This is a genomic window from Neobacillus sp. SRL179 (assembly GCF_984799095.1).
Genome location: NZ_OZ481792.1, coordinates 3,233,279 through 3,290,949, shown reverse-complemented (window position 1 = coordinate 3,290,949; position 57,671 = coordinate 3,233,279). Strand labels below are relative to the sequence as shown.

General features: G+C 39.9%; 59 protein-coding genes, 1 pseudogene and 1 other annotated feature (2 of these 61 running past the window's edge). Of the genes and pseudogenes, 48 read left to right on the top strand and 12 right to left on the bottom strand.

Annotation, left to right across the window (positions count from 1 at the left end; genetic code table 11):
- The 16 genes from yqiS to AC4E8C_RS16175 form a co-directional block, all read left to right on the top strand.
- Nucleotides 1-304, top strand: partial view of a phosphate butyryltransferase gene (gene yqiS, locus AC4E8C_RS16250; protein ID WP_490207694.1) — the end only. Its footprint begins 608 nt before the window's first position; the window shows 304 of its 912 coding nt (coding positions 609-912); its start codon lies beyond the left edge, outside the window; it ends in the stop codon at nt 302-304.
- Nucleotides 305-326: 22 nt separating this feature from the next.
- A complete protein-coding gene (bcd, locus tag AC4E8C_RS16245) occupies nt 327-1,430 on the top strand; it encodes a branched-chain amino acid dehydrogenase (protein ID WP_490207693.1) in 1,104 nt (367 codons plus the stop codon).
- Nucleotides 1,431-1,574: 144 nt separating this feature from the next.
- Nucleotides 1,575-2,678, top strand: coding sequence for a butyrate kinase (gene buk / locus AC4E8C_RS16240; RefSeq protein ID WP_490207692.1), 1,104 nt, complete (start codon nt 1,575-1,577; stop codon nt 2,676-2,678).
- Between the two features lie 21 nt (nt 2,679-2,699).
- On the top strand, nt 2,700-4,121 hold the full coding sequence (gene lpdA / locus AC4E8C_RS16235) for a dihydrolipoyl dehydrogenase (RefSeq protein ID WP_490207691.1): 1,422 nt from the start codon (nt 2,700-2,702) through the stop codon (nt 4,119-4,121).
- Nucleotides 4,122-4,154: 33 nt separating this feature from the next.
- Entirely contained in the window at nt 4,155-5,156 is a 1,002-nt protein-coding gene (locus AC4E8C_RS16230; protein WP_490207690.1) for a thiamine pyrophosphate-dependent dehydrogenase E1 component subunit alpha, read from the top strand.
- Between the two features lie 12 nt (nt 5,157-5,168).
- The gene (locus AC4E8C_RS16225; protein WP_490207689.1) at nt 5,169-6,152 is read left to right on the top strand and encodes an alpha-ketoacid dehydrogenase subunit beta; all 984 of its coding nucleotides are present in this window, start codon (nt 5,169-5,171) and stop codon (nt 6,150-6,152) included.
- A 14-nt stretch (nt 6,153-6,166) separates the two neighbouring features.
- Nucleotides 6,167-7,465 (top strand): dihydrolipoamide acetyltransferase family protein, encoded by a 1,299-nt coding sequence (locus tag AC4E8C_RS16220; protein ID WP_490207688.1) that lies wholly within the window; start codon nt 6,167-6,169, stop codon nt 7,463-7,465.
- Between the two features lie 170 nt (nt 7,466-7,635).
- Entirely contained in the window at nt 7,636-9,522 is a 1,887-nt protein-coding gene (locus AC4E8C_RS16215) for a methylmalonyl-CoA mutase family protein (protein WP_490207687.1), read from the top strand.
- On the top strand, nt 9,503-11,701 hold the full coding sequence (gene scpA, locus AC4E8C_RS16210; protein ID WP_490207686.1) for a methylmalonyl-CoA mutase: 2,199 nt from the start codon (nt 9,503-9,505) through the stop codon (nt 11,699-11,701). The genes AC4E8C_RS16215 and scpA overlap by 20 nt, the downstream gene beginning before the upstream one ends.
- Complete coding sequence (meaB, locus tag AC4E8C_RS16205) at nt 11,701-12,828, top strand: methylmalonyl Co-A mutase-associated GTPase MeaB (protein ID WP_490207685.1); 1,128 nt, start codon at nt 11,701-11,703, stop codon at nt 12,826-12,828. Before scpA ends, meaB begins: the two co-directional genes overlap by 1 nt.
- A 117-nt stretch (nt 12,829-12,945) precedes the next feature.
- Nucleotides 12,946-13,383 carry a BrxA/BrxB family bacilliredoxin gene (locus AC4E8C_RS16200; RefSeq protein ID WP_490207684.1) on the top strand — a complete coding sequence of 146 codons (438 nt, stop codon included), beginning with the start codon at nt 12,946-12,948 and terminating at the stop codon, nt 13,381-13,383.
- Nucleotides 13,384-13,660: 277 nt separating this feature from the next.
- Nucleotides 13,661-14,443 (top strand): transporter substrate-binding domain-containing protein, encoded by a 783-nt coding sequence (locus tag AC4E8C_RS16195; protein WP_490207683.1) that lies wholly within the window; start codon nt 13,661-13,663, stop codon nt 14,441-14,443.
- Between the two features lie 76 nt (nt 14,444-14,519).
- Nucleotides 14,520-15,179, top strand: a complete 660-nt coding sequence (locus AC4E8C_RS16190; RefSeq protein WP_490207682.1) for an amino acid ABC transporter permease — start codon at nt 14,520-14,522, stop codon at nt 15,177-15,179.
- Nucleotides 15,172-15,894, top strand: a complete 723-nt coding sequence (locus AC4E8C_RS16185) for an amino acid ABC transporter ATP-binding protein (RefSeq protein ID WP_490207681.1) — start codon at nt 15,172-15,174, stop codon at nt 15,892-15,894. The genes AC4E8C_RS16190 and AC4E8C_RS16185 overlap by 8 nt, the downstream gene beginning before the upstream one ends.
- A gap of 59 nt (nt 15,895-15,953) precedes the next feature.
- A complete protein-coding gene (locus AC4E8C_RS16180) occupies nt 15,954-16,943 on the top strand; it encodes an aromatic acid exporter family protein (protein ID WP_490207680.1) in 990 nt (329 codons plus the stop codon).
- Between the two features lie 23 nt (nt 16,944-16,966).
- Nucleotides 16,967-17,479 carry a L,D-transpeptidase gene (locus tag AC4E8C_RS16175; protein WP_490207679.1) on the top strand — a complete coding sequence of 171 codons (513 nt, stop codon included), beginning with the start codon at nt 16,967-16,969 and terminating at the stop codon, nt 17,477-17,479.
- 48 nt (nt 17,480-17,527) lie between these two features.
- On the opposite strand, the gene prli42 is transcribed toward AC4E8C_RS16175, so the two are convergent.
- A complete protein-coding gene (gene prli42, locus AC4E8C_RS16170; protein ID WP_490207678.1) occupies nt 17,528-17,641 on the bottom strand; it encodes a stressosome-associated protein Prli42 in 114 nt (37 codons plus the stop codon).
- 146 nt (nt 17,642-17,787) lie between these two features.
- Here prli42 and mce point away from each other — a divergent pair, with 146 nt between their 5' ends.
- From mce to AC4E8C_RS16150, 4 genes are all read left to right on the top strand, one after another.
- Complete coding sequence (gene mce / locus AC4E8C_RS16165; protein WP_490207677.1) at nt 17,788-18,201, top strand: methylmalonyl-CoA epimerase; 414 nt, start codon at nt 17,788-17,790, stop codon at nt 18,199-18,201.
- A gap of 1 nt (nt 18,202) precedes the next feature.
- On the top strand, nt 18,203-19,753 hold the full coding sequence (locus AC4E8C_RS16160) for an acyl-CoA carboxylase subunit beta (RefSeq protein WP_490207676.1): 1,551 nt from the start codon (nt 18,203-18,205) through the stop codon (nt 19,751-19,753).
- Between the two features lie 145 nt (nt 19,754-19,898).
- Nucleotides 19,899-21,020, top strand: coding sequence for a tripeptidase T (locus AC4E8C_RS16155; protein ID WP_490207675.1), 1,122 nt, complete (start codon nt 19,899-19,901; stop codon nt 21,018-21,020).
- Nucleotides 21,021-21,105: 85 nt separating this feature from the next.
- Nucleotides 21,106-22,383, top strand: a complete 1,278-nt coding sequence (locus AC4E8C_RS16150) for a DNA polymerase IV (RefSeq protein WP_490207674.1) — start codon at nt 21,106-21,108, stop codon at nt 22,381-22,383.
- A 64-nt stretch (nt 22,384-22,447) separates the two neighbouring features.
- Here AC4E8C_RS16150 and zwf read toward each other — a convergent pair whose 3' ends face one another.
- Nucleotides 22,448-23,941 carry a glucose-6-phosphate dehydrogenase gene (gene zwf, locus AC4E8C_RS16145; RefSeq protein WP_490207673.1) on the bottom strand — a complete coding sequence of 498 codons (1,494 nt, stop codon included), beginning with the start codon at nt 23,939-23,941 and terminating at the stop codon, nt 22,448-22,450.
- Between the two features lie 210 nt (nt 23,942-24,151).
- On the opposite strand from zwf, the gene rnz reads away from it, so the two are divergent.
- Nucleotides 24,152-25,075: a ribonuclease Z gene (rnz, locus tag AC4E8C_RS16140; RefSeq protein WP_490207672.1), complete on the top strand. Its 924-nt coding sequence runs from the start codon at nt 24,152-24,154 to the stop codon at nt 25,073-25,075.
- 51 nt (nt 25,076-25,126) lie between these two features.
- Here the strand turns inward: rnz and namA are convergent, their stop codons facing one another.
- From namA to proC, 3 genes are all read right to left on the bottom strand, one after another.
- The gene (gene namA, locus AC4E8C_RS16135; protein ID WP_490212590.1) at nt 25,127-26,146 is read right to left on the bottom strand and encodes an NADPH dehydrogenase NamA; all 1,020 of its coding nucleotides are present in this window, start codon (nt 26,144-26,146) and stop codon (nt 25,127-25,129) included.
- 78 nt (nt 26,147-26,224) lie between these two features.
- A complete protein-coding gene (locus tag AC4E8C_RS16130; RefSeq protein WP_490207671.1) occupies nt 26,225-27,373 on the bottom strand; it encodes a glycosyltransferase family 2 protein in 1,149 nt (382 codons plus the stop codon).
- A 96-nt stretch (nt 27,374-27,469) separates the two neighbouring features.
- Nucleotides 27,470-28,312, bottom strand: coding sequence for a pyrroline-5-carboxylate reductase (gene proC, locus AC4E8C_RS16125; RefSeq protein ID WP_490212589.1), 843 nt, complete (start codon nt 28,310-28,312; stop codon nt 27,470-27,472).
- Nucleotides 28,313-28,362: 50 nt separating this feature from the next.
- Nucleotides 28,363-28,584 (bottom strand) — a binding site (T-box leader).
- A gap of 214 nt (nt 28,585-28,798) precedes the next feature.
- On the opposite strand from proC, the gene AC4E8C_RS16120 reads away from it, so the two are divergent.
- The 3 genes from AC4E8C_RS16120 (at nt 28,799) to AC4E8C_RS16110 (ending at nt 33,928) form a co-directional block, all read left to right on the top strand.
- A complete protein-coding gene (locus AC4E8C_RS16120) occupies nt 28,799-29,758 on the top strand; it encodes an MBL fold metallo-hydrolase (protein WP_490207670.1) in 960 nt (319 codons plus the stop codon).
- 37 nt (nt 29,759-29,795) lie between these two features.
- Nucleotides 29,796-30,593 (top strand): SDR family NAD(P)-dependent oxidoreductase, encoded by a 798-nt coding sequence (locus tag AC4E8C_RS16115; protein ID WP_490207669.1) that lies wholly within the window; start codon nt 29,796-29,798, stop codon nt 30,591-30,593.
- A 149-nt stretch (nt 30,594-30,742) separates the two neighbouring features.
- Nucleotides 30,743-33,928, top strand: a complete 3,186-nt coding sequence (locus tag AC4E8C_RS16110) for a DEAD/DEAH box helicase (protein ID WP_490207668.1) — start codon at nt 30,743-30,745, stop codon at nt 33,926-33,928.
- 278 nt (nt 33,929-34,206) lie between these two features.
- On the opposite strand, the gene AC4E8C_RS16105 is transcribed toward AC4E8C_RS16110, so the two are convergent.
- Entirely contained in the window at nt 34,207-34,398 is a 192-nt protein-coding gene (locus AC4E8C_RS16105; RefSeq protein ID WP_490207667.1) for a YqzH family protein, read from the bottom strand.
- A 157-nt stretch (nt 34,399-34,555) separates the two neighbouring features.
- Here AC4E8C_RS16105 and AC4E8C_RS16100 point away from each other — a divergent pair, with 157 nt between their 5' ends.
- Together AC4E8C_RS16100 and AC4E8C_RS16095 are read left to right on the top strand one after the other, a co-directional pair.
- Entirely contained in the window at nt 34,556-35,815 is a 1,260-nt protein-coding gene (locus AC4E8C_RS16100; RefSeq protein WP_490207666.1) for a Y-family DNA polymerase, read from the top strand.
- A gap of 78 nt (nt 35,816-35,893) precedes the next feature.
- Nucleotides 35,894-36,223, top strand: a complete 330-nt coding sequence (locus tag AC4E8C_RS16095) for a YolD-like family protein (protein WP_490207665.1) — start codon at nt 35,894-35,896, stop codon at nt 36,221-36,223.
- 45 nt (nt 36,224-36,268) lie between these two features.
- On the opposite strand, the gene AC4E8C_RS16090 is transcribed toward AC4E8C_RS16095, so the two are convergent.
- Nucleotides 36,269-36,475 carry a CDGSH iron-sulfur domain-containing protein gene (locus AC4E8C_RS16090; protein WP_490207664.1) on the bottom strand — a complete coding sequence of 69 codons (207 nt, stop codon included), beginning with the start codon at nt 36,473-36,475 and terminating at the stop codon, nt 36,269-36,271.
- Nucleotides 36,476-36,623: 148 nt separating this feature from the next.
- On the opposite strand from AC4E8C_RS16090, the gene AC4E8C_RS16085 reads away from it, so the two are divergent.
- Nucleotides 36,624-36,956 (top strand): iron-sulfur cluster biosynthesis family protein, encoded by a 333-nt coding sequence (locus AC4E8C_RS16085; RefSeq protein WP_490207663.1) that lies wholly within the window; start codon nt 36,624-36,626, stop codon nt 36,954-36,956.
- 19 nt (nt 36,957-36,975) lie between these two features.
- Here AC4E8C_RS16085 and AC4E8C_RS16080 read toward each other — a convergent pair whose 3' ends face one another.
- From AC4E8C_RS16080 to AC4E8C_RS16070, 3 genes are all read right to left on the bottom strand, one after another.
- Nucleotides 36,976-37,896 carry an alpha/beta hydrolase gene (locus tag AC4E8C_RS16080; RefSeq protein WP_490207662.1) on the bottom strand — a complete coding sequence of 307 codons (921 nt, stop codon included), beginning with the start codon at nt 37,894-37,896 and terminating at the stop codon, nt 36,976-36,978.
- 112 nt (nt 37,897-38,008) lie between these two features.
- Complete coding sequence (locus AC4E8C_RS16075; protein WP_490212648.1) at nt 38,009-38,152, bottom strand: hypothetical protein; 144 nt, start codon at nt 38,150-38,152, stop codon at nt 38,009-38,011.
- A gap of 76 nt (nt 38,153-38,228) precedes the next feature.
- Nucleotides 38,229-39,134, bottom strand: coding sequence for a hydroxymethylglutaryl-CoA lyase (locus AC4E8C_RS16070; RefSeq protein ID WP_490207661.1), 906 nt, complete (start codon nt 39,132-39,134; stop codon nt 38,229-38,231).
- A 197-nt stretch (nt 39,135-39,331) separates the two neighbouring features.
- On the opposite strand from AC4E8C_RS16070, the gene AC4E8C_RS16065 reads away from it, so the two are divergent.
- The 4 genes and pseudogenes from AC4E8C_RS16065 to AC4E8C_RS16050 form a co-directional block, all read left to right on the top strand.
- Nucleotides 39,332-40,021 carry a CoA transferase subunit A gene (locus AC4E8C_RS16065; protein WP_490207660.1) on the top strand — a complete coding sequence of 230 codons (690 nt, stop codon included), beginning with the start codon at nt 39,332-39,334 and terminating at the stop codon, nt 40,019-40,021.
- Nucleotides 40,022-40,046: 25 nt separating this feature from the next.
- Nucleotides 40,047-40,715 carry a 3-oxoacid CoA-transferase subunit B gene (locus tag AC4E8C_RS16060; protein WP_490207659.1) on the top strand — a complete coding sequence of 223 codons (669 nt, stop codon included), beginning with the start codon at nt 40,047-40,049 and terminating at the stop codon, nt 40,713-40,715.
- A gap of 102 nt (nt 40,716-40,817) precedes the next feature.
- Nucleotides 40,818-41,075, top strand: a complete 258-nt coding sequence (locus AC4E8C_RS16055; RefSeq protein WP_490207658.1) for a YqkE family protein — start codon at nt 40,818-40,820, stop codon at nt 41,073-41,075.
- 320 nt (nt 41,076-41,395) lie between these two features.
- A pseudogene (locus tag AC4E8C_RS16050) lies at nt 41,396-41,981 on the top strand (transposase); the annotation flags it as partial.
- A 443-nt stretch (nt 41,982-42,424) separates the two neighbouring features.
- Here AC4E8C_RS16050 and AC4E8C_RS16045 read toward each other — a convergent pair.
- Together AC4E8C_RS16045 and mciZ are read right to left on the bottom strand one after the other, a co-directional pair.
- Entirely contained in the window at nt 42,425-43,336 is a 912-nt protein-coding gene (locus AC4E8C_RS16045; RefSeq protein WP_490207657.1) for an aldo/keto reductase, read from the bottom strand.
- Between the two features lie 61 nt (nt 43,337-43,397).
- The gene (gene mciZ / locus AC4E8C_RS16040; protein ID WP_490207656.1) at nt 43,398-43,529 is read right to left on the bottom strand and encodes a Z-ring formation inhibitor MciZ; all 132 of its coding nucleotides are present in this window, start codon (nt 43,527-43,529) and stop codon (nt 43,398-43,400) included.
- 73 nt (nt 43,530-43,602) lie between these two features.
- Here mciZ and AC4E8C_RS16035 point away from each other — a divergent pair, with 73 nt between their 5' ends.
- The 17 genes from AC4E8C_RS16035 to AC4E8C_RS15955 all read left to right on the top strand — a co-directional run.
- Nucleotides 43,603-44,157, top strand: a complete 555-nt coding sequence (locus AC4E8C_RS16035) for an NUDIX hydrolase (protein WP_490207655.1) — start codon at nt 43,603-43,605, stop codon at nt 44,155-44,157.
- Nucleotides 44,154-45,320 carry an endonuclease Q family protein gene (locus tag AC4E8C_RS16030; RefSeq protein ID WP_490207654.1) on the top strand — a complete coding sequence of 389 codons (1,167 nt, stop codon included), beginning with the start codon at nt 44,154-44,156 and terminating at the stop codon, nt 45,318-45,320. Before AC4E8C_RS16035 ends, AC4E8C_RS16030 begins: the two co-directional genes overlap by 4 nt.
- A gap of 145 nt (nt 45,321-45,465) precedes the next feature.
- Complete coding sequence (gene spoIIM, locus AC4E8C_RS16025; protein WP_490207653.1) at nt 45,466-46,113, top strand: stage II sporulation protein M; 648 nt, start codon at nt 45,466-45,468, stop codon at nt 46,111-46,113.
- Between the two features lie 108 nt (nt 46,114-46,221).
- Nucleotides 46,222-46,680: a ferric iron uptake transcriptional regulator gene (gene fur, locus AC4E8C_RS16020; RefSeq protein WP_490212588.1), complete on the top strand. Its 459-nt coding sequence runs from the start codon at nt 46,222-46,224 to the stop codon at nt 46,678-46,680.
- A 172-nt stretch (nt 46,681-46,852) separates the two neighbouring features.
- Nucleotides 46,853-47,080 carry a YqzK family protein gene (locus AC4E8C_RS16015; RefSeq protein WP_490207652.1) on the top strand — a complete coding sequence of 76 codons (228 nt, stop codon included), beginning with the start codon at nt 46,853-46,855 and terminating at the stop codon, nt 47,078-47,080.
- 5 nt (nt 47,081-47,085) lie between these two features.
- The gene (gene xerD / locus AC4E8C_RS16010) at nt 47,086-47,979 is read left to right on the top strand and encodes a site-specific tyrosine recombinase XerD (protein WP_490207651.1); all 894 of its coding nucleotides are present in this window, start codon (nt 47,086-47,088) and stop codon (nt 47,977-47,979) included.
- 267 nt (nt 47,980-48,246) lie between these two features.
- Nucleotides 48,247-49,431, top strand: coding sequence for a phosphopentomutase (deoB, locus tag AC4E8C_RS16005; RefSeq protein WP_490207650.1), 1,185 nt, complete (start codon nt 48,247-48,249; stop codon nt 49,429-49,431).
- 15 nt (nt 49,432-49,446) lie between these two features.
- The gene (locus tag AC4E8C_RS16000) at nt 49,447-50,262 is read left to right on the top strand and encodes a purine-nucleoside phosphorylase (protein ID WP_490207649.1); all 816 of its coding nucleotides are present in this window, start codon (nt 49,447-49,449) and stop codon (nt 50,260-50,262) included.
- Between the two features lie 25 nt (nt 50,263-50,287).
- On the top strand, nt 50,288-51,592 hold the full coding sequence (locus AC4E8C_RS15995) for a pyrimidine-nucleoside phosphorylase (RefSeq protein ID WP_490207648.1): 1,305 nt from the start codon (nt 50,288-50,290) through the stop codon (nt 51,590-51,592).
- A 143-nt stretch (nt 51,593-51,735) separates the two neighbouring features.
- A complete protein-coding gene (locus AC4E8C_RS15990; RefSeq protein ID WP_490207647.1) occupies nt 51,736-52,911 on the top strand; it encodes a D-alanyl-D-alanine carboxypeptidase family protein in 1,176 nt (391 codons plus the stop codon).
- A gap of 180 nt (nt 52,912-53,091) precedes the next feature.
- Nucleotides 53,092-53,442, top strand: a complete 351-nt coding sequence (gene spoIIAA, locus AC4E8C_RS15985) for an anti-sigma F factor antagonist (RefSeq protein ID WP_490207646.1) — start codon at nt 53,092-53,094, stop codon at nt 53,440-53,442.
- A gap of 1 nt (nt 53,443) precedes the next feature.
- The gene (gene spoIIAB, locus AC4E8C_RS15980) at nt 53,444-53,884 is read left to right on the top strand and encodes an anti-sigma F factor (protein ID WP_490207645.1); all 441 of its coding nucleotides are present in this window, start codon (nt 53,444-53,446) and stop codon (nt 53,882-53,884) included.
- A 12-nt stretch (nt 53,885-53,896) separates the two neighbouring features.
- Complete coding sequence (sigF, locus tag AC4E8C_RS15975) at nt 53,897-54,655, top strand: RNA polymerase sporulation sigma factor SigF (RefSeq protein WP_490207644.1); 759 nt, start codon at nt 53,897-53,899, stop codon at nt 54,653-54,655.
- Nucleotides 54,656-54,741: 86 nt separating this feature from the next.
- Complete coding sequence (locus AC4E8C_RS15970; protein WP_490207643.1) at nt 54,742-55,362, top strand: stage V sporulation protein AA; 621 nt, start codon at nt 54,742-54,744, stop codon at nt 55,360-55,362.
- Nucleotides 55,352-55,774, top strand: a complete 423-nt coding sequence (locus AC4E8C_RS15965) for a stage V sporulation protein AB (protein ID WP_490207642.1) — start codon at nt 55,352-55,354, stop codon at nt 55,772-55,774. Before AC4E8C_RS15970 ends, AC4E8C_RS15965 begins: the two co-directional genes overlap by 11 nt.
- Nucleotides 55,775-55,843: 69 nt before the next feature.
- Nucleotides 55,844-56,419: a stage V sporulation protein SpoVABEA gene (spoVAEA, locus tag AC4E8C_RS15960; RefSeq protein ID WP_490207641.1), complete on the top strand. Its 576-nt coding sequence runs from the start codon at nt 55,844-55,846 to the stop codon at nt 56,417-56,419.
- Nucleotides 56,406-57,671, top strand: partial view of a spore germination protein gene (locus AC4E8C_RS15955; protein ID WP_490207640.1) — the 5' portion only. The gene runs 225 nt beyond the window's last position; 1,266 of the gene's 1,491 nt are visible here — the first part of the coding sequence; it begins with the start codon at nt 56,406-56,408; its stop codon lies off the right edge, out of view. Before spoVAEA ends, AC4E8C_RS15955 begins: the two co-directional genes overlap by 14 nt.

The following is a 57,671-nucleotide window of genomic DNA, read 5'->3' as shown; positions in this document are numbered from 1 at the left end:
CGGACAAATCACTGGTTGTACAGTGGATGGTCCGCTCGGACTAGATAATGCGGTCTCAGCTCTCGCTGCTGAACATAAAGGAATCAAAAGTGATGTAGCTGGTAAGGCAGATATTTTATTAGTACCAACTATAGAGGTTGGGAATGTACTATATAAATCATTGATTTACTTTGCGAAAGCAAAGGTTGGTGCTGTAATTGCAGGAGCTAAAGCACCGATTGTGTTAACATCAAGAGCCGATTCCGCGGAAAGTAAGCTCTATTCTCTTGCGCTGGCCTTATGTTGTGCTGAAAGATGGAAGTGAACATTAGAGGAGGAAGAATAATATGGAAATCTTTAAATACTTAGAAAAATATGATTATGAACAATTAGTTTTCTGTCAAGATAAGCAATCAGGCTTGAAAGCCATTATTGCTATTCATGATACAACACTTGGGCCTGCTTTAGGCGGGACCCGGATGTGGACCTATGCTTCAGAGGAAGCTGCGATTGAAGATGCCCTTCGTTTAGCGAAAGGGATGACATATAAGAATGCTGCTGCTGGTTTAAACCTCGGTGGTGGAAAAACGGTTATTATTGGTGATCCTCGAAAAGATAAAAGTGAAGAGTTATTCCGTGCATTCGGGCGTTATGTCCAAGGATTAAATGGCAGATATATTACAGCAGAAGATGTTGGAACCACTGTCGCGGATATGGATTTAATTCATGAAGAAACAGATTTTGTTACCGGGATTTCCCCTGCATTTGGGTCATCAGGTAATCCGTCACCGGTTACCGCATATGGTGTTTATCGTGGGATGAAAGCCGCAGCAAAAGAGGCTTTCGGATCAGATTCCCTTGAAGGGAAGGTCGTAGCTGTTCAAGGTGTTGGAAATGTAGCCTATACACTTTGTGAATACCTCCATAAAGAAGGGGCACAACTGATTGTAACAGATATTAATAAAGAAGCAGTTAACCGTGCAGTAGAGGCTTTTGGGGCTTTTGCCGTAGACCCAGATGACATCTATGGTGTCCAATGTGATATATACGCCCCTTGTGCATTAGGTGCAACTATTAATGACGAAACCATTCCGCAATTAAAAGCAAAAGTAATTGCAGGATCTGCCAATAATCAACTTAGAGATACCCGGCATGGTGATATTATTCATGAAATGGGTATTGTCTATGCTCCGGATTATGTTATTAATGCCGGCGGTGTTATTAATGTAGCCGACGAACTATATGGTTATAACCAAGAACGTGCTATGAAAAAAGTAGAACAGCTCTATTCAACAATTGAAAAGGTCATCGAAATTTCAAAACGTGATGGAATTCCAACGTATGTGGCTGCAGACCGAATGGCTGAAGAAAGAATTGAACGAATCCGTAATTCCAGAAGTCAATTCCTGCAAAATGGTCATCATATTTTAAGCCATCGAATTTCTAGATAGGGTCAGGCACTAAAAGCATAGGAATTAGTCCATGCCCATTGTGTAACTTGTCGTAATAAAAATAAAAAAAGGCAAAGCGCTGAATATTGATTCAGCGCATTTGCCTTTAAATTAAGATGTTTTTGTTAAATGGAGGTCACCACAGTGTTAGAAAAAAAATATCGGATGCTAGTCATCAATCCAGGCTCAACATCCACCAAAATTGGGATCTTCGAAAATGAAATTTCTATTTTTGAAAGAACAATCCGTCATGATGCTGAAATCATCAATTCCTTTCCTAATATTATTGATCAATATGAATTTAGAAAGAATATAATCTTGGAAATACTGGATCATGAAGGGATTAATATTTCGAAAATAGCGGCTGTTTGTGGACGGGGAGGTTTGCTTCGCCCCATTGAAGGTGGAACCTATGCTGTTAATGACATAATGTTAACTGATTTACGTTCAGGCTTTGCTGGTCAGCATGCGTCGAATCTTGGCGGAATCTTGGCCAACGAAATTGCCTCAGGTCTTAATATTCCTGCTTTTATTGTTGATCCTGTTGTAGTAGATGAACTAGAGCCAATCGCGAGAATTTCTGGTTTCTCATTAATCGAACGAAAAAGTATCTTTCATGCATTAAATCAAAAGGCCGTTGCCAGAAGAGTGGCAAAAGAATTAAGAAAGAATTACAATGAATTGAATCTCATTGTCACTCATTTGGGTGGGGGGATTACGGTTGGCGTACATAAACATGGTAAAGTTATTGATGTGAACAATGGGCTGCATGGTGATGGACCCTTTAGCCCTGAACGCGCTGGAACGGTACCAGCAGGTGATTTAATCGCCCTTTGTTTTTCGGGGGAACATTATCGAGATGAAATAATGAAAAGACTTGTTGGTCAAGGTGGTCTTGTTGGTTATCTTGGCACAAATGATGCCTTAAAAGTTGAAGAACGAATCGCGGCAGGTGATCAAAAGGCTATGCTTATATATGATGCAATGGCCTACCAGGTTGCAAAGGAGATTGGCGCGGCTAGTGCTGTTCTTTCCGGAAAGGTTGATGCTATTGTATTAACAGGAGGCCTCGCGTATGGCAAGGAATTCGTAAAATCTATAACAGATAGAATAAATTGGATTGCCGATGTAATGGTTCATCCTGGTGAAAACGAACTCCAAGCATTGGCTGATGGAGCTCTTCGTGTCCTGCGTGGTGAGGAGAAAGTAAAGGATTATCCCAGCCATTCCATACACGCAAAAATATGAGGGAAACGGGGTTGAGTGTAAGTGGCAAAAGAATATGATTTAGTCATATTAGGTGGTGGAACTGGGGGGTATGTGGCAGCTATTCGAGCCTCCCAGCTAGGTTTAAACACCGCAATTGTTGAAAAGGGCAAATTAGGTGGTACATGTTTACATAAAGGGTGTATTCCTAGTAAGGCTTTGCTTCGAAGTGCAGAGGTTTTTGCCACTACGAAGCAAAGTGAAGACTTTGGTGTCATGACTAGTGATGTAACTCTGGACTTTGGCAGAGTGCAGGAGCGGAAAAACAAAATAATTGATACTCTTCATAAGGGTGTTCAGCATTTAATGAAACAGGGAAAGATTGATATCTATGAAGGGATTGGACGTATTCTTGGCCCTTCGATTTTTTCGCCAATGCCGGGTACCATATCGGTGGAAATGAATAATGGTACTGAAAATGAAATGTTGCTTCCTAAAAATGTGATAGTTGCAACTGGCTCAAGACCTAGATCATTGCCAGGCCTTGAAATTGACGGTAAGTATGTACTGTCTTCTGATGAAGCATTACAGCTAGACTCATTACCAAGTTCAATCATCATTGTTGGCGGAGGTGTCATTGGAATAGAGTGGGCATCCATGCTGTCTGATTTTGGAGTAGGTGTAACCGTAATTGAGTATGCAGATCGGATTATTCCAACAGAAGATAAAGAAATTTCAAAAGAAATGCAGCGGTTAATGAAGAAAAAAGGGATAAAAGTTGTAACCAGCGCTAAAGTTGTTTCAGAATCAATTGTGAAAGAAAATGGGGTCTCTATTCAGGCTGAAATAAATGGTGATTTGAAAGAATTTACAGCTGAACGACTGCTTGTATCAGTTGGACGTCAAGCGAATACAGAAGGAATTGGGCTAGAGAATACCGAAATACAAATAGATAAAGGTTTTATCGTAACAAATGAATTTTTTCAAACCAAAGAAACGCATATCTATGCCATTGGGGATGTAATCGGTGGTTTGCAGTTAGCTCATGTTGCTTCACACGAGGGAATAGTAGCAGTCGAACACATTGCCGGAAAAAATCCGTTACCCATTGAATATCACTTGGTTTCTAGATGCATTTATAGTAATCCAGAGGTCTCCAGTGTGGGTATAACTGAGGAACAGGCAAAAGAAAATGGTCATAAAGTGAAAGTAGGCAAATTTTCATTTCGTGCTATTGGGAAAGCATTAGTTTTTGGAGAATCAGATGGTTTTGTAAAAATTGTCGCCGATGAGGAGACCGATGATATTCTAGGGGTGCATATGATTGGTCCACATGTTACGGATATGATTACAGAGGCCGGGCTTGCGATGGTTTTAGATGCAACACCATGGGAGATTGCTCATACCATTCATCCACACCCAACCTTAACGGAAGCCATTGGCGAAGCTGCACTGGCAGTCGACGGTAAGGCAATACATTCATAGTTTTTAAGCGAACAAACGGGAGGTAAAAAATTAATGGCAGAAAAGCGTCATGAAGCAATAGGTTTAAGCGACGAAGAAGTATTGGAAATGTATGAAACGATGCTATTAGCCCGCCGCATTGATGAGCGGATGTGGTTACTGAATCGTGCCGGGAAAATTCCCTTTGTTATTTCCTGTCAGGGCCAAGAAGCTGCACAAGTAGGTGCTTCATTTGCTCTTGACCGTGAAAAGGATTATGTACTTCCATATTATCGGGATATGGGTGTTGTTTTAACCTTTGGGATGACCCCTAAGGAACTTATGCTTTCAGGTTTTGCAAAGGCGGAGGACCCCAATTCGGGAAGTCGGCAAATGCCAGGACACTTTGGTCAAAAAAGAAATCGAATTGTTACTGGTTCTTCTCCGGTGACGACTCAAGTGCCACATGCAGTCGGAATTGCACTTGCTGGGAAAATGGAAAGAAAAGACCTTGTTACATTTGTAACCTTTGGGGAAGGCTCTTCAAATCAAGGTGATTTTCATGAAGGTGCTAATTTTGCAGGTGTCCATAAACTTCCAGTTATTTTTATGTGTGAAAATAACAAATACGCCATTTCCGTACCTATTGAAAAGCAATTAGCGTGTGAAAAGGTATCGGACCGGGCAATTGGTTATGGTATGCCGGGGATAACGGTTGATGGAAATGATCCATTGGAAGTATATATGGCAGTAAAAGAAGCAGCTGTTCGTGCGCGCCGTGGTGAAGGCCCAACATTAGTTGAAACGGTTTCCTACCGTCTTACTCCGCATTCTTCTGATGATGACGATCGGTCCTACCGGGCGCCAGATGAGGTTGCAAAAGCGAAAACAAAAGATCCAATCATTACATTTGGTGCATACTTAAAGGAAACAGGTGTCATGAATGATGAGTCAGAAAAAGAAATCAATGACCGGGTAATGTTTCAAGTGAATGAGGCGACGGATTATGCTGAGAATGCTCCTTATTCTGCACCAGAAGATGCGCTGAAATATGTATATGCGGATACGGAAGAGTAAGGGGGAAAAAGAATGGCAATTATTTCATATATCGATTCAATAACACTGGCTATGCGTGAAGAAATGGAAAGGGATCCGAAGGTATTTGTCCTCGGTGAAGATGTAGGGGTAAAAGGCGGTGTGTTTAAAGCAACACAAGGTCTGTATGAACAATTTGGCGAAGAACGGGTCATTGATACACCGTTAGCCGAATCGGCGATAGCTGGAGTAGGAATAGGCGCCGCGATGTATGGTATGCGCCCCATCGCTGAAATGCAATTTGCTGATTTTATTATGCCGGCAGTTAACCAAATTATCTCGGAAGCAGCTAAAATTCGCTATCGTTCAAATAACGATTGGCATTGTCCGATTGTCATCCGTGCCCCATATGGCGGCGGTGTTCACGGTGCACTCTATCATTCACAATCGGTAGAAGCAGTATTTGCTAATCAGCCCGGTTTAAAAATTGTCATGCCGTCCACACCTTATGATGCAAAAGGATTATTAAAAGCAGCCATTCGCGATAATGACCCGGTGCTATTTTTCGAGCATAAACGTGCGTACCGATTAATTAAAGGAGAAGTTCCCTCTACTGATTATACCGTGCCGATTGGAAAGGCAGATGTGAAACGTGAAGGTGAGGACATTACGGTTATTACCTATGGTCTTTGTGTTCATTTTGCCCTTCAAGCTGCTGAAAAATTAGCTCAGGATGGAATTTCTGCACATATTCTTGATTTGCGAACGGTCTATCCATTAGATAAAGAAGCTATTATTGAAGCAGCATCCAAAACGGGCAAAGTTTTACTAGTAACGGAGGATACAAAAGAGGGAAGCATTATCAGTGAAGTTTCCGCCATTATTGCGGAACATTGCTTATTTGATTTAGATGCTCCAATCAAACGCTTAGCAGGTCCAGATGTGCCAGCGATGCCGTATTCACCAACAATGGAAAAATTCTTCATGATAAATCCTGATAAAGTAGAAAAAGCAATGCGCGAACTCGCTGAGTACTAAGGAGGTAACATAAAGTGGCAATTGAACAAATTAAAATGCCTCAGTTAGGGGAAAGTGTTACAGAAGGAACCATAAGTAAATGGTTAGTATCTATTGGCGATAAAGTCAATAAATACGACCCTCTAGCAGAGGTCATGACAGATAAAGTTAATGCAGAAGTTCCATCCTCTTTTACGGGAGTAATCAAAGAGTTAATTGCAGCGGAGGGGGATACTCTGGCGGTCGGAGAAATAATTTGTTCGATCGAAATAGAAGAAGTAAATACCTCGGAAACTAAAGCGAAAGCAGTACCAACACCGGCTCCTAGTGAACCTGAGAACGCTGAATCCATTAACCAAGTAAACAAAGTCCGTTATTCTCCCGCAGTTCTGAAGATTTCTCAAGAACATGGTATTGACCTAACCCAAGTATCTGGGACAGGGGCAGGCGGGCGAATTACAAGAAAAGATCTACTAAACCTAATTGAGTCCGGAAACATTCCGGTTGCGGGACAAAAAGTGGAAGCTGCTGATGAACCGTCAACTATTCAAGCTCCATTAACTGAACTAACACCACAAGCGTCTACTGCTTCTCAACAAACGGCACAGGCGGTGAATATCCCTGTTACAGCAGGAGATATTGAAATTCCGGTTACAGGTATTCGTAAGGCAATTGCTGCCAATATGTCACGCAGTAAGCATGAGGCGCCGCACGCTTGGACAATGATTGAGGTTGATGTCACCAATTTGGTTGATTATCGAAACGAACTCAAAGATGAGTTTAAGAAAAAAGAAGGATTCAATCTTACCTTTTTTGCATTCTTTGTTAAAGCTGTTGCCCAAGCATTAAAAGAATTTCCGCAAATTAATTCGATGTGGGCTGGAGAGAAAATCATCCAAAAGAGGGATATCAACGTCTCAATTGCGGTAGCAACCGATGACGCTCTTTACGTTCCAGTTATTAAACATGCAGATGAGAAAACAATAAAGGGTATTGCCCGTGAAATCTCGGAACTCGCCGTCAAAGTAAGAACAGGGAAACTGAGATCAGAAGATATGCAGGGTGGAACATTTACGGTTAACAATACAGGATCATTCGGTTCCGTCCAATCAATGGGAATTATTAATTATCCTCAAGCTGCTATTTTACAGGTTGAGTCGATCGTTAAACGTCCTGTTGTGTTGAATAATAACATGATTGCTGTTCGTGACATGGTGAACCTGTGCATGTCTCTTGACCATCGGGTATTAGATGGACTAGTGTGCGGACGCTTCTTACAACGGGTTAAAGAAATTCTTGAGAACACATCAAAATCAACCACTTCAATATACTAAGCGCAAAACAACCGCTGCCTATTTTGCAGCGGTTGTTTTGCGTTTGAATGAGGATGAAGGCAATCGGAGAAGGTTTTAACAGTTTTGTTGCTTGATTTGTATTTGTACCATAAAATAGAAACATGTAGAATTATTTGAATTTTTACTTCATTTATTAAGGGGATGGGGATATGGTCTTAGAACAAATAAAGAATCAATCTTTTCCACCGCAAACCGTAAAGGATTGGCAAGCTAAAGCAGAAGCATCTCTAAAAGGCAAAACCATTGAAACATTAAACAGCCATACATATGAAAACATTGTTTTGAAACCGCTTTATACCCGTCAAGATGATCAGCCTGTCCCAGACTATTCTGGTAGTTCCGATTTTAGGAGAGGCATTCATCCGCTTGGATATATCACAAATGAATGGAAGATAGCTCAGCGGATTTCATATCAAACATCAGGAGAACTGAAAAAGAAGCTTCTTGAGGCTTTTGAAAAAGGGCAAACTGCCATCTCCTTTGAGGTATCCCAGGAATTGTTTGATACTGAGCAGGATCTTTCAAAGGTTTTGGAAGGACTGGTTGATCAATATCCACTAGCTATTAACACAAAGGGATGGCATAAAGCGTTTTTTGACGTTTTGGAACAAGTTGCTGTCACAAGTAATCAGGTATGTGGTTACATTGGCTCAGACCCAATCGCAAACTTTGCAATGGAGGGGTATGTGTCTGAAAACTATATCTTTGATTGGGTCAAGCATAGTAAACGAACAATCAAAGCATATCCAAACCTCCGCACTATCCTAATTAATACTATTCCCTATCATAATGGCGGGGCGAACGCTGTTCAAGAACTTGGGATCGCCATTGCAGAAGGGGTATATTATCTCGAGAAGCTGCAAGAAGGTGGTATTGAGCTTAAGGATGTTTTTTCAAAATTAGTTTTTCAGTTTTCTATAGGAAGTAATTTCTTTATGGAAATGGCAAAGCTCCGAGCGGCCAGAGTCCTATGGAACCGAATAACGGAACTTTATGGTGCCAAAATTGATGAGCGAGGAATGGTTATTGCTGCGGAAACATCATCATTTACAAAAACGGTTTATGACCCGCATGTAAATCTCCTTAGGGCTGGAAATGAAGCATTTGCCGCAGTCCTTGGCGGTATTCAATATTTACATGTTGAGCCATTTGATAGTCTTTCAGGTTCTACCCCATTTTCAGAGAGAATTGCTCGAAATATCCAACTGTTATTAAAGGAGGAAGCACAGCTGAAAAATGTCATTGATCCTGCTGGTGGTTCTTGGTATGTCGAGGAATTAACCAACCAGCTGGCAGAGAAGGCATGGGAATTCTTCCAACAAATTGAGGCAAGGGGCGGCATACTAGAAGTTTTAAAAACTAGTTGGCTGCAATCAGAAATCCAAGCTATTTATAATAATAGGAAAAACAATATTTTTACAAGAAAGCAAACGATTGTTGGGACAAATGCTTATGCTAATTTAGCTGAAAAAGCACCAGATCAATCAGTTAAAGATCAAGTATTTCCTTTGAATACTAACAAAGATTCGGATTTACAAATTGATGTTGTCCCCACTCGAAGGATTGCGGAACCATTTGAAGACCTGCGGAGAAAGGCAAAGCAGATCCAAGAAAAAACAGGTGTTATCCCCTCTATAGGACTAATTGGTCTGGGACAATTAAAGCAGCATAAGCCTAGAACAGATTTTATGAAAGGATTTTTTGCTGCGGGTGGCTTGCGTGCTATTGAAAGTGAATCGATAGGAACCTTAGAAGATGCCAAACAATTTATTTTAGAACAGCCCTCTAAATACTTTTGCTTTTGTGGCAGCAATGACCAATACGAGATTTCTGGCCATGACCTGCTAACAGCATTAAAAACTGATTTTCCTGAACGAATTTTTTATTTAGCAGGCATTCCTGAAAAAGAGATGCAAGCCCAATGGCAAAAGGAAGGTATTAATCAGTTTATCCATGTGAAAACCAACTGCTTTGAAACCCTGAAAACCATTCTTGACGACTTGGAGGTGAGTACCGTTGAAGAAACAAAAGCCTGATTTTCAGAACATCCCATTGTTTTCAGGTCGGAACTTTGATACGAAGGAAAAGTGGGAGGAAAAAGTTGAGCAAGAAACAGGAACTTCCGTTGAGGAGTTCTTATTTGAGACGAATGAACAAATTAGTCTTAAGCCAATTTATTCTAGTGAGGACCGGAACGGAATAGAGCATATGGATGATCTCCCAGGTTTGCCTCCATTTACAAGAGGACCTTATCCAACGATGTACGTTAACCGTCCGTGGACGGTTAGGCAGTATGCAGGCTTTTCAACTGCTGAAGAAAGTAATGCCTTTTATCGGCGAAATCTAGCAATGGGACAAAAGGGTTTATCCGTTGCATTTGATTTAGCTACTCATCGTGGTTATGATTCCGATCATCCCCGTGTTGTTGGGGATGTTGGTAAAGCTGGCGTTGCAATAGATTCTATTCTTAATATGAAGACATTATTTGAGGGGATCCCATTAGATCAAATGTCTGTTTCAATGACGATGAACGGAGCTGTTCTGCCTATTCTAGCTTTCTTTATCGTTACAGCTGAAGAACAAGGGGTAAGCCAAGATCAACTATCGGGAACCATTCAAAATGATATTTTAAAAGAATATATGGTGCGTAATACTTATATCTACCCTCCAGAAATGTCAATGAAGATTATAGCTGATATTTTTGAATACACATCAAAATATATGCCAAAGTTTAATAGTATCAGTATTTCTGGCTATCACATGCAAGAAGCAGGAGCACCGGCAGATTTAGAATTAGCTTACACACTTGCAGATGGTTTAGAATATGTCCGAACAGGACTCAAGGCCGGCATCGACATCGATTCCTTTGCACCAAGATTGTCATTTTTCTGGGGAATAGGAATGAATTACTTTATGGAAGTAGCGAAATTGCGGGCAGCTAGATTAATTTGGGCTAAAATGATGAAGTCTTTCAACCCTAAAAATGAAAAATCATTAGCCTTACGGACACATTCACAAACATCTGGCTGGAGCTTAACTGAGCAGGATCCCTTTAATAATGTTACTCGAACGCTTCTTGAAGCACATGCAGCGGCGATGGGTCATACTCAATCCCTGCATACGAATGCTTTAGATGAAGCAATTGCCCTGCCAACAGATTTTTCTGCAAGAATTGCCCGTAACACACAGTTGTTTTTACAGGAAGAAGCAGGCATTACCAATGTAATTGACCCATGGGCAGGTTCTTATTATGTGGAAAAGCTAACAGATGAACTAGTCAAAAGGGCTTGGACACATATTGAAGAAATTGAGGGCCTTGGTGGTATGGCTAAAGCCATTGAAACCGGGCTGCCCAAAATGAGAATTGAGGAAGCGGCTGCACGACGACAGGCGCAAATTGATTCTGGAAAAGAAGCCATTATTGGTGTTAACCGTTACCGCCTTGAAAAGGAAGAAGCCATTGATATCTTAGATATTGATAATACTGCTGTTCGTTTAAAACAAATTGAAAAATTAAATACCTTAAAAGCTAGCCGAGATGACGTTAAGGTGAAAGAAGCACTGGATACGTTAACAAAAGCTGCAGAATCTGGTAACCAAAACTTATTAGACCTTTCCGTGAAGGCGGCAAGATTACGTGCCACACTTGGTGAAATTTCTGATGCCATCGAGCGTGTCGCAAGCAGGCATAAGGCTGTGATTCGTTCGATTAGCGGTGTTTATAGTACGGCATATAGTAATGAGGATGAAATTAAAGAAGTAAAAAAAATGACGGATGATTTTCTAGAGAATGAAGGTAGAAGGCCGAGAATATTAATAGCGAAAATGGGTCAGGATGGTCATGATCGCGGAGCAAAGGTGATCGCCACCGCCTTCGCTGATCTAGGTTTTGATGTCGATATAAGTCCATTGTTCCAAACACCAGAAGAAACCGCTATTCAAGCAGTTGAAAATGATGTCCATGTCGTCGGCATGAGCTCACTTGCTGCAGGTCATAAAACATTATTGCCACAGCTGGTAAAGGAATTAAAGAAACTGGGCCGAGAAGATATATTAGTTGTAGTGGGCGGTGTGATTCCAGCACAGGATTACCAATTTTTATACGACCATGGGGCATCAGCAATATTTGGGCCGGGAACGATTATCCCAGTGGCAGCTCAAAAGGTAATCAAGGAGATTTATTTAAAACTCGGTTATGAGGAAGTGTCGCAATAATGGACATTAATCAAAAACCGGAATGGAATGATCCACAAAATCCTGAATACTGCTCAAGTGTTGTCAGGCAGGGACAGGAGCTTGAAGGCCAGGGACTCTCAACCCAAAAAAATATCCGTTTCCAAAAACGCAGTTCAACGGAGATCTCTATTGATGAGCTGGTTGAAGGTGTGCTAAAGGGTGAAAGGAGCTTGTTGGCTAGAGCAATCACGCTAATAGAAAGTAATGCCGAGCAGCATTTTCAAAAGGCACAGCTATTGTTACAGAAGCTCCTTCCGCATACTGGTAAATCTATTAGAATAGGTATTACAGGTGTTCCAGGTGCAGGGAAAAGTACATTTATTGAAGCATTTGGGATGTATCTTTGCAGCTTAGGTCACCGGGTTGCTGTGTTAGCCATTGATCCGAGTTCAAAGGTAAGCGGTGGCAGTATCCTAGGTGACAAAACCAGAATGGAGCAATTATCAAAAAGTGCCAGCGCCTTTATTCGGCCTTCCCCGACCGCAGGAAAGCTAGGGGGCGTTCATCGGAAAACGCGAGAAGCGATGTTACTTTGTGAGGCCGCAGGCTTTGATGTGATCTTGATTGAAACGGTAGGAGTCGGTCAAAGTGAAGTAATGATCCGGGATATGGTTGATTTTTTCATGTTGCTCGTCTTAACTGGAGCTGGTGATGAGCTGCAGGGAATGAAAAAAGGAATAATGGAACTATCTGATGCCATCATCGTTCATAAAGCAGATGGGGATAATAAACAAAAAGCTGCCCGAACCAAACAAGAATATAATCGTATTCTCCATTTTTTACAGCCAGCCACAAAAGGCTGGACTACAAGGGCCTATACTTGCTCCTCGGTAACACAGGAGGGAATTTGTGAAATCTGGGAGGTCATTCAATCCTTTAAAAAAATTGGGGGTTCCTCAGGGGTTTTTGATGAAAGAAGAAAAATCCAAGCTAGGGAATGGTTTTATTCCATGATTAATGATCAGTTGCATTTCCATTTTTACCATCATAATCGAGTAAAAGCGGAATTGCCCAAACTTGAAAATCAAATCCTTTCAGGTGAAAAGACAGTAGCTACAGCCGTTGAATCATTATTTCAAACGTTTTTATCTTCATCTAATAATTGAGACTGCTCTATTTGTGGCAGTTTTTCTTTTTATAGAACCAGATATCATTTCATTTGGAAAAAACATATTTTAACTGTTATGATGTAGTTATATAGGAAAGAAAAGGAGTGATATTTTATGAGTATGAATTTTAACTTTTTTATGAATGACGTCGTTACCCAATCACGTCAAGAAATTATCGATGCTGGGTATAAAGAACTTAAAACACCTGCTGAAGTAGAAGAAGCCTTTGCTCAAAAAGGAACTACCTTAGTAATGGTTAATTCCGTTTGTGGTTGTGCGGGCGGCATTGCACGCCCTGCGGCAGCACATGCGCTTCACAATGATAAACGTCCAGACCATCTTGTGACCGTATTTGCGGGTCAAGATAAGGAAGCAACCGAAACGGCCAGAAGCTATTTCACAGGTTATCCGCCATCCTCACCATCTTTTGCCTTATTAAAAGATGGTAAGATTCTTTCAATGATTGAAAGACATCAAATTGAGGGATACGATCCAGCAACCGTTGTCACAAAGCTGCAAAAAGAATTCGATCAATATTGCGAAGAAGTTTAAAGATAAGTCATGAAAAGGTCAATCTCCAAAAGGGGGTGGCCTTTTTTATTTACCACGAAGCAGGAATCCACCAGTTTTTATGGAAAAAGTTACATTAAAAAAATACTGACGAATTTTTAAAAATATATTTGCATAATTATTAGTTTGTGTTAAAATTCATTACATTGAATAAATATTAACTTATAAAACTAGTAAATATGGAAATCCGATCATTAGTTCAATTAAAATATAAAATTGAATAATGATAATTTTCAGAAAAGTTATAGGGGGAAAACAAATGAAAAAGGCATTTATTTTATTATTAACATTGGTTATGACTGTTGGCGTGCTTGCTGCATGTGGTACTGCAGAAAAGGCCAGCAAAAACAGTAGTGATAAGAAAGTTCTAACAATGGCAACGTCTGCAGACTATCCGCCATTTGAATATGTAGAAACAGGAAAAAGTGACGAAATTATTGGTTTTGATGTAGACCTAGCAAAAGAAATCGCAAAGAACCTTGGATATGAGGTTAAAGTAAAAGACATGGATTTCGGAGGCCTAATCCAATCGCTAAAATCAGGACAAGCAGACTTTGTCCTTGCTGGGATGACACCAACGGAAAAGAGAAAGAAGAATGTTGATTTTAGTAACATTTATTATACTGCACATCATTTAATTGTATCTAAAAAGGACAGCGGCATTAATACGATTGAAGACCTGAAAGGGAAAACGGTTGGTGTTCAACTTGGTTCCATTCAAGAGGGGCAGGCGCAAAAGATTAATAAAAAAGTATCAATTAAAATTGAAAATCGTAATCGTATTCCAGATCTTATTCAAGAAATTAAAAATGGACGTTTCGATGCAGCAATTATTGAAGACACTGTGGCCAAGGGATATATTGAGAAAGAAACAGACTTCCATGGTTTTACTATAGGTGATAATCCTGAAGAAGCGGGCTCTGCCATTGCTTTCCCAAAAAACAGTGATTTAACAGATAAATTCAACAAAGAGTTGAAGAAAATGAAAGAAAACGGTGAGATGGATAAATTGGTTGTGAAATGGTTCGGCGGGGAAAAATAATTTACATCCACAAGAGACGTTCGCTCCTGAACGTCTTTGCATTTTTCTAAAAAAAATTAGAGAGGACGGAAGTTGAATGAATCTAGATTTTACTCAATTCATTCCCTCCATGCCATACATTCTAAGAGGCATTTTGGTTACCTTGCAAATTGTGTTAATCGCGGCGTTATTGGGATTTGTGCTTGGGATTATATTATCATTATTTAAAATTAGTACTTTAAAAATACTCAACTGGGTTGCTGATGTGTATACCTCGATTTTTCGTGGTACACCCTTAGTCTTACAATTAATGTTAATCTATTATGGTTCCCCACAGATTATTGGCTATCAAATTGAGCCATATACGGCTGCCATTCTATCATTTGGTTTAAATTCCGGTGCTTATATCTCAGAAATTATTCGTGCCGGGATTCTTGCAGTTGATAAAGGACAGCAGGAGGCAGCGATGGCCTTGGGTGTCCCTTATGGAAAAATGATGTGGGATATCATTTTGCCCCAGGCGCTAAAAAATATCCTTCCAGCCTTAATGAATGAATTTATAAGTCTTACTAAAGAATCTGCGATTGTGACAACGATTGGGGTTATGGATATTATGCGCAGATCCTATCAAGTGGGAGCGGAAAATTACTCTTTCTTTGAACCATTATTAATTGCGGGAGCTATATATTACTTAATGGTTATAACCTTGACCTTCTTAGGAAAAGCGCTTGAAGGGAGAATGAGACGCAGTGATTAAGATCGAAAATTTGACTAAAAATTATGGAAAACTAGAAGTGTTAAAAGGAATCTCGACAACTATCCAGACGGGTGAAGTAGTTGCAATTATCGGCCCTTCGGGATCTGGAAAATCTACCTTTTTACGCTGCATGAATAAGCTAGAAGAAGCAACAAGCGGGCATATATGGATTAAAGATCAAGAAGTGACGAATAAGAAAACCAATATCATGAAAGTACGGCAACATGTCGGAATGGTTTTTCAACACTTTCATTTATTTCCACATAAAACGGTTTTACAAAATCTAACCTATGCTCCGATGAAGGTAAAAGGATTATCAAAGGACAAAGCTGAAAAAGTAGCGTATGGTCTTTTGGAGCAAGTAGGTTTGTCAGAAAAGGCTGAAGAATATCCGAATAGACTATCCGGTGGACAAAAGCAGCGGGTGGCCATTGCGAGGGCATTAGCGATGGAGCCTGAGGTAATGCTGTTTGACGAACCAACATCTGCCCTCGATCCTGAAATGGTAAAAGAAGTGCTAGAGGTAATGAAATCTTTGGCTCATACAGGTATGACAATGGCGATTGTGACACATGAAATGGGATTTGCTAAAGAGGTGGCAGATCGAGTACTATTTCTAGATGGCGGTGTGTTAGTAGAAGATGCTGCGCCAAATGAGTTTTTTACCAACCCAAGCAGTCAGAGGGCACAGGAATTCTTGGAAAAAATGCTATAATAAAAGTATTCTAAAGATGATCATCATGATCATCTTTTTTCCTTTGAGGGTGAAAATAAGTGAAATTTTCGATTGGCTACCGAACGATAAAAACAGCTTTAGGAACGGCTATCTCTATTTTAATTGCCCAGCAGCTTGGATTAGAGAACTTTGCATCTGCAGGAATTCTAACAATTTTATGCATTCAAGTGACTAAAAGAAAGTCCCTCCGTACGGCATGGGATCGGTTTTTAGCCTGTGTATTAGCAATGCCTTTTGCTGCTCTCTTTTTTGAGGGTATTTCCTATCATCCATTGGTCATTGGATTAATGCTTTTTTTCTTTATTCCTACCATTATTATGCTAAAGGCTAAAGATGGCGTTGTAACAAGCAGCGTTATTATTTTACATATATTTATGGCTCATAACATATCATGGGCACTCTTTCTTAATGAAATAGGGGTTATTACAGTAGGAATTGGTGTTGCTCTTGTCCTTAATCTTTATATGCCAAGTGTTGATCAACAGCTTAAAAGCTGCCAAGATAAAATCGAAGTAAATTTTAAGATTATTTTCTCTGAAATAGTGCGATATTTACGTACGGGTGAAAGTCTTTGGGACGGTAAAGAAATAACGGTCACTGCAAGTTTGCTAGATGAGGCAAAAATGCTGGCGTTAAGGGACGTCGAAAATCGTTTATTAAAGGAAGAGAATAGTTATTTTCATTATTTTAAAATGAGAGAAAAACAATTTGAAATTTTAGAACGGGTTTTACCGATAGTTACTTCACTGACAAGCACGGTAAAGCAAGGGGAAATGGTGGCTGCATTCCTTGAAGAGCTTTCCGAAAATATCCACCCTGGGAATACGGCATATATTTATATAGATAAATTAAGGGAAATGAAAAGAGAATTTGAAGAGATGGACCTTCCCAAAACAAGGGAGGAATTTGAAACACGAGCAGCACTTTTACAACTAGTAAATGAATTAAATGACTACTTAATTATTAAAAGTACTCTTAAAGTAAAAAAAATGAATTTGAATGAAAAAAAGAAATTTGAAGCAAACTAGGGGAAAAAAGGCAGGTGGCTGCTTTGTTCAAAATTCTATCGCCTATCCTGATTACTTTTTTTCTTTCACCTTTTTGGCCGCTGGGGCCAAACCCTATGCCTGGTGACCCCTTTGTAATTGTTAACAAGGGTACAAATGAACTGGCACTGATTAATGAAAATAAGGTTCAAACGGTTATAAGTGTTGGGACAGGTAAGGAGCGGGAGTTAACACCAGAAGGACTTTTTACGATTACGGTAAAGGCTAAGGAGCCATATTACCGAAAAGGAAATATTCCTGGAGGAGATCCAAAGAATCCACTGGGGGCTAGATGGATAGGTTTTGATGCCAAAGGATCGGATGGCCGAACCTACGGTATACATGGAACTAATCAGCCTGCCTCAATTGGAAAATATGTTTCTCAAGGGTGTATTCGTGCTCAAAATGAAGTGGTTTCTTCATTATTTCCATTAATTCCATTAGGAACAAAAATATTGGTAACCACTTCAAAAAAGTCTTTTGAAGCGTTGGCGCAAGAAAATGGAGCTATTCAATAAGGAAACGGGACTGTTCGACATTTGAACAGTCCCGTTTTTTATATATTGTTAAGAAAGATACGCACCAATTCCAAGTAGGAGTGTTGAGGCAAGCATAGCGAAAAGCATTAAATATACAATGATTTTCCTAGTTTTCTTCTTTTTCAATATGGAAACCCCCATTCACTATCAATTACTTTATCTATATTGTACAAGGAAAAGCCTAAATGAACAACGGAACTACTTAGTAATTTGGGAAGGATTTATGAATTTTTTAACGAATACAATAATTGTCTAATAAATTTTAATATTTGAACAGAGGGGTAAATATGATAAAAAAAGTCGACCATATTGGAATTGCTGTGAGATCTCTTGGTGAAACACTTCCCTTTTATACCGATGTGTTGAAGCTGCCGTTATTAGGGATTGAAGAAGTGGACAGCCAGAAAGTTAAAGTCGCCTTTTTACAAGCAGGGGAAACAAAACTGGAACTGCTCGAACCAACAGCAAAGGAAAGTACCATTGCTAAATTTATCGAAACACGTGGTGAAGGGGTTCACCATGTGGCACTAGGCGTTGAATCTATTGAAGCAAGATTAAAAGAATTAAAAGAAAAGGGAATTCGCCTGATTGATGAAGAGCCAAGACCTGGTGCTGGGGGAGCACAAATTGCCTTCATGCATCCAAAATCAGCATCTGGTATCTTATTCGAGCTTTGTGAAAAAAAGGGGATGAAGGGGTAAAATGATCGATATCTATGAAAAAATAAATGAATTATATGATAGGCGGAGAAGTGTTGAGCTTGGCGGCGGGGACGAGCGCATCGAAAAACAGCATGAAAAAGGTAAATTGACTGCACGTGAACGGATTGACCTGTTGGTTGATAAAGGTACGTTTATCGAATTAAGTCCGTTCATCGAGCATAGAACGAATGATTTTGGTCTTGATGAGCAAAGAAGCCCTGGTGATGGGGTAGTGACAGGCTTTGGAAAAGTAAATGGCCGGCCCATTTATTTATTTTCACAAGATTTTACTGTCTTTGGCGGTGCCTTAGGGGAAATGCATGCCAAAAAAATTGCCAATGTCATGGATTTAGCAGCAAAAAATGGTACGCCATTTGTCGGTTTGAATGATTCTGGTGGAGCGAGAATACAGGAAGGAGTGGTTTCCCTTGATGGGTATGGACAAATCTTCTATCGCAATGCCATCTATTCTGGCGTCATTCCACAGATTTCCGTCATTATGGGACCCTGTGCAGGGGGGGCGGTCTATTCACCAGCGATAACTGACTTTGTATTTATGGTGGAAAAAACCAGCCAAATGTTTATTACAGGTCCAAAGGTAATTGAAACCGTAACAGGAGAAAGAATTACTGCAGAAAACCTCGGTGGAGCAAATGTACATAATTCCATTAGTGGGAATGCCCATTTTCAATCTGATTCCGAAGAGGACGTGCTGCAAAATGTTCGTAAACTATTAGGCTATCTTCCACAAAATAATCAGGAACAACCTCCTAAACTCGAGGTAGAGGAAGAAAATGATTACCGTCCTGATTTAATGGATGTGATTCCATTTGATGCCGTTCGACCCTATGATGTCCGAAAAGTGATTGAACAAGTGGTAGATGACGATTCCTTTATGGAAATTCATAAAGATTTTGCCAAAAATATCGTAGTTGGATTTGCCCGGATTAAAGGAGAAACAGTAGGGCTCGTCTGTAATCAACCGAAGGTAATGGCCGGTGGCTTAGATATCGATTCATCCGATAAAGCTGCTAGATTTATTAGAACGTGTGATTCTTTCAATATACCCATCATCACATTTGAGGATGTGACGGGCTTTTTCCCTGGGGTTAAACAGGAACATGGCGGAATTATCCGCCATGGAGCAAAGATTTTATTTGCCTATTCAGAAGCAACTGTGCCCAAGCTGACGGTCATTTTAAGAAAAGCTTATGGTGGTGCATATGTCGCGTTAAATAGTAAGTCGATTGGCGCGGATTTAGTATTTGCATGGCCTAATGCCGAAATTGCTGTAATGGGTCCACAAGGAGCAGCTAATATTATTTTTGCAAAGGAAATAAACAATAGTGATAACCCTGAATTGACAAGACAGCAAAAAATTGAGGAATACCGCGAGAAATTCGCCAATCCATATGTAGCTGCCAGCAGAGGAATGGTTGACGATGTGATTGACCCTCGTGATACAAGAATTAAAATTATCCAAGCATTGGAAATGCTGAGGAACAAAAAAGAGACACGTCCTTATAAAAAACATGGCAACATTCCGCTTTAAATTTATACCCAAATTAGCTCAATGTTCTATCATTTGATGATAGCGGCTAGAAAGAGGTATACTAAAATAGAAAAAGTTAAAGCGCCTTTAACCAGGCGCTTTAAACTTGAATAGAGTGAGTACATAAATATTGGAGGGTTAATAAATGGTTAACCAAGAACGTCTTTTGAATGAATTTTTAGAACTTGTCCAAATTGATTCAGAAACAAAATATGAAGCTGAAATTGCAAAGATATTAAAACAAAAGTTTACGGACTTAGGTCTTGATGTTTTTGAAGATGATACGATGGGAGTGACGGGACATGGTGCTGGTAACCTAATTTGTACACTCCCAGCTACAAAAGAAGGAGTAGATCCTATTTATTTTTCTTGTCATATGGATACCGTTACCCCAGCAAAAGGTGTTAAGCCTTCAATTAAGGACGGCTATGTAGTGACTGATGGGACGACCATCCTAGGTGCTGACGATAAAACCGGAATCTCTGTCATGCTTGAAACAATCCGCCTTCTTAAAGAGCAGGATCTTCCACACGGTCTGATTCAGTTTGTTATTTCTGTCGGCGAAGAATCAGGCTTACAAGGGGCAAAAGCAATTGACTCATCCTTGTTGAAGGCAAAATATGGTTATGCACTTGACAGTGATGGGCTTGTGGGAAATGTCGTTGTGGCAGCACCTACCCAAGCAAAAGTGCAAGCTGTTATTTATGGAAAAACCGCTCATGCCGGTGTGGCACCTGAGAAGGGAGTCTCTGCCATAACGATTGCAGCGAAATCCATTGCAAGAATGCCTTTAGGTAGAATTGATGAAGAAACCACTGCCAATATCGGGCGTTTTGAAGGTGGTCAAGCAACTAATATTGTTTGCGACCGCGTGGATATTTTAGCAGAGGCTCGTTCGCTTGTACCTGAAAAAATGGAGGCTCAAGTGGCTAAGATGAAAGACGCATTCGAAACAGTAGCTGCTGAAATGGGCGGTAAGGCAGAAGTAAAGATTGATGTCATGTACCCTGGTTTCAAATTTGGTGAAGGTGACCAAGTTGTCGAGATTGCGCGTAAAGCAGCCGCTAAAATTGGCCGCAGCTGTGAACTTCAAAAAAGCGGCGGAGGCAGTGATGCCAATGTATTTAATGGCTTCGATATTCCAACGGTAAACTTGGCTGTTGGATATGAAGAAATCCACACAACAAACGAACGTATGCCAGTTGCAGAATTGTATAAATTGGCAGAAATGACAATTGCGATTATTGATGAAGTCACAAATCAGTAATGGTGTTTAACTGAGGAGAGCCAATGGTTCTCCTTTTTGCTATAATGAAGCAGTAATTAATGATCCTAAGGGTGGGCAGTCTGGCATGAAGGAAATGTATCCGAAGAATGGAAGAGTCATTTTACATGTTGATATGAATAGCTTTTATGCCTCGGTGGAAATGGCCTATGATCCCACACTAAAGGGTAAGCCGCTAGCGATTGCCGGCAATGTGGAGGAAAGACGAGGAATTATTGTCACCTGCAGCTATGAGGCGAGAAAGCTAGGTGTAAAAACAACTATGCCGTTGTGGGAAGCTAGAAAGCTTTGTCCCCAATTAATTGTAATGAAGCCAAATTTTGAACGGTATCGGACAGTGTCGTTAGCTATGTTTGAATTGTTAAGGCAATATACTGACCTTGTTGAGCCTGTGTCAATTGATGAGGGGTACATGGATATTACGGATAGTTTTGAATTTGGCAGTCCGATTGAAATCGCCGAAAGCATTCAAAAGAGAGTATTCGAACAACTTGATATTCCTTGCAGCATTGGCATAGCCCCTAATAAATTTTTAGCCAAAATGGCCTCAGATATGAAAAAACCAATGGGCATAACGATTTTAAGAAAAAGGGATATACCGTATGTCCTCTGGCCTTTAAACACAAATGAAATGCATGGAGTTGGAAAGAAGACAGCTGAGAAACTTACTGCCATTGGGATTCATACGATTGGTGATTTGGCAAAGGGAAATGACATCCAGCTTAAAACGCTGCTTGGGATAAATGGGACACGAATAAAAGAGCGGGCCAATGGGATAGATTATCGGCCGGTTGACCCTGAATCGGTCTCGGAGTTTAAGAGTATTGGGAATTCTACCACATTGCCCAGAGATATTAGTAACCAGCAGGAACTTTTTCACATATTGGAGTCATTAGCCGAAACAGTATCTGTTCGAATAAAACGAAAAAATGTCCTTGCTTCAACCTTGAGTATTACCATTCGTTATAAAGATAGGAAAACAATCACCAGAAGTAAAAAGTTACCGAATCCTATCTATCAAAAAGAAGACATAGCCATGTTTGCAAAACAAATTTTTATAAAATCATGGAACGGAGATCCAGTCCGATTATTGGGGATAACGGGTACTGATTTAGTTGAACAAGACCATGCATACAAACAGTTGGATTTATTTTCTTATGAAAAGGATGCTAAAAAAGAGCCGCTGTTAAATACACTTTCCAATCTGCGGGAAAAGTACGGGAAAAATATCATTGAAAGTGCAGGAGCCCATAATCTTGATCCTGCCCATAAAATTGGGACAGGTACTAGCTTTAATAAGGACTTCCTGCGCTCCTTCCCAGATAAAAGGGATGTGGAAGAATAAAGCGGCACGCTGCTGTAAGGCAGGGTGCCGCTTTTTATCACTAATAAGAAATTATCCGCTTTTCTTACTTACATATATCTACGTCTAAATCCGATACAGGCCACCAGAATCTTCCATCTTTTTCTAAGAGTTCATCTGCTTCTTTAGGTCCCATTGATCCGGATTCGTAATTAGGGAATGCTGCTTTTGTCTTTTCCCACTCAGCCGAGATTTTATCTACAAATGCCCAAGAGTAGGCGACTTCATCCCAATGAGTGAAATTAGTAGCATCACCGCGCATACAATCGAAAAGAAGTTTTTCATATCCCTCAGGTGTGTTCATCGCGTGTACGCCCGTGTTAGCGAAGCTTAGTTTTACTTCTTGAGCATCCAAGTGCCCGCCAGCTTTCTTTGCGTTTAAATGGAGGGTTATTCCTTCCTCTGGTTGAATATGAATGACAAGCAGATTTGGATTTAACATTTTTTCGGGTTGATAGTACAAATTCATTGGAATGTCTTTAAATTGAACCACAATTTTTGTAGATTTTGTGGCCATTCGTTTGCCAGTACGAATGTAAAAAGGAACTCCAGCCCAGCGGAAGTTATCAATCATAATTTTTCCTGCCACGAATGTTTCGGTATTGGATTCTTTGTCTACCATTGTTTCATCACGGTATTTGGGTAACTGTTGATCTTCAATGGTTCCTTCACCATATTGTCCGCGAACAAAATATTCATTCACTTCTTCACCCTCGACGGTCCTTAGTGCTCGGAATACCCTTACCTTTTCGGAGCGAATCTCATCAGTGGTTAATTTTATTGGCGGTTCCATTGCAAGCAATGCCACCATTTGAAGCATATGATTTTGCAGCATATCGCGTAATGCACCGCTTGTCTCGTAATAGCGGCCTCGTTCTTCTACACCGAGGGTTTCACTCGAGGTAATCTGAATGTTTGAGATGTAGCGATTATTCCAAAGTGGTTCAAATATAGCGTTGGCAAAACGAATGACTTCGATATTACGAACCATTTCTTTACCTAAGTAGTGATCAATACGATAAACTTCTTTTTCCAAAAAGGCACTTCTAATTTGTTTGTTTAAGGTCTTGGCAGACTCTAGGTCATGGCCAAATGGCTTTTCAATGACCAGTCGTTTATAACCTTTAACATCTGTTAGTCCATCTGATTTTAAGTGAAGGGCAATTGGCCCGAAAAATTCTGGAGCCATTGCTAAGTAAAAGATTCGATTGCCTTCGAGTTGATAATTTTCATCAATTTGATCAGCGAATTTTCTTAATGAAACATAAGAACCTGAATCTGACACATCATGTGATTGATAATAGAAATGGGAGACAAATTCATCAAGATCCTCTTTATTCCCTAATGCTGAGGTGACAGATTCCTTAACGGATTGTTGGAACTCATCGTTTGTCAGAGTTCTTCTGGCAACTCCAATGACAGCAAATTTATCTAATTTATTCCGGGTAAATAATCTGTAAAGAGAAGGAAATAGCTTCCGTTTTGCTAAATCACCTGTTGCACCAAATATCATAATTAATGAAGTCATGTTTTGCTCCATTTTATTACCTCTTTTCTCAAGACTGCTATGTAATTTCTTCTTAACAATTATTAAATTTAGCTGTTTTTGTTAGGTTTCGCAAATATATTGAATTGCATGTAACAAAATATCATTAAATTTATGTGGAAAAAATGGTACTGAAAGAGCAAATAAAATAAGTTTGTGATATATTAACCATATTGACGACCGGATAAGAGAGGGGCTTGTAATATGGATTTATTTTTCTTAGGGACGGGTGCTGGAATGCCGGCAAAACTTCGAAATGTCACATCAATTGCTCTCAAATTGCTAGAGGAGCGAGGAGCTGTTTGGCTATTTGATGCCGGTGAGGCAACCCAGCACCAAATATTACATACACCTATTAAACCAAGACGGATTGAGAAAATCTTTGTTACTCATCTACATGGGGATCATATTTATGGACTGCCGGGACTTTTATCAAGCCGTTCTTTCCAAGGAGGGGAATCAGAAGTAACTGTCTATGGTCCTAAAGGGATTAAGGAATACCTTGAGGTCAGTCTTACTTTGAGTCAGACCTATTTGAAATATCCTTTAACTGTTATTGAAATTGGAGAAGGTGTGATTTTTAAAGATGATCAATTTACTGTGGAAGCTCGTTTGCTTGAACATGGTATTCCGTCCTTTGGCTATCGGATTGTGGAAAAAGATCATCCCGGTACATTGCTCGCTGACAAATTGCAGGAAGCTGGTGTACAGCCAGGGCCTGTTTTTCGAAAAATAAAAAATGGTGAAACTGTCACTCTGGATGATGGCAGGGTTATAGAGCCAAGTGAGTATGTTGGACCATCACAGAAGGGCAGGATTGTTACAATCTTAGGGGATACAAGATATTGCCAAAATGCCATTGCACTTGCGGAAGATGCAGATCTTCTAGTTCATGAAGCTACTTTCTCAAAGGGTGAAGAGAAACTGGCTTATGATTATTTTCATTCCACTACCCATCAGGCGGCTGATGTGGCAAGACTCGCTGGATGCAAACAGCTGTGCCTGACACATATAAGCTCCCGATACGATCGTCACGCATGGCAGGAGTTAGCTGACGAAGCAAGGGAATTATTTCCGGATACGGATATAGCTGAAGACTTTAAGGAAATTAATATACCGCTCAAATAAACTAAAACGCACTACCAATCAGTTGGTGAGTGCGTTTTGTGTTTTGTAAGACTATAGCCAGCCACGCTTATATTGTTCAGGAGTATCAATGTCTGCTCCTAACGCTTTGGCTGCGGTTCGCGGCCAATACGGATCACGCAGCAATTCACGGGCTAAAAGGACCAAGTCGGCTCGTTCATTTTGTAAAATTTCTTCTGCTTGGATGGGGGAAGTGATGAGTCCAACCGCACCTGTAGAGATGTCAGCACCATTCTTTATCGTTTCAGAAAATTTCACCTGATACCCCGGGTATACAGAAATATGGGCAGGGACCACAGCACCAGAGCTGACATCAATTAAATCAACTCCTTGCTCTTTCATCCATGCGGCAAATGGTATGTAATCTTCAGGGGTTAACCCTTGTTCATGATAATCATGGGCGGACACCCTGACAAATAATGGTCCAGTCCAGACTGTTTTGACGGCTTCTATCACCTCACGAAGGAGACGGTAACGATTTTCTGCCGTTCCACCGTATTCATCGGTTCTTTTATTGGAAAGCGGTGAAAGAAACTCGTGAATTAAATAGCCATGGGCACCATGGAGCTCAATCACATCGAACCCAGCTTTGGCTGCTCTTACAGCACCATTTTTAAAGGCCTCGACTGTTTCAGCAATATCTGCTTTTGTCATTTCTTTTGGAGTTTTGTATTTTTCATTATACGCAATGGCAGAGGGAGCAATAATTTCACCCTCTAATACAGCTTTTCTTCCTGCATGTGCAAGTTGAATACCTGTTTTCGCCCCGTGTTCTTTCATAAGAGCAACCAGTTCCTGTAAACCCTCAACGTGCTCATCACTCCAGATTCCTAAATCCTGAGGTGAAATTCGGCCTTGAGGGGTAACTGCAGTGGCTTCCAAAATGATAAGGCCTACTTGACCTACTGCTCTGCTAGTATAATGAGTTCTGTGCCAGTTCTGAACATGTCCGTCTTCATTATGACTCGAATACATACACATCGGTGCCATGACAATTCTATTTTTCAATGTAACTCCCTTTATCGTATAAGGAGAAAATAATTTTGTTTCTATTTTACATGACCTCCTGTCTATTCTTGTTGAACACAACTAGTATAGCAAATGATGGAAGAATAATGTGAAATTCTGCTTTTACTCTTTCTCCCTTAATTCACTTAAACGATAGGTTGTGCCCCTCCAGACAATGCCGCCTCTTTTAAAGGTAAGAAAGCTTGCCCGTACAATCGAATAAATAAATAATAAAGCTGTAATAGGAAAAACAAAAAATAAGACTGGAGAGAAAACAGTCATCCGCTTGATAATCAGCCAATAGAGTAATCCACTAAAGACAATATTCCCCAGGCTCAGTAAGGAAATAATCTGATTTGTTGAAAAGATGGTCAAGAAGGGGAGAACATTTGTGACAAACACCCCGAAAATAGAAAAGAAGATCATGCTAATTCGATAATTTAATCCAGCGAAGGTATTCTTTTCCAGTCCGACAAAGGCTTCCTTCAGGCTCCCATACCATTCGACTTCGATTAGATGGAGAGCAGTTACAATTCGCTGCCGGAAGCCGGCTCGCTTCATTTTCATACCGAGCTGTAAATCATCATCCGGCCTCATTCTGAGTTCAGCGTGCGTGCCAAACGATTCATATGCAGTCTTTGAAACCATGTTAAATGCGCCAATGCCTGTTCCGATTTTTGATTTGGGATTGTTGGCCATCCAAGGGCGCTTATAATAAGAGAATCCGAATAGAAAAAAGGCAACAAATGATTTTAACCAAAAATGGCTGGCATTTAAATTAGGGGATGCTGTTAAATGATCGAGTTTTTGCTTTTCAAAGTAATGCAGCGCCTTTGCGAACGCTTCCCTTTTATATAATACATCCGCATCAGTAAATAAAATCCACTTTCCAGAAGCCTGAAGTGCCCCTTTATATAAGGCATGGTTCTTTCCAAGCCAGCCTTCAGGCAGTTCGTCAATATGAATGGTCTTAATACGTGAATCCTTATTTGCAAGTTCATCAATAATTTTTCCTGTTTTGTCTGTGGAACGGTCATCCACGAGGCACCATTCCACGTTTTTATATGTTTGCTCCAACTGTGTTAGAATACTCGCTTTGATTTGGTCTTCTTCATTACGTGCAGCAACAACTACAGACAGTAACGGACCATTTTCCAATGCATCCTCTTTTTCTAGTGAATCTAAATGACGTAAACCGATTAAAGCGTCCAAGAGAAATATAAGCCAAACAAAGATTCCTAAGGTAAACAAAATAATGAGAATCGTGTCCATGTTCCCCGCCCTTTTAAGATTGTCCTAACCCAAGTGTATAATAATTTCTTTAGGCTTATCGTTAGTTTAAGGTAACCGGAGCGAAACATACAATGTTTAATAGCTTTTCCCCACTTTAAGGTCAGAAGATAAAGCCGTCCCCATTTTTTTTGATTGTTCGGTAGCCGCTTTGATACAGGAGATAAAGGCCTGCTGCACTTCATTTGCTTCAAGTATGCGAATTCCAGCTTCTGTGGTCCCGCCTGGGCTGGTTACTTCCCGGCGTAATTGTTCAGATGATTTAGAGGAGTTTTTCACCATCTCAGCTGCGCCAATTAAAGTTTGCACAATAAGCTCTTTTGCCATCTGTCTTTCCAGGCCAATTTCAGCTGCACTATTTTCCATTGCCTCAATAAGGTAATAAATATAGGCAGGTCCGCTCCCAGATAATCCTGTTACGGCGTCAAGCTGTTCTTCCTCCACAAACTTGGCTAATCCAACCGTTCCAAATAGTTTTTTCGTTGTTTCAAGCTGCTCACCTGTGACGCGGTCATTAAAGGCAATGGCCGTTGCAGATTTTCCTACTGCGGCAGATGTATTCGGCATTGATCGAGCAATAGGGAGTGCTTTTCCTGCTAATGTTTCAATCGTGTTCATCGAAACACCGGCTAATACAGAAACAATCAGCATTTGCTGGGTTAAATAGCCGCAGATATTACTGATTGCAGTGGCAGCATCCTTTGGTTTCATTGAGAGCATTACGACGTCCGCATCCTCAAAAAGAGTCTTCATATCATACGTACCTTGAATTCCATATTGATCTTCGAGATAAGCTAATCTTTGTTTATTTGCATGATTTGTCACCCAAATATTTTTTCGGTCGATTAACTTATTTTCAAGAATTCCAGAAATGATTGCTTCGGCCATGGAACCTGCGCCAATAATGGCAATTTTTTTCATCATCTTTTCCTCCTTTTAGGTCTTATAAAAAACAAAAAGACCCTTCATCCATAAAGGACGAAAGGTCTAGCTTCCGCGGTACCACCTTCATTTACCCTGATTTAATTTCAAAAAGGGTTCACTCTACTCCGATAACGCTGGATTGGCGTTAGGTTTTCCTAAATGCTCATAAGGTAGGTTCAATGTTCAAGAGGGCGGTGAAATCTTTCAGCCTATTGAATTTCACTCTCTTTCGCCATTTCACATTTACTGGCCTTATTCATCGCTTTTAATAACGTAAATTTTACTAGTGATTATGCTTGAAAATTAACCTATCTGTCAAGATTTAATTTGTACGAATTTTTTATTTTTTCTAAAAAATTATGGAAAAATAATGACATTCAAGGAAATAGCCGCTAAACTTTAATTTATATATGATATAACACATAAAGTTCACAATCACCCATACTATTTCTTTATTTAACTATAATAAAAGGAGTACTCCAAATGACAAAATGGAAAAACGGGATTGCCAAGATTACGTTACCGACACCCTTTCCGGTTGGAAATGTAAACGTTTATTTGATTAAAGGAGAGCGCTTAACGCTTGTTGATGCTGGGGTGAAAACGGAGGAGTGCTGGAATTCATTCAAAAGTCAGCTCGCTGAAATTGATGTAAGTCCTGACGATATTGAGCAGGTGGTCTTGACCCACCACCATCCGGACCATGTAGGAATGCTTGATTTCTTTTCGGACACTTTAGAGGTGTATGGCCATCCATTGAATGAACGATGGATTCATCCGACTGAGGAATTCTTTCAGGTACAAGAAGAGTTTTTTAAAGTGAATTTTCAAGAGTTTGGATTGCCTGAAACATACTTGCCCTTACTTTCTAAGTTGAGGAAAACGGTAAAGTATTTATGTAATCGTTCATTGACCTCACCTCTAATTGAAGGGATGAAGCCGCTTGGACTTCAAGAATGGAAAGTAATTGAAACGCCAGGCCATGCACAAAGTCAAATTGCTCTTTATCGTGAAAGGGATGGGGTATTGATTGCTGGCGATTTAATTTTAGCTCATATTTCCCCCAATCCATTGCTTGAGCCCCCAGCTCCTGGTGAAATAGAACGGCCAAAGCCGCAGCTTCAGCATAACCACTCGATGATAAAACTGCTATCTTACCCCATCCAGTGCGTTTACACCGGTCATGGGGAGGAAGTGTATCAATTGGCTGATTTAATTGAAAACAGACTCACACGACAGCATGAGCGGGCCATGACCGTCTATAATTGGCTGAAAGAAGAGAAACTTACCGTTTTTGAAATTTGCCAGCGCCTATTTCCATCCGTATATCAGCGTGAGCCAATGTTAACTATATCGGAAACAGTTGGCCAGCTTGACTATTTATCGTCAATCGGAGAAATTAGTAGTAGTAATACTAAGCCTGTTCTGTACCAAGCAAAGTAATCGGCAGATCGGGATTAACTCTGATAGAGGTGTTAAAATGACTAGGGAACAATTGAAAGGTAAAAATATTGTCATTACTGGTGCATCGGGAGGGATAGGTGCAGAAATCGCTAAACTTTGTGCGGCAAGTGGTGCCAATCTGGTTTTGTTAGCACGAAGCCTCGATAAATTGAAAATGCTGCAAATGGAACTACAGCAAAAACACCAGGTGAAAATAGATGTGTTTCAACTGGATGTTTCCAATACGGACCAAGTAAAAATGGTGTTTGAACAAATTTTTGAGCATATTGGTCAAATTGATATCCTTGTTAATAATGCTGGTTTTGGGGTTTTTCGTGCAGCCCATGAAGCAGTCATTGATGAGATTAAGGGTATGTTTAACGTAAATGTAGTTGGTCTAATGGCTTGCACCAGCATGGTCTTGCCTAAAATGCGCGCAAGGCGGTCTGGGCATATCATCAATATTGCTTCACAGGCAGGTAAGCTCGCTACGCCGAAATCTAGTGTCTATTCTGCCACAAAACATGCGGTACTGGGCTACACGAATGCACTAAGAATGGAGCTTGCTGATTATAATGTACAAGTGACCTCCGTGAACCCTGGTCCAATTGCTACTAACTTTTTTAACATTGCAGATGAACAAGGCACCTATGTTAAAAATGTACAGCGGTTCATGCTCCAGCCTGAGTATGTAGCCCAGAAAGTTGTGGACAGCATGCTGACAAAAACTAGAGAAATCAATCTCCCGCGCTGGATGAACATGGGCAGCGTGGTGTACGTTTTGTTTCCTAGATTGTTTGAGCGGATTGGAAAACGCGTGTTAAATTCAAAGTAAATCCAAAACGGCATCGCCTGATTAACGGCGTATTGAGTAGTAAAGCTGCCCGGAAAAGGGCAGCTTTTTTTCATAGTGTTTTTTAATAATGGTATAATGGTATTTCATCATAAAGTAGACTCGGACTAACATGGGAAGGAGTCAGGGACTTGAATCTAAGATTAAATCAAAAAATTATTAAAGAAATGTGCGGGACCGTCTCCTTCAAGAGAGGTGAGGCTTTTTATCGTGCCAATAAAGTAATAGTAGAACAGATTGATTCGGACCGATGGGAGGCAACTGTAAAGGGAGCAGAGGATTTCCATGTCGTCATAGATAGAGAAGGAGATAGCGGAAGATTTCGATCAGCGTGCAGTTGTCCTAAACTTGCATCCTTCCAAAAAGATTGTCAGCATGTGGCTGCCGCTTTGTTAGCTATTGATCATATGCAGCGTAAGGGAATTGTTTCAGTTAATCCGCCAGTGAATCAAAATGACTTGGCTCAGGGGTTATTGAACATATTTAATCAGCAGCCGAAACGCTCAAGCGGACACCAGCTCCATTTTGAAAATAGACAAGTACTTTCAATAGAGTTTATCTGTAAACTAGTTAGCGAAAAAGGGCATTCTCTGCTTGGAATCGAACTATCAATTGAACAAACTAAAGTAAGAAATATCAGAAGATTTTTAGAGGCTGTAAAACAAGGTCATTCTACTCAACTTTCTACATCGCTTGTTTACAACCCGAGCCTTCATTGCTTCCAAAAAGAGGCTGATTCCGTAATCGAGCATCTCATTCAGATTGTTCACGATGACCAGAATAAACCCCGCCTATCTAGTAATAACATGGCTGAACAGTTGGTGATTCCCCCTTCTTCTTGGAGAACACTGCTAGCCCTTCTGCCACGTGCACCAAAGGTGAAACTTGAATTTAACGGCCGTAGTTTTGATGGTTTCCATTTAACAGATGAACTGCCGCCGCTTCAGTTTAATTTTACCGAGGCTGAGGATAATCACTATCTGTTAAACGTACAAGGGTTATCCCAGATGGTTGTTCTGGATTTATATGAATCAGTTATCGCAGCGGGAAAGATTATCATCCTGAAAGCTGAGGATTGCCAACATCTGACGGACATTAAACAGATGCTCGATGCCTCAGGAACGAACCAAATTTTGATTCCACAGGAGCAAATTCAATATTTTTTCGAAACCGTAGTTCCAGGATTGAAAAAATTGGGTCATGTCCAATTTTCTAAAACACTTGCAAGAAAGTTTATGAAAACACCCCTTAAAGCCAAGCTCTATTTAGATAGAGTCAAAAATCGTCTGTTGGCCGGACTGGAATTTCACTATGAAAATATTATTGTTAATCCTTTGGAAGATGAAAGCATTCTTGCAGGCTCCCGGATTATTAGAGATGAAGAAAAGGAAACGGAAATTCTTAAATTAATGGATGAAAGTTCGTTTACCAAGACGGAAGGCGGTTATTTTTTACACAATGAGGAATTAGAATATGAATTCCTTTATCATGTTGTCCCAAAGCTTCAATCACTTGTCCAAATTTATGCGACAACGGCAGTACGTAATCGAATCTTTAGAGGAAATACTCCCCCGGCATTGAGGGTGAGGTTAAAAAAAGAACGGATCAATTGGCTTGAATTCAAATTTGAGCTAGAGGGCATCCCTGAACCTCAGATCAAGGAAATTTTACAGGCATTAGAGGAAAAACGGAAATATTATCGTCTGCGAAATGGTTCGCTTTTCTCGTTGGAGACAAGGGAGTTAGCTGAAATTCAACGTTTTTTAAATACGGTACCTGTCCAGAAGGACGATATGGAAAATAGCTTTGAGGTATCTGTTATGCAGGGGCTTTCACTGCTTGATTCGATTGATGACAGTTCAGTACTTAAGATAGAGGACTCATTCCGCCATTTTCTTGATACAATCCGTAATCCGGAGAGTTTGAAATTTGAGGTGCCCGTCACTCTTAACTCAGTTTTACGTGATTATCAAAAACGCGGTTACCAATGGATGAAGACCCTGGCTCATTATGGTTTCGGAGGAATTCTTGCTGATGATATGGGATTAGGGAAAACACTGCAAAGCATTACGTTTATTTTATCAGAGCTTGCTGAAATTCGTGAAAAGAATCTGCCCGTTCTGATTGTCTGTCCATCCTCACTATCGTATAACTGGCTGAGTGAAATAATGAAGTTTGCCCCGGAAATTCAGGCTTTGGTTGTGGATGGCCATCAGACAGAACGGTCTCAGATTCGGAAGGAAGCCTTGGAGATGGATGTGATCATTACTTCCTATCCTTTGCTGCGCCGGGATATACAGTGGTATGAGAAACAAACCTATCACACCCTCTTTTTTGATGAAGCACAGGCCTTTAAGAATCCAGTAACGCAAACGGCACGAGCAGTAAAAAAATTGAAGGCCAACCATCGTTTTGCACTTACGGGCACACCGGTGGAGAATTCGTCTGAAGAGCTCTGGTCTATTTTCCATGTTGTTTTCCCTGAATTATTTAAGGGGTTGAAAGAATACAGCAATCTTTCAAGGAAGAAAATTTCCCGAAGAAGCCGGCCATTTTTGCTGCGCAGGATGAAGGGCGACGTAGCTTCTGAACTTCCCGATAAATTGGAGTTCGTGGAAATGGCTGAACTGCTTCCGGAGCAAAAGCAGCTGTATGCTGCCTATTTGGCAAAACTAAGGGAGGATACCTTTAAGCATCTTGATAAAGATACAATCCGGAAAAATCGGATTAAAATTCTTGCTGGTTTGACGCGATTGCGGCAGATTTGCTGTCATCCTGCATTGTTTGTAGACGGTTATAAAGGGCACTCCGCTAAAATGGAGCGGTTGATGAGAATCATCGAAGAAGCCAGGCTTTCGGGACGAAGGGTACTGATTTTCTCACAGTTTACGAAAATGCTCAAACTGATTGGACAAAAGTTCGCGATAGAGGGACTTCCTTTTTTCTACCTTGACGGTGGAACGCCTTCTGAAGAACGATTAGAAATCTGCGAACGTTTTAATAAGGGCGAACGTGACTTCTTTCTTATCTCTTTGAAGGCTGGAGGGACAGGTCTTAATTTGACAGGAGCAGATACGGTCATTCTTTATGACATTTGGTGGAATCCAGCGGTTGAGGAGCAGGCTGCTGACCGGGCGCATCGGATTGGCCAAAAAAACGTCGTCCAAGTTATAAAGCTTATTAGCCGTGGAACGATTGAAGAGAAAATGAGTGAATTGCAAGACAAAAAGAGACACTTGATTGAAGAAATTATGGACCCGGGGGAGAGAAGTACTTCCACTTTAACTGAAGAAGATATACGCGAAATTTTGTCTTAGTTTGAGGACAGTATTTTGTGTTTTTGGAGGGTTTTTGTCCGCATGGAGCGTTTATGAGGACAAAGACCCTTTTTTTTATACTTCCTTAGTCCGCATGGAGCGTTCATGAGGACAGCCCCGAGTGTTTTTGCACTGACTTAGTCCGCATGGAGTGTTCATGAGGACAGCCCCGAGTGTTTTTGCACTGACTTAGTCCGCATGGAGTGTTCATGAGGACAGCCTACCAGGTTTTATCCCCTTCATAGTCCTCATGCCTTCCTTTTCCTGCTTCAAAAGGTTTAGTCCGTTAAAAACGCATACACCATGTCATTCACTATCTCATATAAATCAACTTCAGGATCCTCTTCTTTGACAGCAGCAATCTGCGCTGCCAATATTTCCAAATCCTGCATGCTAATCGGTATGGAATCTGCCTCGTAATACTGCTTAAAGCAGTTAATAATCATTTTATTAATGAGCTTTTTCTCCATCGGAATCCACCTCACCCACCATTATACTGATTTCTCAACATATCACCAGAGCAGAAACCGCAAAAAATTTCCATTGAATACGAACGCATATTCGCTTAGAATATGAATATAATAAAAAAGAACAAATGTTCGAAAATTCAACTATAGGGGGAGAGTTATGATTGATTACAGCGCATTGCCGAAAAATCAAATTTTGTGTGTCGACATGAAGAGCTTTTATGCAAGCTGTGCCGCTATCATACTCGGACTAGACCCTTTGAATTGCTATTTAGCGGTGGCTGGAAACAAGGAACGACAGGGAAGTGTTGTACTTGCCGCCTCACCACGTTTAAAAAAAGAATTTGGAATCAAAACAGGGTCGAGACTGTTTGAGATTCCCGATGACCCAAGAATTCAAGTGGTTGAGCCGAAAATGGCAACCTACTTACGCATTTCAACTGAAATTACCCGTGTATTTAATCGCTATGTTCCAAAAGAAGCAATTCATGTTTATAGTGTCGATGAAAGTTTTATTAAAGTAGACGGTGCTCTTCATTTGTGGGGTGATGCTCATACGATTGGAAAAAAGATTAAGGATGACATTGAGCGGGAATTTCAACTTCCCTGTTCAGTAGGAATCGGCCCCAATATGTTATTAGCGAAGCTTTGCCTTGACCTGGAGGCGAAGAAAAAAGGAATAGCTGAATGGACATATGAAGACGTACAAACAAAACTATGGAACGTCTCACCACTTAGGGAAATGTGGGGGATTGGCCGGCGTGTTGAAAAAACCTTAAATGGCATGGGCATTTTCACTGTTGGTCAACTAGCGCGCTATGATTTAGAAAAACTCGAAAAGAAATTTGGAATTATGGGCAACCAACTTTATTATCATGCTTGGGGAGTGGACCTTTCTGAATTAGGTGCCCCTATTATTCAAGGGCAAATCAGTTTTGGGAAAAGCCAGATTTTATTAAGGGATTATAAAGAAGAGAAAGAAATTAAAGCTGTTATCTTGGAAATGTGTGAAGAAGTGGCCCGGAGAGCACGAACACATCGAAAGGCAGGACGAACCATTAGTCTTGGTGTCGGTTACAGCCAAGATGAATTTGGCGGCGGCTTTCATCGTTCCAGAACAATTGAGCAGCCAACCAATGTAACGATGGAACTATATCGTGTTTGTCTCGAATTATTTAATGAGCACTATACGGGAAAGACGGTTCGGCAAATTTCAATTGCCATCAGTAATATAGTGGATGACCGAGAACTTCAGCTGGATTTGTTTGACATGGGGGCGGATAAGCGGCGGGAGCTTGGTTATGTGGTCGATTCGATTCGCAGGCGCTTTGGAGCAGGTTCTCTCCTGCGGGCAGTTTCGTATACAGCAGCAGGAACCGCTAAACATCGGGCCACGCTTGTTGGCGGACATAAAAGGTAATTAGGAAAAAACCTGCTTCACTAGGAGGGTGCGAAGTTAATAATGGACTTTGAGTGAAAGAGAAAGAAGGAAATGCATATGATTCGCGACCGCGGAAAAATCAAATGGACGTCGATGATGCTTCCTGAGCATGTGAAAATGCTCAGGGATTGGGTTAAAGAAGACCGTTATGAAAAGAAAAAAGAGCTGGATGAGCAACAGCTAGAGATCATGAACGAAACATTATCTGAGGCAATTGAATTTAATCAATATGTAACGATAACGCATTATCGTCAACATAACTATGAAATTGTCATTGGAAAAATCCATTACTGGGATGAACTAGCGCATAAGCTCCATGTCGTAGACCGATTTGACGAGTTACACCGAATTCCAATCGAAGCGATTGCCGACATCCGGCTTACCTGATGTGTTATAAAAAGAGCGGCCACAGAAAGCCGCCCCACTATTATTCTAGTCTTCTTTTGGAACTCGAACTTGAGATTCGAAATTTCCTTTATGTGAGCCATCACAGAACGGTTTATTTTTAGACTGTCCACAACGACACAAGGAAAAAGAAGGTTTTGTTGTATAGACATTGCCTTCACCATCTAATAATTCTACCTCGCCAGTAATTCTAAGTGATCCATTATCGTTTACTTTAATTTGAACTTTTGACATAAAAACACTCCTTTTTAATTGTTCATTGTATAGTAATTTGAGATTAACTGGAAGAAGAGGAAAATGCAACAAAAAGCGTAAGCAAAAAAATAGCGGCTCCACCAAATTATGATACAATCATCATATCTAAAAGAGGGGAGCAGTAAACGTGGAAATATCCATTACAGAAGCAGCAGCTAACAAACTGAATGAAAGAATCGCTGGTCAAGAAGGCTATTTAAAATTGGTCTACGATACCGACGGTTGCGGTTGTGCCGTAAATGGAGTCGTAGCTTTGTGGCTGGAATCAGAGAAAAACGATGATGAACTGGCAATCTCAACAAATGACCGGACAGTATATATAGAAAAATCAAAAACAATATTTATGGATGAACAAATGACGATTGATTTTTCAAAAACAACCAACTGTTTTCAATTAAAAAGTCCGCAGCAAATATTAAATGGGCACATGAGCTTCATAATGAAAGAAAAAACAGACTGATCCATATGGACAGTCTGTTTTAACTAGGTAATGGATGCTCCACATATTTCTGCAAAAATTCATCAATCACTCGTTCGTAATCCGTTCTGTTTTCATTAAATGATTGGGCATGGCGGCCATTTTCCGCAATATATAACATCTTAGGTCCCTTTTTTTGCTCAAATAAGTCCTTCGACATGGACGGCAGGATAAAATCATCTTTCCGGCTATGGATAAAAAGAACGGGGTGTTTAATATTTTCTATAACTGAAATGGGAGAAACATTTCGAATGGAGTATTTGTCCCGTAAGCGTAAAAAGGCATCGCCGACTGGCAATAACAGGCTGGGAATGAGCTTGAAGTCCTTTTTAATAAGGTAGGCAAGCTGCTCTTTGAAATCTGAAAAGGGACAATCAGCAATATAAAAATCTGCTCCATCCTCGAGAAGTCCAGCGTATAGAAGCATGGTGGCTGCACCCATTGATTCACCGTGAATCCCTAACTCAAGATGGGGGCCCTTTTCATTTTTGAGCCAATCCACGACCGTTTTTAAATCGAATTTTTCATAGTGGCCAAAGCTGGTTGTTTTTCCACCGGATTCCCCGTGACGACGATGGTCATAAATTAAAGCATTAAAGCCGCGTTCTATAAAGAGATTCGCATACTTAATCGAATTAATTTTTGTTTCGGTCACACCATGTGAAATGATGATGTAACGATGGGTCTGGTGAGGTTCGACTAAAAGGGCTTTAATCTGGTAACCAAATGGTGATGGAATGTCCACATCCCGTTTTGGGAGTGTATCAAATTCATCAGGGTTATACCTGCCCGATTCCTTTTCCCTCTTTAAAATCAATTCTTCGTCTTTCTTTTTCATATACATGAGGCGATTTGTAAAATACAAACCGAGAGATAACCAAAAAAATAATAAAACAAACAGAGCCCTAAAGGCTTTCTTCACGCTTGGCACCTCCCAAAAGGTAAAAAAATCAAGTTTAAGTGTCCATGATTTTACAGTGAATTTTAACATAATAAAAGCCGCTGTTACCACTAAGCGGCTTAATCATCATCATTTACTGCTCAGCATTCTGCCGTTTCGTTGGGTGGAGAGCTTTTTCAAGTTCTTCTGCAGCAATCATCCGCTTCCCACCGCCGGCTGTATCTGCATAATTTTTCCCGCTTTGACTGTTTCCTTTATCCCGCTTTTGACTCATCATTTAGTCTCCCTTCAAAGTGGTCTCAATTATTAAGATGGATTACTAGAAGACTGATTATTCATGGAAAAAAGGGAATTTAAGTAGTTTGAGCATGCAGACGATAATATCCTGTTTCAATATTTCTCGATAAATGGGGGCGGACAATTTCGATCGCATCCATCAGTTTATTTAGATCTACACCAGTATGAATGCCCATTCGTTCTAGCATATAAACGACATCCTCCGTCGCCGCATTGCCAGCAGCTCCTGGGGCAAATGGACAGCCGCCAAGTCCGCCGGCAGAGGTGTCAAACCGGTCAATCCCTGCTTGAAGGGAAGCCAAAATATTGGCTAGGGCAAGCTTGCGTGTGTCATGAAAATGGGCAGTTAATAAGCATTCAGGGAATTCGGCCTTTAATTGAGAAAACAAAGAAAAAGCTTCATTTGGTGCTGCCATTCCAATCGTATCAGCCACGCTTAATTCATCAACACCAGCATCAACAAATTCGCGGCAAAGTTGTAATGTATCACTTTCATTGATTTTCCCCTCATATGGGCAATAAAAGGACGTTGAAATGCAGGCACGGACAAAGTAATTCTTTGATTTAAGTTCATGGATGATCGGCATTAGCTCCGCCATACTATCCCGCGTTCTTTTATTGATGTTTTTAAGATTGAAACTGTTACTAACCCCAACAAATACGGCAACGGCCTGACAATTCGTTGAATAGACCCGATCTATACCTTTTCGATTGGGGGCTAAAACAATGTCTCTTGCATTTCTATCAAGGCAGGCTGCCACAATTTCAGCGGCATCTCCCATTTGTGGAACCCATTTCGGGGATACAAACGAAGTAAGCTCCATTTCTTGTATTCCGGTTGTTCTTAATTTACTAATAAATTGTTTTTTTATATCAGTTGGTATAAAAAACTTTTCATTTTGCAGCCCATCACGGGGCCCAACTTCGATAATCGTTACTTTCTTAGGCAAATTAAACATCATTTTCCCCCTTCAAGGTTCATACTTTCATTGTAGAGGTGTTGATTTCTAAAAATCAAGAATAAACAAAATTTTAGCAAAATTAGAGTGATTTCGGTATTATTAATTAAGAAGTAGTTAAGAAAATTTTGAGAGCGCTTTATTTATTAAATACTTTGCTAACTAGTACAAAACCTTATTTCGAGGGGGAAAGAATTAAGATGAAGAAAATTTGTACATCCTTCCAGGATGCGGTTGCCGATATACAGGATGGTGCAACATTAATGGTAGGTGGATTTGGTCTGTGCGGCATTCCGGAAAATTTAATCCTAGCTTTAGCAGAAAAAGGGGTAAAGGATTTAACGGTTATTTCGAATAACTGCGGAATTGATGAGTGGGGTTTAGGACTTCTCTTAAATAATAAACAAATTAAAAAAATGATTGGCTCTTATGTGGGAGAAAATAAAGAATTTGAGCGGCAGGTTTTAACAGGAGAGTTGGAAGTAGAACTAACACCACAAGGAACATTGGCGGAGAAAATACGTGCCGGCGGGGCTGGCATTCCGGCCTTTTATACGCCTGCGGGGGTAGGAACACCGATTGCAGAAGGAAAAGAAACAAAGGTTTTTAACGGCCGGGAATACCTGTTAGAAGAAGCATTGACCGCCGATTTTAGCCTCATACGGGCATGGAAAGGCGATAAAATGGGTAACCTTGTGTACCATAAAACGGCCCGAAATTTTAATCCGATGATTGCCGCAGCTGGAAAAGTAACAATAGCTGAGGTAGAAACACTGTGTGAAATTGGTGAACTCGATCCAAATTTTATTCATACCCCTAGTATCTATGTCCAATCGATTATTAAAGGAAAACAGGAAAAACGTATTGAGAGATTAACAGTCAAAAAGTAGAGTCAGTTGAAGGGAGAGAGCACTGGTGGCGAATGATAAGGTTTCAATCAGAGAGAGAATTGCTATTAGGGCAGAGAAAGAAATTGAAAATGGATTTTATGTAAACTTAGGCATTGGTATGCCAACCCTTGTAGCTAATTATATGTCAGCTAACAAACAAGTAGTTTTACAATCAGAAAATGGTCTGCTTGGCATTGGTCCATATCCAGAAGAAGAAGAAGTGGATCCTGATTTAATCAATGCAGGGAAAGAAACCGTTACGGCCATCAGCGGTGCAGCCTATTTCGATAGTGCCGAGTCATTTGCGATGATTCGCGGCGGGCATGTAAACTTGGCCATTTTGGGAGGTATGGAAGTATCTGAAACCGGTGACTTGGCCAACTGGATGATTCCTGGAAAGATGATAAAAGGAATGGGCGGGGCAATGGACCTTGTTCACGGTGCCCAAAAAATCATTATCATAATGGAGCATGTAAATAAAAAAGGTGAGTCAAAAATATTAAAACGATGTACCTTGCCGTTAACTGGAAAAGGAGTAGTCAACCGAATTATTACCGAGCGTGCGGTAATGGATGTAACCAGCTCTGGGTTGCGACTCGTCGAAGTAGCAAGTGGATATTCAGTAGAGGATGTCCTGAATTCAACAGAAGCCACCATGGATGTGGATGAGAACGTTAAGTTAGAAGCTTATTAATCGTTAAGGCAGGCTGCAAAAAAACAGCCTGCCTTTTTAATGTTATCACTATCCCCCGAAATGGTATAATAAAAGGAGATTTTGATTGTGGAGGAGTTTAGGATGAAAAAGCAAAAGAGACAAAGCAATAATCAATCTAAACCTAAAAAGGATGATTCAGCGGTAACGCTTAAAGATTTGATTAACCCAGATCTTATGAAACAACTAAAAGAGCAGCAGGACCAATTAAAGGCTGAGGAAGAAAGAAAAAAAGAAATAGATGAGCAAAGAAAACGGGAAGAACGGAGATTAAAAGAAAAAAACAAATCATTTGAGGAACTATTAAATGAAAGCGGAATGAATTGGCATGAGTTTAAATAAGAAAAGGAGAGCCTACAGCTCCTCAGGCTGTCGAAAAACCTTCGATGGCTTTTTAATTTATTCGTAACCTTTAACAATTCACCGCGTTATTACGTTATTATAATACATGGCCTTTTGAACATGGGTCTGTTGATTTGCGCTCCAGGCGCTTCGCTTTCCGCGGGCGTGCCGGGGAGCCTCCTCGTCGCTTCGCTCCTGCGGGGTCTCCCCTGCCCCGTACTCCCGCAGGAGTCTTCGCGCCTTCCGCTCCAATCAACAGGTGCATTCAATATAGGCCTTCATCTCAATAAAATTTAAAAAATAAGTGGTGAAATTAATCAATGTTTCAGCCAAAGGAATTTAGCCAAAATGAATATGAATTTGTATCTATTGATGAATTAGTTCCCGACGACCACATTTTACGTCCGATTGATAAATATATTGATTTTTCAATTCTACTTGAAAAAATCCGCCCATTTTATAGTGATCACAACGGCCGTCCTACTGATCCCCTCATTCTCTTTAAAATGATGTTTATTGGTTATATATACGGAATTCGATCTGAACGACATTAGAAAGAGAAATAAAATTGAACGTTGCTTATCGTTGGTTTTGGTTTGAAATTCAGTGACTCCGTCCCACATCACTCTACGATTAGTTGGAATCGCCAACCTCGTTTTAAAAATACCGATATCTTCCATGAGATATTTGATGAGCTAAATAAGGCGATAGAAGAGGACAGAATAAAGCATTGAAAAAAGCCGTTAAAGGAAAAGGAGATTTGAAGGATACAAAGGAAATTCGGGTCAGTACAACAGAACCTGAGTGTGGTTTTTCTGTCCCGCGAGAACAAACAGGAAATGTTCTATTATCTTGCACCGGAATACAGACATGAAGTTTAATATTATTACGGATGTTCATGATTCAGAAAAAAATGAGCGAAGCATTGCAGATTCAAAAGAACAGCACGGGCTTCGCTACTGCCGGTAGGGGGAATAAAGAAAGCAAGTGAGCAAGCTCTCCTTACTGTAGCTTGCCAGAACATGATAAAGATTACCACACACTTAGCAAGACTTGAAAATGTGTGTGGTATAACCAGATTGACTTTGCATCCCTGTTGATTGGAGCGGAAGGTGCGAAGACTCCTGCGGGAGTACGGGGCAGGGGAGACCCCGCAGGAGCGAAGCGACGAGGAGGCTCCCCGGCACGCCCGCGGAAAGCGAAGCACCTGGAGCGGAAATCAACAGGCCTCTTAGCAGGGACAATCTTTAAATTTGAAATAAAAATAGGTAATTGATTCAATAAAATTAAAAATTGCCGAGAAAAATACCCTTTCTCGACAATCTGAGGAGAGCCAACTGCTCTCCTTTTTACCGATGTTCTTTATAAATACTTGCTTTCGTTAACTCTTTAATCACAGCAATTTCCTCGTCAGTAAGTGATGAGCTCCTTACCGCCTCAGCATTACTCTTAATTTGCTCGGGACTGCTTGCGCCAGCAACAACTGAGGAAACTGCGGGGTTCGCAAGATTATATTGAACAGCTGTCTCTGTAAATGACCGGGAAGCCGCCACTTTTTCTTTTAACAATGGCAAGATTTCGATTAACTCATCGTAATTGTAATCGAGATACCCTTTTTCAGAGGCCTTTTGAAGCATTTTATCACTTAAGAGTCCTTTAGCAAGCGGGCCGCGAGTAACTACACTAATGCCATGTTCATGTAAGAGTGGTAATGCCTCTTCTTCAGGTCTGCGATCCAACATGCTGTATTGCATCATTACGGATACAATCCTAGATTTTTTTACATATTCTCTAATTACGTTTGGTCGAATCGACGAAATGCCATAATAGCGAATAAATCCCTCGGCTTTCAATTCTTCAAACGCTTCAATCGTTTCGTCTATTGGGTCATCCATCGTTCCGCCATGTAATTGGTATAGATCAATATAATCAGTTCCCAGGCGGTTTAAGCTATTTTTCACACTTTCTTTGATATATGCCTTGGAGGCATCCCATGTCCAGCCAGTTTGATTAGGCTTCCACCGATTGCCAACTTTTGTTGCAATGATAACTTGTTCCCGGACAGCTTTTAACGCCCGCCCAACGATGGCTTCATTTTGACCAAAGTCATATAAATCAGCTGTATCAAAATAGTTAATTCCTTCCTCAAGTGCTGCCTCGATTATACTTCTCGCAGTCTTTTCCTCTGTACCAATCGACATACACCCTAGACCCAATTCTGTTACATATAAATCCGAATGTCCTAGTCTTCTTTTTTTCAAAAAAATCCCCCCTTTCTTAACAATTTTAGTAAAGATCGGGGCAGACTACAAACATCAGGATTTATTTTTTCGACACAGCTTCAACCCAATCGGATACTAACTCATATTCCTTGTTATATTCCTTTAACTTTTGTACTATTTCCCAACCCTTGCCAACAAGGATGATTCCCTTCTCATGAACATACGCCTTCATCCATACCCCTCCCGATAAAGTATGATAAAATGTATGACGAAGTCTGAACGGAATAGAACAGGAGTTGACAGTAATGACCAACCTTGAGGAAAAGACAATTAAGAGTGAAGAATTATTTTCAGGAAAAGTAATCAGTCTCCATTTACAGGATGTAGAGCTTCCGAATGGAAAAATTGCAAAACGAGAAATTATTAAACATCCTGGTGCTGTTGCCGTAATTGCCATCACCGACGAAAATAAAGTAGTTATGGTCGAGCAATATCGCAAAGCATTGGAAAAGACTATTGTTGAAATTCCCGCTGGAAAGCTTGAAAAAGGGGAAGAACCAAGAGCTTGTGCCCTCAGAGAACTGGAGGAAGAAACTGGCTATGAGTGCAGAAGTTTGGAATTAGTTACGTCATTTTATACATCACCAGGCTTTGCTGATGAAATTGTCCATGTATATTTAGCAGAAGGATTAACGAAGAAAGTAAATCCGGCTGGACTTGATGAGGATGAATTTGTCAATTTAGAAGAGTTAACAATTGATGAGGCGAAGCAATATATTAGGGAACAAAAGATTTTTGATGCAAAGACGATTTTTGCTGTTCAATATTTACAATTAAAAGAGGCGCTGAAAAATAAATGAATCGTTACTATGTAGATTTACATATTCATATTGGCCGAACTTGGACAGGCAAACCGGTCAAGATTACAGGTGCTAAATCTCTGACATTTACCAATATTATTGAACATGCCCGCCATGAAAAGGGGCTTAATATGGTTGGGATTATTGACAGTCATTCACCAGAAGTCATCTTGGAGATGGAGAGTCTCATTCAAAGTGGAGAAATCACTGAACATCGGGATGGCGGCTTAATATTTGGCGATTTAACGGTGATCCTTGGGTCGGAGTTGGAGATTTATGACGAGCAGTCCAATGGTCCAATCCACCTGCTTTGTTATTTTCCATACCTATCAGTTATGAAGGAATTCTCTTCATGGTTGTCAGGGCATTTAAAAAATATCCAACTAAGCTCTCAGCGAATATATGTGACAGGTTTAGTTTTGCAAAAAAAAGTAAAAGAGTTAGGCGGTATTTTTATTCCTGCCCATGTTTTCACGCCATTTAAAAGTTTATATGGTAAAGGGGTGAATCGGTCTTTAACTGAGGTCCTAGACCCAAACTTAATTGACGGAATTGAGCTTGGATTAAGCTCAGATACAAGTATGGCAGATCAATTAGGCGAATTACATGATTATACGTTTGTCACGAATTCAGATGCTCACTCGTTGGCAAAAATTGCCCGTGAATATCAAGTAATCGCCATGCAAGAACCGACTTTTTTAGAATTGCAAAAGGCCTTAAAAGAGGTAAGTGGGCGCAAGGTGATTGCCAACTATGGTCTTGATCCATTATTAGGTAAATATCATAAAACCGTTTGTGCGAAATGTTTGAATCCTGCAGACCCAACTGACCAAGTTTGTCAACTATGCGGCAATAAAAAGATTATTAAAGGGGTAGCAGACCGGATTCTTGAATTAAAGACGGAGGATACAAGTCCCGAAGGACGACCACCCTATGTCCATCAAGTTCCCCTAGAGTTTATTCCTGGCTTAGGTCCGAGTTTACTGGAGAAGCTTGTCAACCATTTTGGCAGTGAAATGGCCATCTTGCATGAAGTCCCATATGAGGCATTAAAAGAGGTTGTGCCAGCTAAAATTGCCGACCTTATCATGAAAGCAAGAGTAGGGAGTATCAACCTTTTCGCTGGCGGCGGCGGTAAATATGGAAAAATTGCTGATCAATAATGACGATTAGAGGATGTCCCAGAAAGGTTTGGGACATCTTTTTTCTGCCAAAATCTTAAATAGAACTCTATTAAAATATGTCATAGAAAAGCTAGACTGGCATAAACTGTATTAACCGAATGAGAGTATTAGGAGGAAAGTAGAAATGAAAAAACGATTGTACCAGTCAGATGCCGCCAGTTATTTTCGTGAGCATTCCTCAATTTTTTTATTTATCGTTGTTTTATTTTTAATGGGTGTTATCTTTGGCGCTATTGTGGTAAACAGTATGAGTATTACGCAAAAGGAAGATTTATTCTATTATTTATCACAATTTTTCGGACAAGTCTCTGAGGGTAAAGTAGCAGAAGATAACGATTTATTTTTACAAAGCTTTTTTCATAACAGTAAATTTATTGGGCTTATGTGGCTCCTCGGGATATCCATTATTGGCCTGCCTGTTATTCTTATACTCTTATTTATTAAAGGAATGGTTGTAGGTTTTACCGTTGGTTTTCTGGTTAGTCAAATGGGGTGGAAGGGCTTTATGTTAGCATTTGTTTCGATCCTTCCACAAAATTTAATTATCATCCCCGTGTTTATCTTAATGGCCGCTTTCTCAGTAATCTTCTCAATCAGGATGATAAAAAGACAGTTTATGAAGAAATATGCCCAGCCAATTATGCCATTTTTTAAAAGATATATTTTCACGTTACTTGCAGCAGTTATATTTATATCAGCCGCATCAGGAGTAGAGGCCTATTTGTCTCCATGGTTAATGAAGACGATAATAAGTACACACTTTTTAAAGTAATTATTAGGTGATATTAATTATTATATGTTGTTTATAATAATTTTATTTTGAACTTCTTTTGTCATCTGTTATAATGAGAATTAACAGTGGCGAGGGAGGGCCTTCATGATGGAAACTAGAATAGAAAGAATAAAGAAACAGTTGCATTCTGCGAGTTACAAATTAACACCGCAGCGTGAAGCAACCGTCCGAGTTTTGCTAGAAAATGAAGAGGATCATTTAAGTGCTGAAGATGTGTACCTCCTCGTAAAAGAAAAATCGCCTGAAATCGGTTTAGCAACTGTTTATCGAACGTTAGAATTGCTAACAGAATTAAAAGTTGTCGATAAAATAAATTTTGGTGATGGAGTTTCTCGATATGACCTCCGCCAAGAAGGTGCCGCCCATTTTCATCATCATTTGGTATGTATTGAATGTGGCGCGGTTGATGAAATTCAAGAAGACTTACTTGAAGATGTGGAAGCTGTTGTGGAACGTAGATGGAATTTTAAAATTAAAGACCACCGCCTGACTTTTCATGGTATTTGTCATCGCTGCCTTGATAAAGTCAAAGAAGAAACCGAATAATACAACAAAAGCACCTTTTTTCCAAAAGGGCTTTTTTCTTTTGTAGAACTTCATCAAGTTTGAAGCATTATTTATACCTTGCTTCAAAGCTTTCCCATAAATAGGTATAAAACCTGCCCAAATTGGCATACCATTTACTAGGTAATTGCGAATTGGAATTGGGGGAAGTCAGATGTTTTCTATAATTAAAATTGCTCTTCAGACATTAAAGGTTTTCATTATCTTCACTGGGTGCACGATTCTCTTTTATTATGGTATCATGTGGGTATCGGAAGAATACCAAAATTATCATCGCTATGATGGACCAGAAGGGGCTGCACTGAAGGTTTCGAAATCAGTGAATGAAGAAAGTTCTTCTATGTTAGACAGGCTGAAGTTGTTTTATTTAAATGGGGAGTAATGTTGATGGAAGAACAATTAAAAGGTTTTATACAGTATTTAATAGAAGAAAAGAGATTAGCTGAAAATACAATTGTGTCGTACGAACGAGATATAAAAAGTTATCTTCAATATATAAAAAATGTAGAAAACCTTCAGTCATTAAATGATGTCCAACGTGCTCATATTATTCATTTTTTAAACTTTTTAAAGGAACATGGAAAATCAACGAAAACATTAGCTAGGCATATTGCCTCTGTAAGAGCGTTTCATCAATTTTTATTACGAAATAAAGCTGCCAACCAGGATCCATCTGTTTTAATCGAAACACCTAAGCAGCAGAGATCTCTGCCAAAGGTGCTAAGTTTACAAGAAGTAGAGGCTCTACTTGAATCACCAAATCCGAATGACCACTATGGGATTAGGGACAAGGCCATGTTAGAACTCCTTTACGCGACGGGTATTCGTGTAAGTGAATTAATTGGACTCAATCTTGATAATATCCATTTAACGATGGGTTACATTCGCTGTATTGGTACAGGAAGTAAAGAGAGAATAATTCCAATTGGAAAGGCTGCAACAGAAGCCGTCCAGAATTACCTAGATCATGGCAGAGCACACTTTATGACAGCGAAACATCGAGAAGAGGCGTTGTTTTTAAATCACCAGGGACAACGTTTAACAAGACAAGGTTTTTGGAAAATACTTAAAAAGATTGCTAAAGAAGCTTGCGTAGAAACAGAGCTTACTCCGCATACGCTCCGCCATTCTTTTGCCACCCATTTGCTTGAAAATGGAGCGGATTTACGGGCCGTTCAAGAAATGTTAGGACATGCAGATATTTCCACTACCCAAATCTATACAAACGTGACAAAAACAAGGATTAAGGATGTTTATCGTAAATTTCATCCGCGAGCTTGATAGATTAATAGAATTTTATCAAAAACATTCACATAAAGTTAAAAAAGTCTCCTAAAATTTTGGCGGCTTTTTTCTTGTAATTTCATAAAGATTTAGTAAAATAAAGATGTCAGACTTCTGACAAATAAATTAATATTCAGCTTTCATAAACTTATTTCTAAGCGGGCAATATATAATTGTCTTGATGTTTATTTGCAAACGTTTCCTTGTGGAAGATGAAGGGAACTAAACGTATACGTTTTATAGATAAAAAGGAGGAAGAATTGCATGACAGCAAATACATATAAACGGGTCTTCATTATTGTTATGGATTCAGTTGGTATTGGGGAAGCACCTGATGCTGAAAAATTCGGCGATAAAGGTGCCGATACTTATGGTCATATTGCTGAAAGAATGAATGGGCTTCATATGCCTAACATGGCTAAGCTGGGATTAAGCAATATTCGCCAAATTAAAGGAGTAGAAAAAGCGGAACGACCATTAGCTTATTACACCAAAATGATGGAAGCATCTAACGGAAAAGATACGATGACGGGTCATTGGGAAATCATGGGCTTGAATATTCAAACGCCTTTCCGCGTTTTCCCAGAAGGTTTTCCAGACGAACTCCTAGCTGAATTAGAAAAAAGAACAGGACGGAAAATTATTGGGAATAAACCTGCAAGTGGAACGGAAATCCTTGTCGAGCTTGGTGAAGAGCATATGAAAACAGGGGCTTTAATTGTCTATACTTCTGCCGATTCAGTACTTCAAATAGCTGCGCATGAAGAAATTGTTCCACTTGACGAGCTCTACCATATTTGCAAAATTGCTCGAGAGTTGACCCTTGATGAAAAATATATGGTAGGCCGTGTCATTGCCCGCCCATTCTTAGGTGAGCCTGGGAACTTTAAACGTACACCAAACCGTCATGATTATGCTTTAAAACCTTTTGATCGCACGGTGATGAGTGAACTAAAAGATGCTGGTTTCGATGTCATTGCTATTGGGAAAATATCTGATATTTACGATGGAGAAGGTGTGACCCAATCTCTTAGAACAGTCTCCAATATGGATGGAATGGATAAACTTGTAGAAACATTCGATATGGACTTCACAGGTATCAGCTTTTTAAATTTAGTTGATTTTGATGCATTATACGGCCATCGCCGTGATCCTGAAGGTTATGGAAAAGCACTTGAGGAATATGACGCTCGTCTGCCTGAAGTGTTTGCAAAAATGAAAGATGATGATTTATTAATGATAACAGCAGATCACGGAAATGATCCAGTGGCACCAGGCACCGACCATACGCGTGAATATGTGCCATTACTTGTATACTCTAAGAGTATGAATGATGGAAAAGAATTGCCATTGCGCGAAACATTTGCTGATCTAGGAGCAACTGTGGCTGATAATTTTAAAGTTAAGATGCCTAATTATGGTAAAAGCTTTCTAAATGATTTGAAATAAGAAAGGGACAAGAATATGAACGTTGAAAAAATTCAAAATGCAGCCAGTTTTTTAAAAGATAAATATTCAAAAACACCCAAAGTTGGCCTTATTTTAGGTTCGGGACTAGGTGTTCTAGCAGATGAAATTCAAAATCCTGTAAAGATAGCCTACAACCAAATTCCTGATTTCCCTGTTTCAACAGTAGAAGGTCATGCCGGTCAGCTAGTTTTTGGCTTACTTAATGGTGTAGAAGTGGCAGCCATGCAAGGCAGATTTCATTTCTATGAAGGATATAGTATGGATAAAGTGACATTTCCAGTTCGTGTAATGAAAGAATTGGGTGTTGAAGTGTTAATCGTTACCAATGCTGCAGGCGGTGTTAATGAAAGCTTTTCGGCTGGAGATTTAATGATTATAACGGACCACATTAATAACATGGGAACAAATCCGTTAATCGGGCCAAATGAAGCGAAACTGGGCGTTCGCTTCCCTGATATGTCAGAGGCGTATACTAAAGAACTGCGTGTTATGGCGAGAGAAATTGCTGAACGATTAAACATCAATGTCCAAGAAGGTGTTTATTACGGAAATCCAGGACCAGTTTATGAAACACCCGCAGAGATTCGCATGGTTCGTGTTTTAGGAGGAGATGCAGTCGGGATGTCAACTGTACCGGAGGTAATTGTTGCACGTCATAGTGGGATGAAGGTACTCGGAATCTCATGCATTTCCAATATGGCAGCTGGAATCTTGGACCAACCACTAACACATGATGAAGTGATTGAGACGACAGAAAGAGTTAAGGCAGACTTTCTTCGGTATGTTAAGGAAATAGTAAAAAGTATTTAACAATAAAGTAAAGTGGTGATTTTCGATGAGAATGGTTGACTTAATAGAGAAAAAGAGAGATGGACAAGAATTAACAGCCGATGAAATCAAATTTATCATAAGTGGTTACACTGAAGGTTCAATTCCAGATTACCAGGTCAGTGCCTTAACGATGGCCATCTATTTTAAAGGAATGACTGAAAAAGAAAGAGCGGATTTAACAATGGCAATGGTTGAATCTGGTGATCAAATAGATTTATCGCAAATTGAAGGAATTAAGGTTGATAAACATTCAACAGGCGGTGTAGGGGATACAACCACACTAGTGTTAGGACCTTTAGTTGCTGCATTAGGTGTGCCTATTGCAAAGATGTCAGGACGGGGATTAGGTCATACGGGTGGAACGATTGATAAATTAGAAGCTGTCAAAGGATTCCATGTGGAAATTGAAAACGATCAATTTATTGAGCTTGTTAATAAAAATAAAATCGCTGTTATTGGACAAAGTGGTAATTTAACCCCTGCAGATAAAAAACTGTATGCATTAAGGGATGTTACTGCAACGGTAGACAGTATTCCACTGATTGCTAGCTCTATAATGAGTAAAAAGATTGCAGCTGGTGCTGACGCTATTGTTTTAGATGTTAAAACTGGCGCTGGTGCGTTCATGAAGACACTTGATGATTCTAGGGAACTTGCAAAAGCAATGGTCAGAATTGGAAATAATGTAGGCAGAAGAACGATGGCAGTTATATCTGACATGAGTCAGCCACTTGGATATGCAATTGGAAATGCGCTAGAAGTAAAAGAAGCAATTGATACCCTTAAAGGGGAAGGTCCTGAGGATTTAACAGAATTATGTTTAACTCTTGGCAGTCATATGGTTTACGTAGCAGAAAAAGCTAGTTCTTTAGAAGAAGCGCGAAGTTTGCTCGAAAATGTGATTAAAGATGGTTCTGCACTAGAAAAGTTAAAAATCTTCTTAAGCTCTCAAGGTGGAGATGCCTCTATCGTTGAGGATCCTTCAAAAATGCCGCAAGCAAAATATACATTTGAGTTGGAAGCAAAGGAAGATGGTTATGTTGCTGAGATTGTGGCAGATGAGGTGGGCACAGCAGCCATGCTGCTCGGAGCTGGCAGAGCCACGAAGGAATCGGTCATAGACCTTGCGGTAGGGCTTGTTTTAAGAAAGAAAATAGGTGATCAAGTGAGAAAAGGTGAATCACTAGTCACCATCTATAGTAACTTTGATAACGTTGAAGACGTAATGGCAAAACTTTACGAAAATATCAAAATCTCTAGCGCCAAAGTAGAAGCACCAATTTTAATACATGAAGAAATAATGGAATAAATGGGTCCAAGTTTAGGTGTCAGGCACTATGTGAAATTCTCACATGGTGCCTGACACCTTTTTTATTGTTTTGACAGGAAATATTTGTATAAAGTTAGTTATTTTGGAAAAAATGAACTTTATAAAGAATGGAGGGTTTGTGAATGAAACGATTTGTCTCTTTCATAGTGACATCTTTTTTACTGACTAGTTTATGGAGTCCATCTGCTGCATTTGCAGCTGAAGAAAAGAAAAATGCTGATATAGTCAGCAATGTAAAATCCGCTATTTTAATTGAACGCGATACCGGGACAGTCCTTTATGAGAAAAATAGTAACGAGGAACTGCCACCGGCAAGTATGACCAAAATTATGACGATGCTTTTAATAATGGAAGCACTAGACCAAGGAAAGCTGACGTGGAATGAAAAAATTCGTGCTAGTGAGTATGCGGCTTCAATGGGCGGCTCACAAATTTTTCTGGAGCCTGGTGAAGAAATGACCACAAAGGAAATGCTCAGGGGAATTGCAATTGGGTCTGGAAATGATGCATCTGTCGCGATGGCGGAAAGAATTGCCGGTTCAGAAGAAGCGTTTGTTGATATGATGAATGATAAAGCAAAAGAGTTAGGACTAAAGCATACATTCTTTAAAAATACTACTGGGCTGCCGGTAAGTGGACATTACAGCACAGCAGCTGATATGGCAGTTATGGCAAAAGAACTATTAAAATATGAAGACATTACGAAATTTACAGGAATGTATGAAGCATACCTTCGTGAAAATACAGATAAAAAATTCTGGCTGGTAAATACAAATAAATTAGTTCGTTTCTATCCAGGGGTGGACGGGTTAAAAACGGGCTTTACTGCAGAAGCAAAGTACTGTTTAACTGCAACAGCCCAAAAGGATGGAATGCGTGTTATTGCTGTTGTATTTGGGGCCCCGACCTCAAAGGAAAGAAATGCCCAAGTGACAAAAATGCTTAATTATGCCTTTGCCCAGTACCAAACCCATCCAATGTTTAAGCGCAATCAAACAATCGGTCAAGCAAAAATTAGTAAAGGAAAGGAAAAATCTGTTGATGCTGTCACAAGCGAACCACTTTCTTTACTGACTAAAAAAGGTGAAAAGGTGGAGGATGTGAAACAAAAGGTTGTCCTGAAAAAAAATCTTAATGCTCCGATCAAAAAGGGTGATCAGATTGGGACGATCAAGCTAATAAAGGGCGAAAAGGTCATCCTTGAAAGCCCCATCGTTGCGAACAAAGATGTAAAGGAAGCAGGATGGTGGACTCTTTATAAACGTTCATTCGGAATGTTTACAAAAGCAGGGAAATAATCTTCCAGCATAGGGTGGAACGACCAACAGATTACTCTGATACAGCCTCTGAGAAGTTGTCGAAACTTCATATTACAGTACTAATTTTAGCGAAATAGGACTAGTTTTGTATTTGTAGAAGGAGATTACACTGCTAAAGGCGAAATGACTCACTATACCAGATTAAGGAGGCCAGGGATAGTGAGTCTAAACATTGATATAGAAACTAAACTTGATGTTTTATGTATCCGCTTGAGTGGTGAATTAGATCACCATACTGCAGATGAACTTCGCGAACAGGCAACAGCTGTTATAGAAAAAAATAATATACGTCATATTGTTTTAAATCTGGAACAACTTTCTTTTATGGATAGCTCTGGATTAGGGGTTATTCTTGGGAGATATAAACAAATAAAGCAGGTGCACGGTGAAATGGTGGTTTGTGCGATTTCCCCTGCAATACAAAGATTATTCGATATGTCTGGTTTATTTAAAATTATCAAAATGGAACCGACAGAGGAATTTGCATTGCAAAGATTGGGGGTGGCCTAAAATGAAGAATGAAATGAATCTTCAATTTAGTGCATTAAGTCAAAATGAATCGTTTGCCCGAGTAACAGTCGCTGCCTTTATTGCTCAACTTGATCCAACAATGGATGAGCTGACAGAAATTAAAACAGTTGTTTCAGAAGCCGTGACTAATGCTATTATTCACGGTTATGAAAAGGATCCCACTGGAATTGTGTACATTCAGGTGTCCATTGAAGACGGTTTGATTGATATGACCATTAAAGATGTTGGTTTAGGAATAACAGATGTGGAGGAAGCTCGTCAGCCATTATTTACAACAAAGCCGGATTTAGAACGATCCGGTATGGGTTTCACCATCATGGAAAATTTCATGGATGAGGTTGAGGTTCATTCACAGCCAGGTCGAGGAACCGAGGTTAGATTACGGAAGCATTTAAAACTTAACAAAATGCTTTGCAATTAAGGAGACTTGCCGATGGATGTGGAGGTCAAGAACGATAAAAGTCAAACGTATTTAAAAGATCATGAAGTGAAGGAACTCATTAAAAAGAGCCAAACCGGTGACCAGGAAGCCAGAGATCTAATTGTTGAAAAAAATATGCGGCTCGTTTGGTCTGTTGTTCAGAGGTTTCTTAATAGGGGTTATGACCCGGATGATTTATTCCAGATTGGTTGTATTGGTTTATTAAAGTCAGTTGATAAATTTGACCTTTCCTACGATGTCAAATTTTCTACCTACGCGGTTCCCATGATTATTGGTGAAATCCAACGATTTATTCGCGATGATGGAACGGTAAAAGTGAGCCGCTCTTTGAAAGAGATGGGTAATAAAATCCGTAAAGCGAAGGATGAATTATCAAAAACATTTGGAAGAATACCAACTGTTAACGAAATTTCAGTGCATTTGGATCTTTCACCCGAGGATGTAATTCTCGCTCAAGAAGCAAGCAGGACACCTTCGTCAATCCATGAGACCGTCTATGAAAATGACGGGGATCCGATAACATTACTAGATCAAATTGATGACGGTAATGAGGGAAAATGGTTTGATAAAATTGCTTTAAAAGAAGCCATTCGAGAATTAGATGAAAGAGAAAGACTAATCGTCTATTTAAGATATTATAAAGACCAAACACAATCTGAAGTAGCGTTAAGACTAGGTATTTCCCAGGTACAAGTTTCAAGACTTGAAAAAAAAATATTACAGCAAATGAAAGACCGTATGGATCTCTAATCCATGCGGTCTTTTTTTCATACATGAAAGGACTAGAAAATATCCATACTATTTACGAGGAAACTATTGTGTGGGAAGTGAATGTTTTGGAAAAAACAATCTACATCCGCATGAGGCATCGTGTTCATGTCCTGCCAAATGAAAAAATACTTTTAAAGGATGTTGCCCAGATTATTGCCCCAGAAGCGGTCCTCTTTGATTTACAATCATTAATGATTTATCAAGTAACTGACATGGATCGGAATATCATCATAATTGATGTGATGGCAGTGATTAAGGCAATTACAAACAGGTTTGAAAATGTGGATGTTCAATCCATTGGTCCGGCTCAAACGATTGTGGAAGTGATTTTTAAGAAAAAAAAGGTTTCCGTTCCTATTTTTATGCTCATATGGTTTTTATTATTTTTCGGTTCTGCTATGACCATTATGAATTTTCATGATGATGTTAGTATGAAAAGCGTTCAAGAAAAAATATATACCATTATTACACAAAAAAAATCCGATAAACCATTACTATTCCAAATTCCCTACTCTATTGGTCTTGGTTTAGGAATGATTCTGTTTTTTAATCACGTCTTCAAAAAACGTCTAAATGAAGAGCCGAGTCCACTTGAAGTAGAAATATTTAATTATCAGCTTGATTTAGATAACTATGTGGTCATTCATGAAAATAAAGAAAGTATGAAACAAGTAAATGACGATTAAAATTTTATTGATTATTTTTTTAGGCTTAGCAAGTGGATTATCGGTTGGAGCAGGCTTTGTAGCGTTTTTAACGGTTCTTGGGATTATACCAAGATTAACGCAGCTTTCTAAATCTGTGGGAATGATCAAATACTATGAATGGGCTGTTGTACTAGGGGTTCTGAGTGGAGTATCTGCGAGCTTAAGGGATCCTATTTTACATATTTCATCCTATTTCTTAGTCCCTCTTGGACTTACTGGTGGAGTGTTTGTGGGAATGCTGGCAGCTGGATTAACGGAGGTTGTAAATGTTTTCCCGATTCTGGCCAAAAGAATTAGAGTGGATGGACAAATTATCATTCTGGTAATGGCCATTGTGTTAGGGAAAATTTTTGGATCTATTTTTCAATGGCTTTATTTCGTTCAAAGATAAGTCTATTTGTAAAGAATTATTTGCTTTTAAATAAGTATAAACTCTTGTTAAGTGAAGGGACATCAAAGTATGAGTGTGCGGAGGCGTGTCATCCTAATAACTGATGGAGATGAATATGCAAAAAGAGCTGTAGAACATGTGGCCCATGAAATTGGAGGGCGATGTATTTCTAACTCTCACGGTAATCCATCCAAGTTAACAGGACCTGAAATCGTCAAGTTAATAAAAAAGGCGGCACACGATCCCGTATTAGTGATGTTTGATGACAGCGGCATTGTCGGAGAGGGTGCAGGCGAGGCTGCATTAAAATATGTCGCAACCCATCAAGATATTGATGTCTTAGGTGTAATTGCGGTCGCGGCAAAGTCAAGACATGAGGAATGGACAAGGGTCGATGTCAGTATTGACCGCGACGGAAATCTAACCCACTACGGTGTTGATAAATTTGGTATACCGGAGCTTGAAGTCGGGAGAATAAACGGTGATACAGTGTACTGCCTTGACGAATTGGATGTGCCAATCATAGTTGGTGTTGGTGATATTGGTAAAATGGCTAGGCATGATTCATACAAAAATGGTTCTCCCATAACAAAAAAAGCAGTAGAACTCATACTTGAAAGGAGTGGCTTTCATGTCCAGAAGTAATGAGCAAAAATGGCCGATCCCCGAATCAGTAAATGAAATTGAACATTATATGAAACAAAGGGTAGGACTTGGGGTTAGTTTTGACTTAGGTGTTAGGAAGCTGAAAATCCTTAAAAAAGATGTCCAAATCTATTATTGTAATGGACTTTGTGACACGAGCTATATCATTGAATTACTTGAAGAATTAGTGAAAATCACTGATCATGAAAAACAATCAGTGGATATTTATAAACTTGTTTATAATCGACTGGTAAATCAATCGGTTCAACCTATACATAAACTTGATGAATTAGTTGACTTAGTTCTGTCCGGTCAGATCGTAGTCGTTATCGATGGCGAAAGGACGGCATTAGCTGTAGATGTAAGAAGTTACCCAGGCAGGGCACCGCAAGAACCTGATACCGAAAAGGTTGTTCGTGGTTCCCGAGATGGGTTTGTAGAAAATATTATTCTAAATACAGCATTAACGAGAAGAAGAATACGTGATGAACGCCTCCGTTTCGAAATGTTTAAGGTTGGCGAGAGATCGAAAACAGATGTTGCCTTAGGTTACTTAGAAGATGTAGCAGATGCTGATTTATTAAATATTCTTAGAAAAGAATTAAAGTCCATAAAAGTAGATGGCATTCCAATGGCAGATAAAACGATTGAAGAATTTATTGTTAAGCAGGGATGGAATCCGTTTCCATTAGTTAGATATACAGAAAGAGCGGATGTTGCGGCCGCACATATATTAGAGGGACATGTTATTATTTATTGTGATACTTCTCCAAGTGTCATTATTACGCCGACAACCTATTTTCATCATGTACAGCACGCAGAAGAATTTAGGGAATCACCAGCAATGGGAACTTTTGTGCGTTGGACACGGTTTTTAGGAGTTGTAGCTTCGATTGCCTTACTGCCCCTTTGGTTATTGTTTGTATTAGAACCATCCCTATTACCTGAGAAGATTGCCTTTATTGGACCAAATGAACAAACGAATATTCCAGTTGTAGTTCAATTAATTTTAGCCGATTTTGGAATAGAATTTTTAAGAATGGCAGCCATACATACTCCGACACCATTGTCCACGGCTATGGGCTTAATCGCAGCGGTATTAATTGGTCAAATTGCAATTGATGTTGGCCTTTTTGTTCCAGAGGTCATCCTTTATGTGGCAGTGGCGGGGATTGGTACTTTTACCACTCCGAGCTATGAGCTGGGGGTGGCAAATAAAATTGCAAGAATGATTCTTATGATTTTAGTGGCT

Excerpts from the sequence above, each read along its gene's own strand:
- bcd (WP_490207693.1), top strand. The coding sequence starts at position 327 with ATGGAAATCTTTAAATACTTAGAAAAATATGATTATGAACAATTAGTT.
- AC4E8C_RS16230 (WP_490207690.1), top strand. The coding sequence starts at position 4,155 with ATGGCAGAAAAGCGTCATGAAGCAATAGGTTTAAGCGACGAAGAAGTA.
- AC4E8C_RS16225 (WP_490207689.1), top strand. The coding sequence starts at position 5,169 with ATGGCAATTATTTCATATATCGATTCAATAACACTGGCTATGCGTGAA.
- AC4E8C_RS16215 (WP_490207687.1), top strand. The coding sequence starts at position 7,636 with ATGGTCTTAGAACAAATAAAGAATCAATCTTTTCCACCGCAAACCGTA.
- meaB (WP_490207685.1), top strand. The coding sequence starts at position 11,701 with ATGGACATTAATCAAAAACCGGAATGGAATGATCCACAAAATCCTGAA.
- AC4E8C_RS16200 (WP_490207684.1), top strand. The coding sequence starts at position 12,946 with ATGAGTATGAATTTTAACTTTTTTATGAATGACGTCGTTACCCAATCA.
- AC4E8C_RS16195 (WP_490207683.1), top strand. The coding sequence starts at position 13,661 with ATGAAAAAGGCATTTATTTTATTATTAACATTGGTTATGACTGTTGGC.
- AC4E8C_RS16190 (WP_490207682.1), top strand. The coding sequence starts at position 14,520 with ATGAATCTAGATTTTACTCAATTCATTCCCTCCATGCCATACATTCTA.
- prli42 (WP_490207678.1), bottom strand. The coding sequence starts at position 17,641 with ATGGGGGTTTCCATATTGAAAAAGAAGAAAACTAGGAAAATCATTGTA.
- mce (WP_490207677.1), top strand. The coding sequence starts at position 17,788 with ATGATAAAAAAAGTCGACCATATTGGAATTGCTGTGAGATCTCTTGGT.
- AC4E8C_RS16160 (WP_490207676.1), top strand. The coding sequence starts at position 18,203 with ATGATCGATATCTATGAAAAAATAAATGAATTATATGATAGGCGGAGA.
- AC4E8C_RS16155 (WP_490207675.1), top strand. The coding sequence starts at position 19,899 with ATGGTTAACCAAGAACGTCTTTTGAATGAATTTTTAGAACTTGTCCAA.
- AC4E8C_RS16150 (WP_490207674.1), top strand. The coding sequence starts at position 21,106 with ATGAAGGAAATGTATCCGAAGAATGGAAGAGTCATTTTACATGTTGAT.
- zwf (WP_490207673.1), bottom strand. The coding sequence starts at position 23,941 with ATGGAGCAAAACATGACTTCATTAATTATGATATTTGGTGCAACAGGT.
- rnz (WP_490207672.1), top strand. The coding sequence starts at position 24,152 with ATGGATTTATTTTTCTTAGGGACGGGTGCTGGAATGCCGGCAAAACTT.
- AC4E8C_RS16130 (WP_490207671.1), bottom strand. The coding sequence starts at position 27,373 with ATGGACACGATTCTCATTATTTTGTTTACCTTAGGAATCTTTGTTTGG.
- proC (WP_490212589.1), bottom strand. The coding sequence starts at position 28,312 with ATGAAAAAAATTGCCATTATTGGCGCAGGTTCCATGGCCGAAGCAATC.
- AC4E8C_RS16120 (WP_490207670.1), top strand. The coding sequence starts at position 28,799 with ATGACAAAATGGAAAAACGGGATTGCCAAGATTACGTTACCGACACCC.
- AC4E8C_RS16115 (WP_490207669.1), top strand. The coding sequence starts at position 29,796 with ATGACTAGGGAACAATTGAAAGGTAAAAATATTGTCATTACTGGTGCA.
- AC4E8C_RS16105 (WP_490207667.1), bottom strand. The coding sequence starts at position 34,398 with ATGGAGAAAAAGCTCATTAATAAAATGATTATTAACTGCTTTAAGCAG.
- AC4E8C_RS16100 (WP_490207666.1), top strand. The coding sequence starts at position 34,556 with ATGATTGATTACAGCGCATTGCCGAAAAATCAAATTTTGTGTGTCGAC.
- AC4E8C_RS16095 (WP_490207665.1), top strand. The coding sequence starts at position 35,894 with ATGATTCGCGACCGCGGAAAAATCAAATGGACGTCGATGATGCTTCCT.
- AC4E8C_RS16090 (WP_490207664.1), bottom strand. The coding sequence starts at position 36,475 with ATGTCAAAAGTTCAAATTAAAGTAAACGATAATGGATCACTTAGAATT.
- AC4E8C_RS16075 (WP_490212648.1), bottom strand. The coding sequence starts at position 38,152 with ATGATGAGTCAAAAGCGGGATAAAGGAAACAGTCAAAGCGGGAAAAAT.
- AC4E8C_RS16070 (WP_490207661.1), bottom strand. The coding sequence starts at position 39,134 with ATGATGTTTAATTTGCCTAAGAAAGTAACGATTATCGAAGTTGGGCCC.
- AC4E8C_RS16065 (WP_490207660.1), top strand. The coding sequence starts at position 39,332 with ATGAAGAAAATTTGTACATCCTTCCAGGATGCGGTTGCCGATATACAG.
- AC4E8C_RS16055 (WP_490207658.1), top strand. The coding sequence starts at position 40,818 with ATGAAAAAGCAAAAGAGACAAAGCAATAATCAATCTAAACCTAAAAAG.
- mciZ (WP_490207656.1), bottom strand. The coding sequence starts at position 43,529 with ATGAAGGCGTATGTTCATGAGAAGGGAATCATCCTTGTTGGCAAGGGT.
- AC4E8C_RS16035 (WP_490207655.1), top strand. The coding sequence starts at position 43,603 with ATGACCAACCTTGAGGAAAAGACAATTAAGAGTGAAGAATTATTTTCA.
- AC4E8C_RS16030 (WP_490207654.1), top strand. The coding sequence starts at position 44,154 with ATGAATCGTTACTATGTAGATTTACATATTCATATTGGCCGAACTTGG.
- spoIIM (WP_490207653.1), top strand. The coding sequence starts at position 45,466 with ATGAAAAAACGATTGTACCAGTCAGATGCCGCCAGTTATTTTCGTGAG.
- fur (WP_490212588.1), top strand. The coding sequence starts at position 46,222 with ATGGAAACTAGAATAGAAAGAATAAAGAAACAGTTGCATTCTGCGAGT.
- AC4E8C_RS16015 (WP_490207652.1), top strand. The coding sequence starts at position 46,853 with ATGTTTTCTATAATTAAAATTGCTCTTCAGACATTAAAGGTTTTCATT.
- xerD (WP_490207651.1), top strand. The coding sequence starts at position 47,086 with ATGGAAGAACAATTAAAAGGTTTTATACAGTATTTAATAGAAGAAAAG.
- deoB (WP_490207650.1), top strand. The coding sequence starts at position 48,247 with ATGACAGCAAATACATATAAACGGGTCTTCATTATTGTTATGGATTCA.
- AC4E8C_RS16000 (WP_490207649.1), top strand. The coding sequence starts at position 49,447 with ATGAACGTTGAAAAAATTCAAAATGCAGCCAGTTTTTTAAAAGATAAA.
- AC4E8C_RS15995 (WP_490207648.1), top strand. The coding sequence starts at position 50,288 with ATGAGAATGGTTGACTTAATAGAGAAAAAGAGAGATGGACAAGAATTA.
- AC4E8C_RS15990 (WP_490207647.1), top strand. The coding sequence starts at position 51,736 with ATGAAACGATTTGTCTCTTTCATAGTGACATCTTTTTTACTGACTAGT.
- spoIIAB (WP_490207645.1), top strand. The coding sequence starts at position 53,444 with ATGAAGAATGAAATGAATCTTCAATTTAGTGCATTAAGTCAAAATGAA.
- sigF (WP_490207644.1), top strand. The coding sequence starts at position 53,897 with ATGGATGTGGAGGTCAAGAACGATAAAAGTCAAACGTATTTAAAAGAT.
- AC4E8C_RS15965 (WP_490207642.1), top strand. The coding sequence starts at position 55,352 with ATGACGATTAAAATTTTATTGATTATTTTTTTAGGCTTAGCAAGTGGA.
- spoVAEA (WP_490207641.1), top strand. The coding sequence starts at position 55,844 with ATGAGTGTGCGGAGGCGTGTCATCCTAATAACTGATGGAGATGAATAT.